Here is a 57671-nt window from a genome sequence, read left to right as displayed (position 1 = left end):
TGTGGTTGTTTTACAAAATGAAATCAATAATGTACCTTATATTATTGATCGCTGTTATGAAAAAGAAATGAAGATTTTTTTCAATGCAGCTCCTTATGATGAATCAATTCAAAATTATCCAATTGAAAAAGTAACATGGCTTGTAGTCAATGAGACAGAAAGTGCTGCTTTAAGCGGTGAAGAAAATTATGAAAAGATGCTACAAGTGTTAAAACAAAAATATCCACATACAAATATTCTTTTTACAATGGGAAAAGACGGAAGCAGAGTTTTAACAAACAATGAAGATGTCAAAGTAGAAGCAATGAAAGTTAATGCAATAGATACAACAGGTGCAGGAGATACTTATATTGGTTATTTTGTAAAAGGAATTCTTGAAGGATTCTCTTTAGTTGAATCAGCAAACTTAGCAACAAAAGCAAGTGCAATTGCGGTGACAAGATTTGGTGCAGTTGACTCAATTCCAAGTTATGATGAAGTAAAATAAAGAATGTTAATATGTGTTGCTTGAAGCAACAACTACTTTTATATAAGATGTGTTTATCTTAATAAAGGAGGATAGAGGAATGTTTGCTGAAAACCTAAAGAAAATAAGAAAAGATAAAGGTTATACGCAAGAAATACTCGCTGAAAAATTGAATGTTGTTAGACAGACTGTTAGTAAATGGGAAAAGGGACTTTCATTGCCTGATGTAGATATGCTTTCCAAAATAGCAAACGTATTAGAAACAGATGTGAATATTCTTCTTGATGGTCAAATTACAACAACAGATCAAAGTGAGATTGTTAAACAATTAGCTAAAATAAATGAACAACTAACAATAAAAAATAGACGTTATAAAAAAATAATGAAGACAATAGCTATCATTTTATTGATAATCGTTATTTTTGGTATTTTATTAGTCATCCTAAATATAGGAACTTTTATAAGTATTTCTAATAGTGAAACGACAACAACTGTAGAAACAATGATTAAAGAAGTAGTTAGATAAAAATTTAATACTTGTTTTTTTTTATAAATATGATATACTATATTTAACATTTAAGTTAAATGTTAAATGATAATGAGGTGATAAAGATGGCAATGCAAAATACGCTACATGCTTTAGCGGATCCAACAAGGCGAGAAATACTTAATTTATTGAAACAGTCAAGAATGTCTGCGGGTGATATTGTTAAGTATTTTTCAATTTCGGGAGCTGCTATTTCAAGACATCTATCGGTTTTAAAAGAAGCGGGTTTGATTCGAGATGAGCGAGAAGGAAAGTTTATTTATTATGAACTTAATGCAACAGTGCTTGAGGAAATTATGTTGTGGATCAGTGAGTTAAAAGGAGATACTAAAAATGATTAAACAAAATAAAAAAATGATAATATTAACATCTATTGTGACATTGCTTCCTATAGTTATTGGATTACTTTTATGGAATCAACTACCACAATTAATGGCTACACATTTTAATTTTAATGGTCAACCAAATGGTTATTCTTCTAAAACTTTTACCGTATTTGTCTTACCATTGATTTTACTGGTTATTCATCTTTTTTGTGTGATAGGAACAAGTATTGATCCAAAGTCTAAGAATATTAATAAGAAGATATTTTCAATCGTATTATGGATCAGTCCGTTGATTTCATTGCTTGTTTGTAGTTGTATATATGGTTATGCATTAGGTTATATCACAAATATTAGTTTTCTTACAGAATTGATGATAGGGGTATTGTTTATTGTTTTAGGTAATTATATACCAACAGTCAAACCAAATTATACAGTAGGAATTCGTACTTCGTGGGCATTAGATGATCCAGACAATTGGTATCATACACACCGTTTTGGTGGAAAATGCATGGTTATTGGTGGTATTCTTCTTATTGTTTTATCACCATTTATGAATTTATTTATTTTCTTTATTTTTGTTTTTATTCCGGTACTTTTGCCAATTATTTATTCGTATTTATATTTTCGAAAGAAAAGTGTTTAAAAGGAGTATTCTGGTTTTGTAAGAAGTTTAAATACTTCTTTTTCTTTTAGAGAAAGTTTATAATGTGGATAAATAAGAAATGAGGAAAGAAAATGAATTTATTTGATATGGATGAAGATATAAGAAAACTACCACTTGCCAGTAGAATGCGCCCTGTAAGTATAGATGAAATTGTAGGCCAACAACATATTATTGGAAAAGATAAATTACTCTATCGTGCTATTAAAGCAGATCGTTTGGGTTCTATTATTTTATATGGACCTCCAGGGGTTGGAAAAACAACGATTGCGAGAGTTATTGCTAATACAACAAATTCACATTTTTGTAAATTAAATGCGACGAGTGCAGGAATTAAAGATGTGGAAAAGATAATAGAAGAAGCTAAATTTAATCAAAATGCTTATCATAAAGGAACGATTTTATTTATCGATGAAATTCATCGTTTTAATAAAACACAACAAGATTATCTTCTTCCTTATGTAGAAGATGGTATTGTTATTCTCATTGGAGCTACTACCGAAAATCCATATTTTGAAGTCAATAATGCCTTACTTTCAAGATGCCGTATCTTTGAATTAAAACCTTTAGAAAAACAAGATCTAATCCGTTTAATTGATAGAACGCTTACTGATCAAAAACGTGGTTTAGGAAATGAAAAAATCATAATTGATGAAGATGCTAAAAACTTTTTAGCTGACATGGCTAGTGGTGATGCAAGAAGTGTTTTAAATGCCTTAGAACTTGCTTATCTTACTACAGATAAAAACAAAGAAGGAAAAATTCACATCAGTCTTGAAGTCGCAGAAGAATGTATTCAAAAAAAAGCAATTCGCTATGATAAAAGTGGCGGTAATCATTATGATGCGATTTCTGCTTTTATTGAATCTATGAAACATACAGAACCAGATGCAACTTTATATTATCTTGCTAGAATGTTGATTGCTGGAGAAGATGTCAAATATATTGCAAGAAGAATATGTGTATGTGCAAGTGAAGATATTGGTCTTGCTAATTCACAAGCTCTAGTTGTGGCTACAAATGCCTTTTTGGCAGTAGAAAGAATAGGAATGCCCGAAGCGGCTAAGATCTTAGCTCATGCAGCACTTTATGTTTGTTGTTCTCCTAAATCAGATACGGTATCTCGAGGAATCACACAGGCAATGGCAGATGCTAAGCAAACAACCAATGTACCTATCCCTCCTTTTTTACAAGATGCAAGTTATAAAAATGCCCAAAAGCTTGGTAGAGGTGTTGGTCTAGATAATATTCATGCTTTTAAAAATCATTATTCGGGTAAAAAATGTATGCCAAAAGAATTATCAAATAGACATTATTTTCAATTGACACAAATGGGAAATGAAAAGAGTATTCAAAAGTTTTTAGATTATTTACGTGAAAATAGAAATAATTAAATGAAAAAAAGTAAAGATGATTGGCAATCTTTACTTTTTAAATACTTTCTTTAAAGTTTCTACCAATTGGTAGAATTGTAGAATCTTTTAAAATCAATTCTTTTGCTTTGATTTCTTTAATAAAGTTTTTATTAATAACAAATGATTTATGAATTTGAATAAAATTATTAGAATCAATTTCTTTAATAAAAGAAGATAAGTTTTTTCTTTCAATAAAGTCACCATTATCATGATGAATAATAAGTTTATGATTCATTGATTCTACATACATGATTTGAGCAAGTCTTAATTCAAAAGACATTTGTTTGTTTTTATAATGATAAGTCTTAAATCTTGAAAATATTTGTTGATGAATGGTTTCTGATTTGGAATAAAGACTATTTTCTAAATCATCATTTTCAAAATATAAATGTACCCCTAAGGTTAAACATTCATTGAGTAAATGAAAATCTTTAGGACCAATAATGTAAATCAAAGTTTCTGGATATTTATTGATTTGATGGATTTTGTCTAAATCATTAAGTGAATTTATTTCAATAAAATAGATATCATCATAAGATGCTGGACTGAATTTTTCTAAATAGTAATCTTTTGCTGCAAAATATTTTTTGATTATCTCAAAATAATAATCTTGTACATGACAGGCGATACGAATCATTTTCTATCACCAGCTATCTTTTCTAAATAATAAGCTAAAGGCTCTTTTTTATCTAATTGATCAAGAATATGATAACGATCTTTAAAGATAATTCCTTTTTCTTTTAAAAATTCAATTGCATCTATTACTTCTTTTCTTTTCCTTGTAACAATGGGTTGAAAAGAAAAAGAAGATCCATCCTTCATTAATACTTTAAAAATAACATTATAACCATTAGTGCCATAAAAAAGCATCGGAACTGCTTCATAAGTAACTTGGATACACATGATTTTATCCAGCTTTATTTTCATTTGATAATCTATATTTCTTGTAAAAAGACTATGAAAAAAAGCACGGGATTTTTCTACTACACTATCATAAAAAGTGTATTTAAGATAATGTTCATCCACTTCCCAAATATTATTACAAAATGCCATACTAGGAAGAAAGATAAAGATAATCAAAAAAATAAGCATAAATCCACAAATATTCATTCCTGAAAATGGACTATAAATGATTAAAAAAACAGCCCAAAAAATAATGATGAATGAATAAATAAAACTTAATTTATAATGGGGTTTTCCTACTTTGTACTTCATACTATCCCTCCTTTAACTGTATTGTATCATAAGTTATTTAGTTAAAGATGTTGTTTGTGTCATTTCTAGGTTGTTGGTGCTACTTTTATTGTAAGGTGTGATGGAAAGTTTATGATGGAGTTAGGAGGTGGAAGCGATGAAAGTTTTTTCACTAGCTACGTTAACATTAAAAAGAAATAAAAAACAATATATGATTTATGGACTCACACTTATTTTTGCAATTGTCATTCATTTGATCTTTTCAGAATTTATCAACAATCCCTATTTAATAGAAGCAGATAGGGCTAGAGGAATAGATGATCCTCTTGGAGTGGATATACCATTATCAATGGGATTACCCTTTTTAATTATTTTATTTTGTTGGTTTATGATTATTTATGCCAGTCAATATAATTTCAAAAAAAAACATCAAGAATTTGGAATTTTATTTACTTGTGGTTTTAACTTGTTAGATTTTATTAAATATACACTTATTCAAATGGGAATCGTTTTTATCTTTGTTTTACCGATTTCATTTATTTTAGGTGTTCTTAGCTTATTTTTCATTCATTCAAAGATATATCCTTATCTACAAATCAATTATTCAATTTATACCATTATGCCAAGTACCTTTTTTACAACGATTTCAGCTTTATGTGTATTAGTTGTTATTGTGATCATCTTTTTAATAGGGCAACTTCATAAAAGTGATATTTATACTTTGATTAATGATGAAAATAAGGTACAAGCTATTCATTTTGTAAGTTTTAAAAAAATGATGATGTATTTACTTATTTATTTGATAGGATTTTGTTCAATTATAACGGTTGAAGGAAATTTAATAAATTATATTCCGCCAACAGCTTTAGGGGTGATAGGAATGTATGGTTTGTATAAGTATCTATTGCCACAACTCTTTTTAAAGAATAAAAAGAATTTAAAAGGAAAACAAATTTATATTTGTTTATCACATGTGGGATTGATGATTAAATCAACAGCTTCGTTAATTGGCTTACTTACATTACTGATAACAGTTTTATTACCTGTTTTAGCGTCACAAAATATTGAAAGTAATGAATTTGTGACAGGAATGATTAGTTATTTGTTTATTGTAGCGATGGTAATTATTTCTATTTTATATAAGATGAATATGGAAAAGAAAAATAAAATGAAAGAGTTTTCTATTTTAAATAAAGTAGGTTATGTTTATAGTGATTTAAAGAAGATGCTTTTGAAAGAAAATATCCTTTATTTTATTTGTGTTTTAGTAATTCCATTACCTTATTTAATTTTTATGGCGAGAGAGTTTATTTTAATGAATTCAACAATGTTATTTTTCTATAGTGGATTATTTATCTATTATGTAGTGACATTATTGATTTGTCTTTTATTAAATTATCATGCAGGGAAAATACAATTATTAAAAGGAGAGTAACAACTATGGAAACAGTTTTACAAGCAAAAAATATGACAAAGATTTATGGTATGGGAAGTAAACAACCATTTACAGCTTTAGAAAATATAGATTTAGAAATTAAAACAGGAGAGTTTATTGTTGTTATGGGACCGTCAGGTTCCGGTAAATCTACTTTAGTAAATAATATTTCAACAATAGATATTCCTACTAATGGGAGTTTGTATATTTTAAATCAAGAAGTGAAACAAATGTCTGAAAATCAATTAGGGAAATTTAGATATCAATATTTAGGTTTTATTTTTCAAAATTATAATTTATTAAATTCCTTAACAATTTATGAAAATATTATGATTCCTTTAAAACTCATTGGCGAAGATAAAAAAGTTATTGATGAAAAAGTCCATCAAATTACAAAAGAATTAGATATTGAATCACTACTCAATAAATATCCTCATGAATGTTCTGGTGGACAACAACAAAGAGTCGCTATTGCAAGAGCATTAATTGGAAATCCTAAAATCATTATTGCAGATGAACCAACAGGAAACTTAGATAGTCAAAATTCACATGAAATATTATCTATCTTTAAAAAGATGAATGAAAATCATATTACGATCATTATGGTAAGCCATGATCCATTGATTGCTTCTTATTCTTCAAGACTTCTTTATTTAAAAGATGGTAAAATTGAAAAAGAATTATTTAAAGGAGATAAGACTCAACAAGAATATTTTAAAGAAATTGTAAGCATTAATTCAAAAGAAATGCAAAAGATGTTGGACTAAGATATAATACCTGACTTTAGAAGTTCAAGACAAAAAAATGGTGCTAACTTCTAAAGATGGGGTTTTATAAGTTCATTAAGAATAATTTAAAAATAATATTGCTAATCCCAAAAGAAAGTGCTATCATAAAACTTGTAATTAGGATGGTAATTGTTTAGTCAAGCTTAACCTATTTACACACAAGAGTATTTTTGTGTGTAAATAGGTTTTTATTTTTATGGAGGGATACAGATGATTATTAAAAGAATATTAACAAATAATGCAGTTGTAATTGATGATGTAAATCAACAAGAGAAGATTGTATGCGGAAAGGGAATAGCTTTTAAGAAACGCCCTGGAATGGAAATTGATGAAGCCTCTATAAATCAAACGTTCATATTAGATGGTGGAGGAGAATACTCGCGTTTTGAACAACTTTTGAAAGATGTTCCGCTGGAATATTTAGAATTATCAAGTGAAATAATAAATATGGCAAAATTGGAATTTGCCAAAAATTTTAAAGATAATGTCATTATTACTCTAAGTGATCACCTATATGTTGCTATTAAAAGATGTAAAGAGGGAGGTATTATTTCTAATCCGTTACTATGGGATATTAAGAATTTCTATGAAATAGAATATGATATTGGCTTACGAGCTTTAGAATTAATAAAAAAGAAGTTTAATATACAATTGCCGGATGATGAAGCAGGATTTATAGCATTACATATTGTGAATGTAGAATTAGATGAAGATAACATGGATCATATTTTTCAAGTAACAAAGGTTATTCAGGAAATATCAACAATTGTTAAATATCATTTTCATACAGAGTTTGATACATCGAATGCGTATTATTACCGCTTTATCACACATCTAAAATTCTTTGCGTTGAGATTATTAAAGAATAATCAATTTAATGAAGAAGAGGAAAATGAGTTATTAGATGTGGTTAAAGATAAATATTGTGCCAGTTATGAATGTGTATTAAAAATTAGGGATTTCTTAAAAAGAAAGTATAAATATACATTACATGAAGATGAAATTGTATATTTAACAATACATGTTCATAGAGTTGTACATAAGACAAAAAAGGAGTGATAAAGAAAAAAATGAAAATAAATATTTAGGCAGGATGGTAACATTAAGTTGGCTTAACCTCAATTCATATCAACTATATGATAAGAGATGGAGGTAAAAAAATGGTTAAATATGAAGAATTAGTAAATTTTATTATCAAAAATATTGGTGGAAAGGAAAATGTTATTTCTTTGACACATTGTGTTACGAGATTGCGTTTTCAATTGAAAGATGAATCAAAAGCAAATGATGAAGTTTTAAAAGCAAATGATGGAATTATTACAGTTATGCATACCGCTGGACAATATCAAATTGTTATAGGTAATCATGTTGGAGATGTATATGAAACAATTTTACCTAAGTTAGGATTAAGCGGAGAAGTTGTAGAAACAAAAAATAAAACAAGTATAAAAGATAAATTTGTTGATTTAGTAAGTTCTATTTTTATGCCTGCTATTGGAATGCTATGTGCATGTGGAATGATTAAAGGACTTAATACAATTTTAAGCTTTGCGGGTATCTATAGTAGTACAAGTGGATTATATACATTAATTGATGCGATTGGAGACAGTATTTTTTATTTCTTTCCAGTTATTATAGGGTATACTTCTGCGAAGAAGTTCAAACTTACGCCGTTTGTGGGAATGGTTATCGGATTGGCACTATGTTATCCAACAATCAATGGAGCAGATTTATCAATCGTTGGCATTCAAATGAATGTAAGTTATACTTCAACGGTTTTACCAGTTATTCTAACTGTAGCTGTTGCTGCTCCAATGGAAAGATTGTTAAATAAATATATTCCAGATGTTGTTAAATCTTTTTTAACACCTATGATTGTTATTTTATTAAGTACAATATTAGGATATATGATTATTGGACCTGTTGCTAATACTGTAGCTGGTTGGCTAAGTGATGGAGTTTTAAGTCTTTACTCAATTAGTCCAGTTTTAGCAGGTATCGTTTTTGGTGGGTTATGGCAAGTATTTGTAGTATTTGGTGTACATATAACATTTATTGTTTTAGCTATTATGAATTTAGCAGCTGGACATCCGGATCCTATTCTTTCTTTACAAGCATTCGTTGCATTTTCACAAACAGCAGTAGTACTTGCAATATTTTTAAAAACTAAACAAAAAAAATTAAAATCTATTTGTTTCCCAGCAATTATTTCTGGAGTGTTTGGTGTTACTGAACCAGCAATTTATGGAATTACATTACAAAGATTACCAATGTTTGTTATTTCTTGTATTGGTGGTTCATTATCTGGAGCTTATGCAGCTTTTGCTGGTCTAAAATATCAACAAATGGCAGGAATGGGAATATTTGAAATGCCTGCAATGTTTCCACAAAATGGTACAGGAGCAGCAATGTTCCAATGTGTAATTGCATCTGCATTTGCGATTATTCCAACATTTATTGCAGCATATGTATTTTATAGAGATGATCATAAAGAAGATAATGTAACAGAAAGTTTAAGTGAAGAAGTAAATCAACCGATAGAAGGAAAAATTATACCATTAAATCAAGTAGAAGATGATGCGTTTTCACAAGAAGTATTAGGAAAAGGAATTGCCATTATTCCTTCTGAAGGGAAAGTATATGCACCGTTTGATGGTACTGTAATAACATTATTTCCAACAAAACATGCTATAGGAATTGTAAGTGATAATGGGTGTGAAGTGCTTATTCATATTGGAATGAATACAGTGCAATTAAACGGAAAATATTTTACATCTCATGTTCAACAAGGTGATAAGGTAAAAAAAGGACAATTACTTGTAGAATTTGATATAGATCATATTTTACAAGAAGGATATAACTTAGAAACACCTGTTATTATCACAAATACAAAAGATTATTCCAATATTAATACAAACACAAATAAAGATAATGTTGTATTAGTAGCGGAAGCTTAGAGGTGATGGTAAATGTTGAATAAAGATTTTTTATGGGGTGGTTCAACAGCGGCTAATCAAATAGAAGGTGGATATGATGAAGGAAATAAAGGAGATTGTATCTCAGATCATTTGACAGGAGGAACATTAGAAACAAGACGATGTTTTACAAAAAGGATAGATCCTCAAAAGAATTATCCTAGTCACGAAGCTGTTGATTTTTATCATCATTATAAAGAAGATATTGCTTTGTTTGCACAAATGGGCTTCAAAGTATTTAGAATGTCAATTGCATGGTCAAGAATATATCCAACAGGTGAAGAAAATGAACCTAATGAGGAAGGATTAAAATTTTATGATGATGTTTTTGATGAATGTTTGAAATATGGGATAGAACCACTGGTAACACTTCATCATTTTGATATGCCTTACTTATTAGTAGAAAAATATCAAGGTTTTTTAAATAGAAAGGTTATAGATTTATTTGTAAAGTATGCAACAACGGTATTTGAAAGATATAAAAATAAAGTAAAATACTGGTTAACTTTTAATGAAATAAATTTTGCATGCATACCAATGGGAAATCTAGAAGTTTTAGGAATTTATCATGAGAAGACCAAAGACTATACGGAACCTTATGATAATTTACAAGATCGTTATCAAGCTTTACATCATGTTTTTTTAGCTAGTGCTAAAGCTGTTCGGGTAGGGCATAAAATTAATAAGAATTTTAAAATAGGATGTATGATTGCTCATGTAACACTTTATCCGTATAGTTGTCATCCTCAAGATATGTTACTAGCTCAAAAGACGGATCATTTATTTAATGATTTTTGTGGAGATGTACAAGTTAGAGGGTATTATCCTTACTACATCAAAGAATATTTTAAAGAAAATAAAATTCATATTATTAAGGAAGAAAATGACGATGTGCTTTTAAAAAAAGGATGTGTTGATTTTTATTCATTTTCTTATTACATGTCTAATTGTATTTCTTGTCAAGAAGGACTGGAAACATCAATGGGTAATTTATTAGGTGGTGTTACGAACCCTTATTTAAAATCAAGTGAATGGGGATGGCAAATAGATCCAGAGGGGTTAAGATATACGCTTAACAAATTGTATGATCGCTATCAAATACCGTTGATGATTGTTGAAAATGGAATAGGTGCTGTTGATGTTAAAGATGCAAATAATTTAATACATGATACCTATAGAGTAGAATATATAAAAAAACATATAGAGCAAATGAAACGTGCTGTAGATGATGGTGTTGATTTAAAAGGATATATGATGTGGTCGCCTATTGATATTATTTCATCAAGTACGGGTGAAATGAAAAAACGCTATGGATTAATTTATATTGATAGAGATGATTATGGAAATGGTGATTTTTCACGGTATCCTAAAGATTCTTTTTATTGGTATAAAAAGGTTATTGACACTAATGGAGAAATCTTATAAATACAAAATGAATTTATTTTTGAAATAAAAGATAATTTTAAAATATAAATAAAAAGTATCTATACTTTTAAACTTGTTTGTATAATTTATACAAACAAGTTTTTTTATGAAAAACTTGATTTTTATTAAAGGACAGGTGTAAGCTTTTGGAGAATGAATAATAAAGGATGAAGGAAAATGAATGTTAATGAAATAAGAGAAAAAAGTAGAAGTGTTATTGGACCTTATTGTAAGTCATGTCCAGTATGTAATGGAAAAGCTTGTTCGAATAAAATACCTGGACCAGGCTCTAAAGGAACAGGAACAGTAGCTATTAAAAATTATGAGGCTTGGCAAAAGATAGAAGTTAAAATGGATACTCTTGCTGAAAATAAAGAAATTGATACAACTTTTGAAATGTTTGGAAAAACATTTAAGTATCCTATTTTTGCTGGACCAGTAGGAGCAGTAAGTCAACATTATAGTGATTTATATAATGATAATACGTTTAATGAAATTTATGTACGTGCTTGTGCAAAAAGTGGGATTGCTGCTTTTACAGGGGATGGTTTAAATGAAGAAATCATGGTGCATGCAACACATTATATTAAAGAAAATAATGGCATTGGTGTTCCAACGATTAAACCTTGGGATAAAGAAACATGTTTTAAAAAATTAGAGTTGGCAAAAGCTTCAAAGGCTTTTGCGATAGCAATGGATGTTGATGCTGCCGGACTTCCTTTTTTACAAGGAAGAATACCTCCAGCAGGTAGAAAAAGTGTTGCTGAACTTAAAAAAATCATTGATTATGCCAAAGTTCCTTTTATTGTTAAAGGAATTATGTCAGTTGAAGGAGCGCAAAAAGCGATTAATGCAGGTGCTCAAGGGATTGTTGTTTCCAATCATGGAGGAAGAGTTTTAGATGGGACTCCTGCAACAGCTTCTGTTTTAGAAGAAATTGCTGATCAATTTAAAGGACAAGTTAAAATTATTGTTGATGGTGGTATTCGTAGTGGTTTAGATGTTTTTAAAGCCCTTGCTTTAGGTGCGGATGCAGTCATTATAGCAAGACCATTTGTTAATATGATTTATGGTAATGGTGAACAAGGTGTAGAAGCATATGTCCAACAATTAGGTCAAGAATTAGAAAATACGATGATGATGACAGGTGTTTCTTCTTTAAAAGAAATTTCTAAAAAGAATATTTATAAATAGAAGTCTTTGTGAAAAACTATAGACTTCTTTTTTATTATAATAATAATTGTTGTTTATGAATTATTATCGTGATAATATATAGATATGAATTATTATCATAATAATAAGGAAATGAGGAAGAAAAAAGTATGTACAAAAGTTTAGAACCTTATGCAAAGCTAGTTTATTTTTTAAGTGCTGCATTAGGTGACAATTGTGAAATAGCTTTACATGATTTAACATCTAAAGATCAAGAAATCGTAGCTATTTCAAATAACCCAATTTCAGGAAGAGAAGTTGGTGCGAAGTTATCAAATTTATCATTACATTATTTAGAAGAAAAACAATATTTAAATCATGATTATGTTATGAACTATAAAACAGTAGGAAATGATGGTAAATTAATGAGAGCGGCAACTTATTTTATTAAAGAAGAAGGCCGTGAAATGCCAGTTGGTATGTTATGTATTAATGTTAATATTTCTGATTTAGAATATTTAACTTCTACAATTAAAAAGATTTTGGGAATTAAAGAAGAAAAAGATATCGAATTTAAAATGGATAACCCAGTTGAAATCTTATCATCACCATTAGATGAAATGATTGATATGTATATTAAAGAATGTTTAGAAAAGATGGGATTCCCAAGTTATTTCTTAGCTGAAAGATTAAATGTTGATGAAAAGATCAAGGTTGTAAAATATTTACAAGAAAAAGGGACATTTAAGGTAAAAGGTGCTATTGTATTAGTGGCTGAAAAATTAGCGGTATCTGAACCAACTGTATATCGTTATTTAAAGAAAAATGTTTAAAGGAGAAAATGAATGAGTAATTTAGTTTATGTAAGTGGACATAGAAATCCAGATACAGATAGTATTTGTTCAGCAATTGCTTATAGTTATTTATTAAATGCAACAAATAAATATAATGCAGTTCCTGTACGTTTAGGAGAAATTAATAGAGAAACTGAATATGTTTTAAAACGTTTTGGAGTAGAACATCCTGTTTTACTTAAAACTGTTAAACAAAAGGTAGAAGATTTAAATTATGATAAAGTAACTGTTTTTTCTAAAGATTTAACTTTAAAAACTGCATGGTTTTTATTAAAACAACAAAATTTAAAATCTGCTCCTATTTTAGATGAACATGGTCAATTATTAGGGCTTTTATCTACATCTAATATTATTGAAGGATACATGGATCAATGGGATAGTGAAGTTTTAAAGAAAGCTAAAACTCCTGTTGAAAATGTTATTGATACATTAGAAGCTAATGTGATTTATTTAAATGAATCTTTAAAAGTTGTTGAAGGTGATATTCACATTGCAGCAATGTCAGGTAGTGAAGCTAAAAAACGTATTCATGAAAATGATGTTGTGATTGTAGGTGGAGATAGAAGTGATGATTTAGAAGAACTTATTTCAGTTAAACCATCTTTAATTGTATTAACTGGTTCTTTAACTGCTGATGAAAATGTTGTAAAAAAATGTGAAGAACAAGGAATTTCAATTATTTCTACACCATTTAATACTTATCAAACATCTCAACAAATTGTTCAAGCAATTCCTGTTGAATATGTCATGATCAAAGGAGATATTAAAACTTTCTCTACAGATGATACTTTAGATTATATGAAAGAAGTTATGTCTGAAACAAGATATCGTGGATATCCAGTTATTGATTTAAATAATCGTTGTGTAGGAAGTATTTCTCGTTTTGCTTTATTAAAAGGATTAAGAAAAAAAGTTATTTTAGTAGACCACAATGAAAGAGGTCAATCTATTCCTGGTATTGAAGAAGCTGATATTTTAGAAATCGTCGATCACCATAGAGTAGCTGATATTCAAACAGTAGGACCATTATTATTTAGAGGAGAACCATTAGGTTCAACAGCTACAATTGTAACTAAAATTTTTGATGAATTAGATGTTGAAATGCCAAGTCATATTGCTGGTTTATTATTAGGTGCGGTTGTTTCTGATACATTATTATTCAAATCACCAACTTGTACACCAGTTGATACTAAGATTGCTAAGAAACTAGCTGAAATTGCAGGTGTTGATATTCAAGAATTTGCAATGGAAATGTTTAAAGCAGGAACATCTTTAGTTGGTAAAACTGTAGATGAAATCTTTAACCAAGACTTCAAAAAATTCAGTTTTGATAACTTACAAGTAGGGGTTGCACAAGTAAACTCAATGGATATTGAAGGATTCTTACCATACAAAAAAGATATGTTAGATTATATGAATAAATTTGCGGAAGATAATAATTTAGAATTCACATTATTATTACTTACAGATATTATCAACGCTAACAGTGAAATCTTTGTTGGTGGACCACGTCCTGAATTAGTAGAAAAAGCATTTAATGTTCAATTAACAGAATGTCAAGGAACATTAGCTGGTGTTATTTCTCGTAAAAAACAAGTAGTTCCAGCAATTACTGCTGTTATGAGTGAATAAGATGAGATTAGATAAATTTTTAAAGGTATCTAGAATTATTAAAAGACGTACTTTATCCAAAGAAATTTCTCAAAGTGAACGTGTTAAAGTCAATGGTAAAGTAGCTAAACCTTCAACAAAGTTAAATGTTGGAGATTTGATTGAAATTGAATTTGGAAGAACGATATTAACGGTTAAAGTTAAACTTCTTAAGGAACATGTTTTAAAAGATGAAAGTACAATGCTTTATGATATTGTTGATGAAAAAAGAAAAGAAGTAAATGAATAAGAGAATGTCATGAACATTCTCTTTTTTCATATGATGTAGAGGAGGGATATTATGGATAATCAAATACATTTTGAACAAACACCTTATCATCATGTGTATTTAAAAGATCGTAAGACATTGGAACTTACAGGCATTAAAAAAATTGAAAGTTTTGATTCTTTAGAATTTTTAATTGAAACATCTTTAGGGTATTTAAATATTAAAGGTAGCGATTTAGCACTTGTGCGTTTTGATCAAGAGAAAAAAGAGGTCAGTATTAAAGGAAATATTGATGCGATTTCTTACTTATCGAATAAAAGAACAACAAAGAGTAAAGATAGTGTTTTAAATAAATTATTGAAATAATGGATTTAATTACACAAATACAAGGAATAGGGTATTCTTTTGTATACGGGATTATCTTTACCTTTGTATATCATTTTATTTATAGTCATCTCATCAAAATTAAAATCAAATTTATTTATTTTATTATGCAATGTTGTTTTGGTATTATTTTTGCTGCAATCTATTTTATAGGCTTATTAAAAATCAATGAAGGTATTTTAAGAGCGTATTTTTTAGTGAGTGTTTTGGCGGGATATGTTGTTTATCAAAATTTGATGCATGAAAAAATGTATATTATGATCGTTAAAATAAACCAAAAATTAACACGACTATTTAAACCTGTGCGCTTTGTTTTTTTGAAGTTTGATGGTATAATAGGGTCTATAAAAAAGAGGGTGAAAAGATGACAAAAAAAAGACTAAAAAAAGTGTATAAACCAATGGCTTATCTTTTTATTGGATGCTTTTTAATATACATCTTATTATCTCAAGCCATGTCTGTTTTTTCAAGAACAGCAGAAATTGACAAACTCGAAAAAGAAGTCGCAATAGTAAAAAAAGAAAAGAAAGATTTACAAAATGAAGTAAGTCTTTTAAATGATGATGATTATGTGACACGTTATGCAAGAGAAAACTATGTTTTCACAAAAGATGGGGAACAAGTTGTCATCTTACCAGATATAGATCAAGAAAAATAAGCAGAGATTGCTTATTTTTGTTTTAGGAGATTTTTTATGATTATTAAAGAAGAAATGTATATTCGTTCATTGAAAAGAAAAAGACATATTGATATTTATGTACCTGATGATTATCAATCAGCTAAAAAAAGATATCCTGTGTTAATAATCAATGATGGTCAAAATGCTTTTTTTGATGAACAATCTTATATAGGAAAAAGTTGGGGATTTTTAGAAAGTGTACGGGAGCTGAAATTAGATGTGATTTTAGTAGCTATCTACTGTAATTTTGAACCTTTAAAAAGAGAAGATGAATATGGTCCTTGGGTCATGAATCAAGAATTTTCAAGAGAATATGATACTCATAGACTCGTAGGAGGAGAAGGAAATGCTTATGTTACTTTTTTGACAACGCAATTAAAACCTTATCTAGATCAAAACTTCCCTACTAAAATAGATGATTATGGTATTGTAGGAAGTTCAATGGGAGCTTTGATTTCATTTTATGCTTTTTTAAAATATCCAACGATTTTTAAAAAATGTGCTATTCTTTCAACAGCTTTTTGGATTTATGAAGAAGAGTTTGTAAAGTTATTGAAAGTTAGTTCAATAAGTCATAATATGTTGTATATGGACGTTGGTGGTCAAGAAGATGAAAGATATATTCCAAGTAATCTTCATTTAAAGGAATGTATTGAAGAAAAGATTGATCATTTTCAATATCATTTCTTTCCAGAGGGAAGACATAGTGAATATGATTGGTCACAAAGAGTGCCACTTTTTTTAAAGATGTTTTATAAAGGAGAATAAGTATGTATCGTTTAATGTTTTCAGATTTAGATGAAACTTTATTAGTAAATCATCATGTACCAAAAATGAATCAAGAAGCTATTTTAAAAGCAAGAGAACAAGGTTTAAAGTTTGTTCCTTGTACAGGAAGAGCTTTTAATATGATTCCAGATATTTTAAAAGAAATAGGTACATATGATAAAGCAGGAGAATATTCACTTTGTTTTAATGGAGGCCTTATTGTTGAAAATAAAGATAATAAAGTTCTTCATTTTAAAGGATTAGATTTTAAACAAGCAAAGGAAATATTTGAAAATGCAAGAAATTTAGATGTTTGTGTTTTAGTTTTTACTTTAGATTGTTGTTATATTTTTCATGCTGATGAAGATGAAATTCAAAGAAAAATTGCACAAAAAGCAAAATTTAAAGTAATCGAAGATTATGATATTGATTTTCTAAAGAATGAAAAAATTGCAAAGATTCTATATGAAAAAAGAGACATGGATTATTTAAAACAACTTGCTAAAAAATTACCTGAAAGTATTCAAGAAACATGTAGTATTGCATTTTCTAGTGGACGTTATTTAGAAATGAACACCAAAGGTGTTGATAAAGGTTATGGGATGCGTTGGTTAGTAAATTATCTAGGATATGATATGGATGAAACGATTGGTATTGGAGATAATTATAATGATGTAGAAATGATTAAAACAGCTAAACTTGGTTGTGCAGTGGCTTGTGCAAGTGATGATATTAAAGAACTTGCTCAATATGTGACACAAAAAGATTATGATGAAGGGGCTGTTAAAGAAGTTATTGAAAAATTTGTATTAGGAGAAAATCATGAATAGATTTAAGACCATTGTTGAAATAGAATCACAAAAAGAATATTATCAAAAACTACATCAAGTTATTGAAAAAGAATATGAAACCAAAACGATTTATCCACCTAAAGAACAAATCTTTAGAGCCCTTAATTTATGTGACTTTGATGATGTAAAGGTTGTTATTTTAGGACAAGATCCTTATCATGAACCTCATCAAGCCAATGGACTTGCCTTTTCAGTTACCAAAGATGTGCGTATACCACCAAGTCTTGTGAATATTTATAAAGAAATTCATGATGATTTAGGACTTCCTATTCCTAACCATGGTGATTTAACTTATTGGGCTAAACAAGGTGTTTTGTTACTTAATAATGTTTTGACTGTTGAAAGAGGAAAAGCAAATTCTCACAAGGGATTAGGTTGGGAAACTTTTACATTGAATATTGTACGTTATTTAAATGAAAGAGAAAAACCACTCGTTTTTATTCTTTGGGGAAAGAACGCAATCGAAAAGAAAAAATACATTGATTCTAGACATTTAGTACTTACAAGTGTGCATCCTTCACCACTTTCAGCATATAGAGGTTTCTTTGGTTCAAGACCATTTTCTAAAACAAATGCGTTTTTAATTAAAAATGGAATGACACCTATTGATTGGAGTATTCCCAATGTTTAAAACAATTGATGAAGCTTTGAATTTTATTGAATCACAAAGAATGAAACGTTCTTTTAAAGAGTTTCAAGAAATTATAAAAAGGTATCATCTACCTGTTGATTTAAAAAATGTTATTCATGTAGCAGGAACAAATGGAAAAGGCTCAACAGTGACTTTTATTAAAGATTTACTAGTAAAACAAGGCTATCATGTAGGAACGTTTACATCACCTTATATTATTAAACATAATGAAAGAATTTCGGTAGATGGAAAACATATTCCTGATGAAGAGTTGTTACGATTAGTCAATGACTTATATCCAATAATAGAAAAAGAACATCTTTCGATGTTTGAAATAGACACAATAATCATGCTTAATTATTTTCATGAATTAGATTTAGATTATCATGTGATTGAATGTGGGATTGGTGGTTTGAATGATAAGACAAATGTCATTCAAAGTCAGGTAGCTGTTATTAGTAATATTGGTTATGATCATCAATTTATGTTAGGAGATACTTTGTTAGAAATAGCCAGTCATAAAGTAGGTATTGTTAAAGAAGGGGTCCCTTTATTTACAACTGAACAAAATAAAGAAATATTAAGTTATTTTAAAGATTATTGTACAAAACATCAAAGTACTTTTTATCCTTTACAAGTAGAAAAACAATATCAGTATCCTTATCATCTACATTTTCATCAAAAAAAATATGTATTACATTTACCAACATATCAAGTAAGTAATTTAACGCTTGCTTTAAATGTTGTTGATTATCTATGTGATTTAAATGATGAAGATATTCAAGCGGTGATCGATGATTTTAAATGGCCTTGTCGTTTTGAACAATTTGGACATCTTTATTTAGATGGTGCTCATAATATCAGTGGAATAGAGGCATTGATTCAAACAATCAAAGAAAGAAAGTTAGAAGATGTTGGAATTGTTTTTAGTGCTTTGATGGATAAAGATTGTCAAAAGATGTTAGATATGTTGAAAGAATTTGATGTTGTGATTGCTGATTTTGATGATGAAAGAAGTCAAGGGGGATATATTCCCTATCAAAAAGCTATTGAAATAATGAAGGTTAAACATCAAAATATTGTTGTAACAGGATCATTACATTTTGTATCAACAGTACGAAAATATGTAATAAGTGCGTAAGCACTTATTTTACTTTATATTGATAATCTAAAGGCTCATCAAATTCTGCCCATAATAAATAAACAAGTAATAACATTACTGTTTTACCAGTATCAGTTACGATAATAAAATGATCTCTACCAGCTTGTTGCAATGTTCCTGTATAAATCTTATCATTCCATGTTTTAGAACCGGTATAACTAAAATAGAATGTTCCTTTTTTACCAACGTTAACACGTAAGATGTTTTCAACGTATGTTTGTTCTACGGGTTGAGTAGGGGGAACAGTTTGTTGCCTGGTAAGATTTTCATTATCATCTTCTTTTACTAAGTAAGGGTTTAAATCATCAAAATAATCCATAGAGACCTCCTATAAGTCACAATTATCTTTTAACCCTGGGTTATAAAAACAATGTTTTTTATATTTTCCAGATAGTCTTCCATAAAACGTTTCTGGACAATCAACATTTGTGCCAGGATTTTTAAACCATAAGGCGTTCGTGGCGGGTTCATTTCGATAGCCATTAATACATCTTAAGGCAATGTCTTTTTCATTTTGACTCACAGGTTCATTAAATAGCGGTTGTCCTACTCCAGCAAATTGATTTGTCTGATAGACAACTTCACTAATAGTTCTGACATTTCTAAAAATGTCACAATTTGCGACAACACGATTGACAATGACATTTCCTACAAGGAGCATGCCTTCTTCGCCCTCTCCTAAAGCTTCAGATTTTATCAATCTCGCCAATAATTCGACTTCTTTTTCGGTATATGAAATTCGAGCCATGTTTTCACCTCAAAATAATTTATGATTATCCTTTAAATTTATGTCAAAAAAGGAGTACAATAATATTACCCTAAGTATTTGATCTATTATTGCTTAAAAACTTAAATAATTCCGTGAATTATAAAGTGAAATATGGTAAGATAAAGATGTAGATTAAAGCGCTTACATTTTGTATAGGAGGAGTTAAAAATGGGAAAAGAAATTGTCGCTATGATTTTAGCTGGAGGGCGTGGAACACGTTTAAAAGAACTTACAGCAAAAGTCGCAAAACCGGCAGTTCACTTTGGGGGGAAATATCGTATCATCGACTTTCCACTAAGTAACTGCGCAAATTCGGGTATTGATATCGTAGGTGTACTTACACAATATGAATCAGTTTTACTTGGAACTTATGTTGGAGCTGGAACTAAATGGGGATTAGATGGAGCTAATTCTTTGGCTGCTATTTTACCAGCACGTGAAAGAGACGAAGTAGGAGCCACTTGGTATGCAGGTACTGCAGATGCCATTTATCAAAACTTAGATTTCTTAGATCGTTATGATCCAGAATATGTTTTGATTTTATCAGGAGATCATATTTATAAAATGGAATACGATCAAATGTTAGAAGCTCATAAACAACGTGGTGCAGATGCTACAATTGCAGTATTAAATGTATCACTTAAAGAAGCGAGTCGTTTTGGTATTATGAATGCTCATGAAGATGGAACTATTTATGAATTCGAAGAAAAACCAGAACACCCAAAATCAACTCTTGCATCTATGGGTATTTATATCTTTACTTATAAACAATTACGTAAATATCTAGTAGCTGATGCAAAAGATAAAGATAGTAAACATGACTTTGGTATGAATATCATTCCAGCAATGTTAAATGATAATAAAAAGCTTTATGCTTGGGAATTTGATGGATATTGGAAAGATGTTGGTACTGTAGATAGTTTATGGGAAGCTAACATGGATTTACTTAAAGATAAAGATTTAGATTTATATAATATCAAAAAAGATTGGAAAATCTATACTGAAGACACTTTAGGAAAACCTCAAATTATCGGTGAAAAAGCAGAAGTTAAAAACTCTCTTGTTACTCAAGGATGTATGGTTAACGGAACTGTTGAAGGATCTGTTTTATTCAATAATGTCAATGTTGGAGAAGGCGCAAAAGTTGTTGACTCTGTATTGATGCCTGGTGTTCTTGTAGAAGAAGGGGCAGAAATCTATAAAGCCATTATTGATGAAAATGTAGTTGTTAAAGCTGGAACTGTCATTAATTCAGAAGCTAAAGAAGTTGAATTAGTGAGCGATAATAGTAGATAAGAGGGGGAAGTAAAGATGGCAAAAGTTATTGGTTTAGTAAACTTACATTCAGATATAGAATTTACGGGATTAACAGAAAGAAGACCAGTGGCCTCTGTAAGCTTCCTTGGTCGTTATGGAATTATTGACTTTGTTTTATCAAATATGTCAAATTCTAAAATAGATGCAATTGGGGTTATGATTCAAAAGAAACCACGTTCTTTATTTAAACATTTAGGAAATGGTAATTCTTGGAACTTTAACCAAAAAGCTGGTGGTGTTTCATTACTTTATAATGAAAAATACGCTAACGATCCTAAATACAATCATGATATTAACAACTTAGTTGAAAATATTCATTTCTTAGAAACAAGTAATGCAGATTATGTTGTGATTGCACCTGCTCATATCGTTACAACAATGGATTATAATGATGTGATTACAGCTCATGAAAAATCAGGAGCATCAATCACAATGACTTATCGTAAAGCAAAAGATGCAGATGTTGCTTGGGTTGGTTGTGATGTTTTAGAAATAGATAAAGATGGTTTATTAACTGGTAAAACAATTAACAAAGGTACAAGAAAAAGACAAAATATTTCATTAGAAACTTATGTAATCAATAGAAAAGAATTATTAGAAATCATGAAAAAGGCACATAAGATTTCTGCTTTCTATGATTTAAAAGATATTCTAGGATATTTATGTGATGAAAAACAAATTCATACTTATGAATATAAAGGATATGCTAGATGCTTAGATTCTACAGAAGCATACTTCAAATATTCATTGGAAATGTTAGATATTGATATTTCATCACGTGTATTTAAATCAAATTGGCCAATTTATACAAATACAAACGACACACCTCCAACAAAATATTTAGAAAACGCTAATGTTAAAAAATCGTTCGTAGCTAATGGTGCAGTAATTGATGGAACTGTTGAAAATAGTATTCTTGGACGTGAAGTTACAATTGGAAAAGGTGCAGTTATTAAAAACTGTGTTATCTTCTCTGGATCTAAGATTGCTCCTGGAGCAGTATTAGAAAACGTAATTATTGACAAACGTGCAAAAGTTGAAAAGAAATTAGAATTAAAAGGAACAGAAACAAGTCCACTTTATATTAAAGAAGGAGACCGTGTTTAATGAGAGTTATGTATGTTGCCAGTGAAGCGACTCCTTTTATCAAATCGGGTGGTTTAGCTGACGTTATTGGTTCATTACCAAAAGAAACAGCAAAAAAAGATGTTGAAAGTATTGTTGTTATTCCTAAATATCAAGATATGAAATTTGTTGATCAAATTGAATATGTAACAAATTTTGATATCTATATGGGATGGAGAAAACGCTATTGTGGTATATTTAAAGCTGAAGTAGATGGTGTAACTTTCTATTTCATTGATAATGAACAATATTTTGGTAGACCAGGATTATATGGTTATGATGATGATTATGAAAGATTTGCATTCTTTGATTTTGCGGTTCTAGAATTAATTAGTCATTTAAATATTAAACCTGATGTTTTACAATTAAATGATTGGCAAACAGCAATGATTGCAATGCTTTATAAAGAAAGATATTGTTATTATGATTATTATCAAAATATTAAAATTGTATTCACAATTCATAATATTTTGTTCCAAGGAAAAGCTGATCCAAAATTATTGGAAGAATACTTTGCGTTAGATAGTTATTTATATTATAACGGGAACTGTCGTAATGATGGATGTTTAAATATGATGAAAGCGGCAATTTTCTACAGTGATGTTGTTACGACAGTGTCTCCGACTTACGCTAAAGAAATTTTAACTGATCAATATGGTGAAGGATTACAATCTATTCTTGAAATGAGAAAACATGATTTATATGGTATTTTAAATGGTGTTGATTATGATGTTATCAATCCAAGTAAAGATCAAACAATCGTTAAAAAATATTCAGCTCGTTCAGTTAAAAATGGTAAGTTGGAAAATAAATTAGCATTGCAAAGACAAGTTGGATTACCAGAAGACCCAAAAGTTGCTTTAATCGGTATCGTAACAAGATTGACTGAACAAAAAGGATTAGATTTGATTATTAATCAATTTGAAGCGATGTGCCAAAGAAGAGTTCAAATTATTATCTTAGGTTCAGGAGATCATATGTATGAAGATGCTTTAAAAGGTGCAGCATGGGCTCATCAAGATAAAGTATCATTCCAATGTAAATATGACTTTGTATTGTCAAATCGTATTTATGCAGGATGTGATATGTTCTTAATGCCATCATTATTTGAACCTTGTGGTTTGTCACAAATGATGTCATTAAAATATGGAACAATTCCTATTGTTAGAGAAACAGGTGGTTTAGCTGACAGTGTTCAACCATATAATGAATTTGAACAAACTGGTACAGGATTCAGTTTTTCTAACTATAATGCACATGAGATGATGGATACAATTGATTATGCATTGCATACTTTCTATGATTATCCAGATGCATGGGATGCAATAGTGCAACGTGCAATGGCTGAAAAATTAGATTGGGATGCAAGTGCAGAACAATACATTCGTTTATTTGCGTCATTACTTTAAAAATAGAGGAGTATCACTTGGTGGTACTTCTTTTATTATCTTTAAAAGTATTGATAATAAGGGTATTATATGAAATATAAGGGAGTTGTTGACATGAATAAAAAAGGAAACAAAAAGGTTTTACATTAGTAGAGATTATTGTTGTACTTGTCATACTTGCTATACTTGAAGCTATTGCAGTTCCATCAGTATTGGGATATGTTGAACAAGCAAAATAATCTGAACAATTATATAAAGTAAGAGATGCATTGATTGCATCACAAACAACTTTGATTAGAACTTATGGGACTGATGGTGAATTTGGTAATGATAATGGCTCTAAAAATGGAAATAAAAAATTAACTAAAGAACAGGCTGCTGATTTAAAATCAAAAGCAGGATTGGAAAAAAATCCATATATATTGATTTTTGGAGCGGGGCATACTTCTTATAAAGGAAGTGCAGATGAAGAAAAAATGTATCATGTTTACTGTGCTATCTATCAAGAAACAAAAGATAGTAAGCCATGGTTTTATGATGGTAAAATATGGTCTCATAAATACTTATGGTCTAAAAGCGGAGGAGCAAATACTAAAGAAGAAGCGGGGCGTGCAATGTATACAAAGGCTGAAAATGGTATTAACTATAATCGTATGAAAGGTGTAAAGGATTCTACCAAACAAGATGTTAAAGTACAATTGTATTGTGCTTATATTAAAGGTCAATCTAATGCTTATGATAATGTTCCTGGTTTTTGGAATGATATAAGAAATAAAAGCAATTAATGTCAGTTTAAACTGGCATTTTTTCTTTAAGAACAAAATGGTCTTTTCCATAGAGTTGTCAAAATCAATAAAGTCGTGTAGAATAATAAGAAGACGAGGTGATGATATGAAAAGCATAATAAAATTAATGGTGGTTTTTGTTTGTGTTGTTTCATTAGTTGCTTGTGGGAAAAAAGATACAACTGTTTCAGCAAATAGAGATGGTGTTTTATATGAGGCAGGTGTAGGTGTTTCTTTTTATTATCCTTCTGATTTTAAATTAAGTGAGGGTAATCCAAATGATGGAGTTACACGTTTTACTAAAGAAAATCAAATATTATTTTATAAAGTAGAAGAAAATGAATATGATAATGATACTGATCAATTATCTGAACTTTATAAAGGTGAATTAGAGGCTTCAGAAGTTTCATCATTAAAAGTTAAAAGGCCAGCTTTAGAAAGTGGACTTAAATGTTATGAATATAAGGGAAGTTATGTAAAAACTGGATTGAAGTTTATTCATTTAGTATATTTTGATGATAAGAATACGTATGTTTATGGTTATGAAGCAAATCGAAAAGATTTTAGAAAGAATTTAAAGAAAATGATTGTTTATTTAGAGTCTTTTACGAAGTCTTCTGGATTGTAAAATAAATATTTTGTGATAGAATAAGGTCAATAAAAAAATTATAGGTAAGAGAAGTATATTGATGATATTTTATAGAGAGGGCATGCTGGTGGAAATTGTCTAAATGATTGAATAGAAATGCACTTACTTGAGTCTTTTGAAAAGAAAGAACGTTGATTGCGTTAAGGTCATGATAAGCATCGTCTATCTGGTGGAAGAACACGGCAGTGTCTAGATAGTGTATGCTTTTTTTATTAGAGGAGGAACATTATGAAATTATTTAATACACTTACAAATAAAAAAGAAGAATTTAAACCTTTAAAAGAAGGTGAAGTAAGTATTTATGTATGTGGACCTACAGTTTATAACTATGTTCATATTGGAAATACAAGACCAATGATTGTTTTTGATGTTCTAAGAAGAACATTTGAATATTTAGGGAATAAAGTGACTTTTGTTTCAAACTTTACTGATGTAGATGATAAAATTATTAAAGCAGCTAAACAAGAAGGTATTACTGAAAAACAATTAACTGATAAATATATTAAGGCTTATGAAGATGTTAGAAGAGGATTAAACTTAGAATTTCCTACTTATGCACCTAGAGTTACAGAAACAATGGATCAAATTATTTCTTTTATTCAAAAATTAGTAGATAAAGGTTATGCATATGTTGTTGATGGAGATGTTTATTTTAGAGTTTCTAAAGTAAAGGAATATGGCGAATTATCGGGTATTAAAATTGAAGACCTTGTAGCAGGTGCAAGTGAACGTGTTGAAGATAAAGGTGTTAAAGAAGAAACAACTGATTTTGCTTTATGGAAGAAGACAGATGAAGGTATTCAATTTGATAGTCCTTGGTCAAAAGGTAGACCAGGATGGCATACAGAATGTGTTGTTATGATCAATGATATTTTTGAAAATGGGCGTATTGATATCCATGGTGGAGGTCAAGATTTAAAATTTCCACATCATGAAAATGAAATTGCTCAATCAAGAGCTTTAAATGGACATCCTATTGCAGATACATGGATGCATAATCAAATGATCAATATTAATAATGAAAAGATGTCTAAATCTTTAGGTAATGTTGTTTGGGCTAAAGATTTAATTGTAGAACTTGGATGCAATGTTTATAAATGGTTTATGTTATCAAGTCATTATAGAAATCCTTTAAATATGACAAATGAGATTATTGAAGGTGTAAAAAAAGAAGTAGCTAAAGTAGAAAACGTTTTAAAACAAACATCTCTTTATGTACAAGTAAATCATCTTGATGGTGATGACTTTAATAAAGACACTGTTGATCATATGGTAGATGCTTTAGCTGATGATTTGAATACTTCTTTAGCTTTAACTGAAATTTTAAATCAAGTTAAAGTATTAAATCAAGCAATGCGTGTTAAAGAAAAAGACAATACTTTAATTTTAAAAGAATATAACACTTTACTTAAGATGACAGATGTCATTGGATTTGTTTTTAAACCAAAACAATTAGATGAAGATGAATTAGAATTATATTCAAAATGGTTAGATGCTAAAGTTGTTAAAGATTTTGAAAAAGCTGATCAATATCGTGCAGAATTAATTCAAAAGGGGATTATTTAATGAATCCAGATTTTATCAATCCATTAGTTCTTGCTTATTTAGGAGATAGTGTTTTAGAACTTTTAGTTAGAGATTATTTAGTAAAAGAAAGTGAACTAAAAAAAGTAAATGAGTTGTGCCAAGAAGCAACTCATTTTGTTAGTAGTTTGTCCCATGAAAAATTTATTTTACATTTATTAGAAACTGATTTTTTAACTGAAGAAGAAGTTGGTATTTTTAAAAGAGGGAGAAATACAAAAACTTCTAAAAGAGATACTAAAGAACATCGTTATTCAACAGGATTTGAATGTTTAATAGGACATTTATATTTAAATGAATGTAAAGATAGAATTTATGAGATATTTGATGAATTCAAAAGATATGTAAATGAGACAAATTCGAGACAAATTTGAGACGAAAAATGGAGAAAAATATGAAACAATATATATATGGAAAGAACCCTATCATGGAGGCGTTAAAGGGTGCAAGTGTTTATAAGATTTATATGTTAAATGGGCATAAGGATCCTAAAATTTTTGATATTTGTAAAAGGAATCAAATTCCATTAGAATTTGTTGATAAAAAAGAATTTGATAAGAAGGTAGGAAAGGTTGTTCATCAAGGAGTGATGGCCTATATTGAAAATTATCGCTATTATACAATTGATGAAATTTTAAAAGATATTCCTGAAAATAAACAACCTCTATTACTTATGTTAGATGGTTTGGAAGATCCTCATAATCTAGGTGCTATTTTGAGAACATGTGATGCTGTTGGTGTTGATGGTGTTATTATTGGAAAAAATAGAAGTGTTGGATTGAATGGAACGGTTGCGAAAGTTTCAACAGGAGCTATTCATCATGTAAAAGTAGCACAGGTAACAAATTTAACAAGAACATTAGAAGATTTAAAAAAGAAGGCATTTTGGATCGTTGGTTGTGAATTAGAAAACAGTCAAGATTATAGAAGTGTTGATTACAATATGCCTACAGTATTAGTTATTGGTTCAGAGGGATTTGGAATGTCAAGATTGGTAAAGAAAAGTTGTGATATTAATGTTGTTTTACCAATGGTAGGACATGTGAATTCATTAAATGCATCAGTAGCTGCATCTGTTCTTTTATATCAAGTCTATAACTCACGTCATCCTTTATAGTAAGAAAGGAGAGACAAACTATGATAGCGTATAATGAACAAGAATTATTGTATTTATATCATTTAGGTTCTTCAATAGCGTATAAATTGTTGTTAGATGAGTATAAAAATAAAATTGAAATTTTTGTGAAACGTTATTGTAGAGAAACAGCATTAACTTCTGCAGAAGATTATAGTCAAGAGGCGTTACTTGTTTTGATTGGAATTTTTGATCGCTATCGCTATGATAAGAATGCTTCTATAAATACATATTTTTCATATGCGATTAATGATGTATTAAAATTACAAAAAAGAATACTTAATAGAGGTAATAAAATTTCTACGATTTCTTTAGATCAAGAAATCTATGGAAGTAATATGCGTATTGAAAATATTATTGCAGATCAAAAAAGTTATAATAGACCGGAATATCAATTACGGTTAAATGAAAACAAAAGTTATTATTTAAATAAAATAGAAAAAGCAAGCTCTTCACTTGAAAGAAAAATATTTGATTGTTTTATGAAAGGATATAAGAGTAAAGAAATTGCTGAATTGTTGAATATTGATATTCGTTGTGTCTATAATGCGAAATATCGCTTACAAAAAAAGATGGACAAATCTAAATAAGATTGACTATAGCTAGCTTTTATGCTAAATTATAGTGGCATAGAAATGAGTTGATAAGATGAAAGAGAAAATCATTTTAGTGTGTAGTGAATGTTTATCGAGAAACTATACAATGACTAAAAATAAACGATTAAATGTAAAAAGATTAGAATTAAATAAATATTGTAAACGTTGTGGAAAGCATACGTTACATAAAGAAACAAAATAAGGAGGCTATGTCGTGTTTGGTAAAAAGGCGGAAACAGAAGTCGTTGAAGAAGTAGAACATGAATTAAAATTTAAAGAGTGGTTCAATTTAAAAGGAATCAGAGCTGAAATTAAAAATATTCATTGGTTAACAAAAAAAGAATTATTTAATAATTCTTTAACTGTATTAGTGTTTACTTTTGTAATGGGGTTATTCTTCTTTGGTGGAGATGCCGTTATTGCATTTATATTGAAAGCATTGGGGATGGATTAATTATGGCAGGAATGAATGATGAAGGAAGACAATGGTATGTTGTTTGTACATACAATGGTCATGAAAATAAAGTAAAAGAAAACTTAGAAAAACGTATTGAATCAATGGGATTACAAGATTGCTTATATAATATTATAATTCCAGAACATGTAGAAACAGTTATTAAAGATGGTAAAAAAATCAACAAAGTAACAAATATGTTTCCTGGATATGTTCTTGTAGAAATGGTTATGACAGATGAAGCTTGGTATGTTGTACGTAATACTTCAGGGGTTTCAGGATTCATTGGTTCTTCTGGTGGAGGAGCAAAACCTTTCCCACTTCAAAAACATGAATTAGATCCAATCTTAAAGAATATGGGTATTAGTACTTCAGCAATCGAAATTGACTATGCTGTTGGAGATGAAGTAAATGTTATTTCAGGTCCATTTGCTGGTAAAAGTGGAACTGTTGAATCGATTGATTTTGAAAAAGAAACAGCTAAAGTACTTATTGATTTCTTAGGTAATCAAACACCTATGGAAATTGATTTAGTAGCATTAGAAAAAACATTCTAGACAAATGTATTCACATTTGTCTTTTATATTATGGAGGTAAAGATGTCTAAATTATTTTTCTTTGATATAGATGGTACATTGATAGATTGTAATAAAGGGCTTTATGGTATATCAACAATAAATAGAAATTCCTTTGATCAGTTAAAACAAAAAGGTCATGATGTATTTCTAGCTACAGGTAGATGCAAATGCTTTATTACAGAAGGTGTTATGGATTATCCTTTTAGTGGATATGTCACTTGTAATGGGGGCTATGTAGAATATAAAGGAGATGCTATTTATAAAGCTGTTGTTCCAGCAAAAGCAATAGAAGAAACAATTAAATTATCTAAAGAACATCATTTTAGTTTCTATTTTGAAAGTAGCGATTATATTTATGTCTTAGATAAAAATGACCCACAACATAAAGAATTTGCTAGAGTATGGGGAATGAAAGATGAAACAATTATTGATGATTTTGATCCACAAGAAATTGAAACATATATTGGAATGGTCGTTATCAATTCAAAAGAAGATATTCCTCTTTTAGTTGAAACATTATCTCCATATTTTGATATTCAAAGACATCAAACAGGATGTTCGTTTGATTTAACATTAAAAGGTGTTTCTAAAGCTGTAGGAATCCAAAAATTAGTAGAAGCACTTCATAAAGATATCAAAGATACGATTGCTTTTGGAGATGGACGCAATGATTTAGAAATGTTAGAAACTGTTGGAACAGGTGTTGCAATGGATAATGCGGTTCCTGAAGCAAAAGCGGTGGCTGATGAAATATGTCCAGATGTCAATGATGATGGAATTACAACATGGTTGAAGGAACGTGACTTTATTTAAAGTGAACTTTTTTGTTATAATGACAAAGGTGATTATATGAAAGAAAAAAATTAACAATGAAAGATATAGATCATAAGCTAAGTCGTGAAATTATAAATACGGCAAAAGCACATGATGTATCCGTAATCAAATTAGAGCGACTACAAAACATCCGCTCAACGACAAGAACAAGTCGAAAAAACAATCATAGCCTGCATACATGGTCATTCTATAGATTAGCTACATTTATAGAATACAAAGCAAAACTGGCAGGCATAAAAGTTGAGTATGTAGATCCAGCATATACAAGTCAGATCTGTCCGATATGTGGAAGTGTTCATCATGCAAATGACAGAAATTATACGTGCAGATGTGGATTTCATACACATAGGGATTTATTGGGAGCAATAAATATATGCAACTCAACTGAGTATATTGGTAACAGATATACTGCCTAGAGAACTATAGGTTCTGCTCTAGGAAGGGCAATGGCATACCTCTAACTTGCACTGCGACCTATCAGAAATGAACTGGTCAGCCAACAATGTTGGCAGGTAGTAAGAATCCCCTGTCTTAGACATGGGGAGTGTCAAAACAAGAATATTTAGTGAATGTAGTATGTTAGAATGTAATAAAGATCTTGAACTTTATTATTTAGATTCTTTTAAAATAGTACATGAAAAGTAGACTCTTTATAAAAGTCTGCTTTTTAAATTACATTTTTTTGGTGTATTCTTAACAATAAAAAGAGTAAAATAGGCTTTGGAGGTGAGACTATGTTGTTGTTTGGACATAGAGGTTATAGTGATCAATATTCTGAAAATACAATGTTAGCTTTTTCAAAAGCTATTGAAAGTGGATTTGATGGTATTGAAACAGATGTGCATAAAACAAAAGATGGTGTTCTTGTTTTATGTCATGATGAAAAAATCAATCGAACAAGTGATGGAAAAGGTTATATTAAAGATATGACTTATGAAGAGCTTTGTGTATATAATTTTGGAACAAAAGAAAATCCTCAAAGAATTTCTTTGTTGAAAGAATTATTGGAATTATGTAAAGGAAAAAATGTAAAGATCAACTTAGAAATTAAAACAAATAAAATTCAATATCCAGGAATAGAACTAGAAAGCTATCAAATGATCAAAGAAATGGGGATGTTAGATCAAGTTCTCTTTTCAAGTTTTTATGTTGATTCTCTTTATAAATTAAGAGCAATCGATTCATCTTTATATTTAGGTTATCTTTTTGAAGATGATTATGAAAAAAATAAACAATTATGTTTAACACAAAAATTTCATGTACATGCACGTGAAGATTTTCTAGATGAAGATGAAATTGCACTCTTTTTAAAAGCTGGATTAGACATCAATACATGGGGTGTAAAGAACCGTTTTAGATATGCTTATTTTAAGGAAAAAGGTGTCAATATTGTTATTGCAAATAAAAATTTTAAGAAATTAAAAATGTAATCGCCTGCGTTATTTTTTTACATCAAACGAGCGATAATGCTTGTTTTTTGTATGTTTTTCATGTAAGATGGTTGTGTACAAATGAAAAATTTCACAATAATTATGGAGGAAATAAAATGGCAGAAAAAAAACCTGTACAACAAGCTGTCCCAACTGAAGCAGAAACTGATGCTCATGTTGATGACCTTGTAAACAAAGCTTTAAAAGCTTTAGAAGAATTTGAAGATTTTACACAAGAACAAGTAGACTACATCGTTGCTAAATGTTCTGTAGCTGGACTAGACCATCATGGTATTTTAGCTGAAGCTGCAGTTAAAGAAACAGGACGTGGAGTATTTGAAGATAAAGCTGTTAAAAACTTATTTGCATGTGAATATGTTACTAACAATTTACGTCATTTAAAAACAGTAGGGATCATCAATGAAGATCCATTAACTGGTATTACTGAAATTGCTGAACCAGTGGGTGTTGTTTGTGGTATCGTTCCAACAACTAACCCAACTTCAACAGTAATTTTCAAATCATTAATCGCTTTAAAAACAAGAAACCCAATCATTTTCTCGTTCCACCCAAGCGCTCATGAAAGTTCAAAACAAGCTGCTATCGTAATTAGAGATGCTGCTATTGCTGCTGGTGCACCAGAAAACTGTATCCAATGGTTATCAATTAAATCTATGTATGCTACTAATGCATTAATGAATCACCCAGGTATTGCAACTATCTTAGCAACTGGTGGTAACGCAATGGTTAAAGCTGCATATTCATGTGGAAAACCTGCTTTAGGTGTAGGTGCTGGTAACGTACCTGCATATGTTGAAAAAACATGTGTATTACCAAGAGCTGTAAATGATATCGTATTATCAAAATCTTTCGACAATGGTATGATTTGTGCTTCTGAACAAGCAGCAATCGTTGACCAAGAAATCTACAGTGATTTCATGAAAGAAATTAAAAGATTCCATGTTTACTTTGTAAATAAAGAAGAAAAAGCTAAACTTGAAAAATTCATGTTTGGTGCAGAAGCTTATTCAGAAAATGTTGCTCAAGCTAAATTAAATCCAAATGTTGTAGGTAAACCTGCTGAATGGATTGCTGAACAAGCTGGATTCAAAGTGCCTGCTGAAACACAAATTATCTGTGCTGAATGTAAAGAAGTAGGACCAAATGAACCATTAACTAGAGAAAAATTATCTCCAGTATTAGCTATCTTAAAAGCTAAAAGCACTGATGATGGTATCGCTAAAGCAGCTGCAATGGTTGAATTTAATGGTTTAGGTCACTCTGCTGCAATTCATACAGAAGATCATGAAATTTCTAAAAAATTCGGTCATGCATGTAAAGCAATCCGTATCATTGAAAACGCTCCATCAACATTCGGTGGTATTGGATCAGTATATAATGCATTCATTCCATCATTAACATTAGGTTGTGGTTCTTACGGACATAACTCAGTATCTAACAACGTAAGTGCTGTTAACTTAATCAATATTAAGAGAATAGGGAGACGTAATAACAATATGCAATGGGTTAAACTTCCTCCAAAAGTATACTTTGAAAAGAATTCAATTAGATACTTAAGAGATATGAAACATATGGAAAAAGCCATGATCGTTACTGATAGAAGTATGGTAAATCTTGGTTATGTTGAAAAAATCGAAGACGTTATTAGAAGAAGACGTAATCATGTAGATATTGAATTATTCTTTGATGTTGAACCAGATCCAAGTATTGATACTGTAAGAGAAGGGGTAGAATTGATGAGAAAATTCGAACCTGATTGTATCATTGCTTTAGGTGGAGGATCATCAATGGATGCTGCTAAAGTTATGTGGTTAATGTATGAAAACCCAGAAGTTAACTTTGATGATATCAAACAAAAATTCATGGATATCAGAAAACGTGCTTTCAAATTCCCTGAATTAGGTAAAAAAGCAAAAATGATCTGTATCCCAACTACATCAGGAACTGGATCAGAAGTTACTCCTTTCGCAGTTATCACTGATAAGAAAGAAAACAAAAAATATCCATTAACTGACTATGCTTTAACACCAACTATCGCTATCGTTGACCCTGAATTCGTAATGTCATTACCAGGAGCAATCGCTGCTGATACAGGTATCGATGTATTAACTCATGCGGTTGAAGCTTATGTTTCAATCTTAGCATCTGACTTTACTGATGGATGGGCTAAACAAGCTGTTAAATTAGTATTTGATTACTTAGAAGAATCAGTTAAGAAAGGTACTCCAATTGCTAGAGAAAAAATGCATAATGCTGCAACTATCGCAGGTATGGCATTTGCAAATGCATTCTTAGGAATGAACCACTCATTAGCTCATAAGATTGGTGGAGAATGGCATATTCCTCATGGTAGAACAAATGGTATCTTATTACCACACGTAATTAGATATAACGGAACTATTCCAACTAAATTAAATATCTGGCCAAAAATTGAAAACTATAAAGCTGATGTTAAATTCATGGAATTAGCTCAATTAATCGGATTAAATCCTAAAACTCCAGCTGAAGGTGTTGAAATGTTCGCTGATGCTTGTGAAGAATTATGTCACAAAGTAGGTGTTGTATCTAACGTAGAATCTCAAGGTATCTCAAGAGAAGCTTGGGAAGAATCAGTTCATAGAATTGCTATGAATGCTTACGAAGATCAATGTACACCAGCTAACCCTAGAATGCCTATGGTTAAAGATATGGAAGATATCTTACGTAAAATTTACGATTACAAAAATAAATTTGATAAATAATAGTTAAGGTAGGCATGTCCTACCTTTTCTTTTACCTTAAGAGAAAGTTCATAATGAATTCATATAGAATTGTTATATTAATCATGTCAGATGAAGACAATATAATAAACAAGTATAAGTGACCCCTCTCCCAAAAAATCACTTATACGCAAGGAAAGGAACGGTGTTCCTTTTTTTGTGTAAAAATAATAAATTTATTATTGCAATAAATATTTAATATTGTTAGAATAAGAAAGGGCAATACAGTGTCTTCCATAGGAAGGCACTTTTTATTTTTATAGATACTAGAGGAGGATAAAAAATGGCTAAATACATATTTGTAACAGGTGGAGTTGTGTCTGGTCTTGGTAAAGGGTTAACAGCTGCATCTTTAGGAAGAATTTTAAAACAAAGAGGACAAAAAGTCTTCATGCAAAAATTAGATCCATATATTAACGTTGATCCAGGAACAATGTCACCTTATCAACATGGGGAAGTATTTGTTACTGCAGATGGGGCAGAAACAGACTTAGACTTAGGACACTATGAAAGATTTATTGATGAACAATTAAATAAAAACTCATCAATTACAACAGGTAGAATTTATAGTAACGTTATTTCAAAAGAAAGACGTGGAGATTATTTAGGAGCTACTGTACAAGTTGTTCCTCATATTACAAATGAAATTAAAGAAAGAATTTATGCAGCGGCACGTAGTTCTAAAGCGGATATCGTCATTACTGAAATTGGTGGAACAACAGGAGATATCGAAAGTTTACCTTTCATTGAAGCTATCCGCCAAGTAAGATTAGATTTAGGATATGAAAATACTGTTTATATTCATACAACTTTACTTCCATACATTGGAGCAAGTCATGAAGTAAAAACAAAACCAACACAACATAGTGTTAAAGAATTAAGAGGTTTAGGTATTCAACCAGACTTTATTGTTTGTCGTAGTGAACATCATATTGAAAAAGAATTAAAAGATAAGATTTCATTATTCTGTAATGTACCAACACAAAATGTTATTTCAAACTATGATGTAGAAAACTTATATGAATTACCACGTATGTTATTAGATCAAAAAATGGATGATTTAGTATTACAACATTTACAAATCAATGCACCAGCGGCTCATATGGATGAATGGGATGCATTAGTTAACCGTGTTAAAAACTTAAATCAAGAATTAAATATTGCGTTAGTTGGAAAATATGTTCAATTACCGGATGCTTATTTATCAGTTAACGAAGCTTTAAGACATGCAGGATATTATGTAAACAGTGTAGTTAATATTGATTTTATTAATTCAGAAGAATTAAATAAAGAAAATGTAGCAGAAAGATTAAAAGATGCTGATGGTATTATCGTTCCAGGTGGATTTGGTGATCGTGGTATTGCTGGTATGATTGATGCCATTGAATATGCACGTACTAATAAAGTTCCACTTTTAGGTATTTGTTTAGGTATGCAATTAATTACCATTGAATATGCTAGAAATGTTTGTGGTATTAAAGATGCTAACTCATTAGAATTTGATGAATTATGTAAGAATCCAGTGATCAATTTAATGTCTGACCAATCTTTAGAAGATATGGGAGGTACACAAAGATTAGGTGATTATGAATGTCAATTAAATCCAGGGACACATGCTTATCGTCTTTATGGAAAAGAAATGATTAAAGAAAGACATCGTCATAGATATGAATTTAATAATAACTATAAAGATGTTTTAGTTGAAAATGGATTAAAAGTTGCAGGATTTAACCCAGAAAGAAACCTTGTAGAAATTGTTGAGTTAGAAGATCATCCTTACTATGTAGGATGTCAATTCCATCCAGAATTTACTTCAAGACCAAACCGTGCACAACCTTTATTCCAAGGTTTGATTTCTGCAGCACATGATCGTAAATATAATAAATAATAGAAGTAGCAGTTAAGGAATTTCAATAGAAATTCCTTTTTTCTTTTTACTTGTTGAAAGCACTTGTATCATATATAATATATGTTATTTAAGGGGAAATAGTATGGCAAAGTATAATAAAAATAATATTTTAATTGGAAGTTTGTTAGATATTGTAAATAAAGCATCACATGAAACAACAGATGTTTTAATAGCAAAAATATTTTTAGAAAATAGATATAATCTTAATGAATTGTCTTTAGATGATCTTAGTAATCAATATTATATTTCACAGGCTTCAATTAGCAGATTTATAAAGAAACTAGGTTATAAAAATTATAATACTTTTAAATATGATGTAGCGAGTTCAAATGAAAAAATGGAAAGTGTACATGCTATTCAAGATAGGGATCGAATCAATGATGCAATAGCTATAAAAGAAGAAGTTATTTATAGAATCAATGAAGCTTATCAAAAAATGAATGATTTAAATGTGAATGATGTTTTACATATTGTAGATTTGCTTAATAAATATCAAAATATTATTTTTTTCGGTTCTGAATTATCCATGGCAATGTGTAAAATTTTACAATTAGGATTAGTTACATTAGGTAAAAATGTATATACAATATATGATAAAAATTATCAAAATGAAATGATTAATGAAATGAGTGAAAATGATTTACTTATATGTATTTCGATTGAAGATAGATGGTTTCATTTACAAGAGTCAATAAATAATTTAAAGGAATCAACAAGTTACAAAATGATGTGGACATTAAATTCTTCTAAAGATCATTTAGAAGGTTTTGATGATATTTTTGTTTTTGGAAAACAAGTTTTTGATAATTATGGATATCATGAATTAATGGTATTAATTATGATTGTTTATCGAGTATTAATGAATCATTCAAATAATGAATGATTCATTATTTTTTTGATTTTTTAATTCATTTATAAATTCATCAAAAAGATTTTTCTATGCTAGAATTGAAAGCGGATACAAAAGGAGGAAGGGAATATGAAAAGAAAATTATCCGCATTGTTGATTGTTTTAACATTGTTGTTTTCTAATGCAGGTTTAGTAAATCCGGTATTTGCTGATGATATTGTTGAAGTTACACAAGATCTTAATTCTAAAATCAGTCAGTTACCTGAAACAATGCTTGCTAGTGAAAATGTTGCTAAAACATTTCAACAACTTTTAGACATTCAAGAAAAATATAACAAATTAAGTGATGAAGAAAAAGAGAGTGTCACAAATTATAGTAAAGTAGAAAAGCTATTAAATCCTAATGATGATTCTTTAAATACAGAATTTGTAAGTCAAAAAACAAGTTCTTTAAAAGGAAAAACAATAGGTTATTTAGGTTCTTCTATTACTGTTGGTTTTAGAAGTGAAAATGTCGCTTTCCCTGATTATATTGGTAAAATAACAGGAAGTACAACAGTCAAACAAGCCATTACTGGTGGACCACTTGCTAAAAAAGAAGGGGTAAGAGATGAAGTAAGTTATATTACTCAATTGGAAGATAACTTATCTAAAAATGAAAACTTAGATGCTTTAGTTGTTCAATTATCTACAAATGATACAACTCTTGGTATTGAAATGGGTGAAGTTTCATCATCTCAAAATAAAGATGATTATGATTATTCTACTGTTATAGGAGCAATGGAATATATTATTGCTTATGCTAAAGAAAAATGGAATTGTCCAGTTATCTTTTATATTAATCCTTATTTAAGTGATGAAGTTATTGAAAAATTTGCTAAAGAAAATAATGCAAATATAGATGAAATCAAAGAAGCATATCAAAATACTTATGAAAAAATGATTGATGCATTATATAAAGTTCAAAATAAATGGAATATTGGTGTTATTGATATGTGGAATAATGATGCTTTTAAAAATATTGATATTGATTTGAGAAGCAATTATTATATGGCAGATATCATTCATCCAACAAAAGCAGGATATTTATTCTGGTATACACCATATATTCAAGCTCAATTAGAAAAAGAGTTAGAAAATAAATCTACTGATGAAAAAGAACATACTGTTACTTTAACACAAGCAAGTCATAATAGATATGACTATAATGCTTTGGAAGATGGTTATACAACAGATTATTCAAGTATTATGTCACCACAATATTATGTATATGCTGGTAATGTTAATAAAGAAGAAGCTGAAACTTTATTAGATCAAATGAAGATAGCTGATAATTTACATGAATGGGCTGCAACAATTCATGTAATAACACCTTTGAATAATGATCAATATACTCAAAAAGATGCTGATTCTTTTATTGATTTGTTAGGTACAGGATCTTCAAATGTTAAAGTAATAGGTATTGATGATGGAGCTACTTTTGTGAATAATTATATTTCACAAGAATGTTATGCTGTTGCTGATATCATGACATATGGTGGAACAATGGATGAAGGTCATGATTATAATGTGCCAGTTCCAGCATATTTAAGTCAGCCTTGTCAAGAAGCTGTTAATTATTATGTAAAAGCTAATCAAGCTGAAAAGGGAAAAGATAATGTTTATCTTAATAAAGAAAATGAATTACAAAGAGTAGTTGTTGGTTATAATGAAAGTTTAGCTGAAGCTTTTGAAAATGCATGGGAAGAAGTTTTCTCTAAAAATTATAGACAACATAATGAAAAAACTGAATTTTATATGGCAAGCGCTAAACAATACACAGATCCATATTTATTAATTAATATTCCAAATTTTAAAGAATTAAAAATTAATTATAATCCACATTATAATGAAAGTTTAAATGGTGAAGGTCAATATACTTGGTTTGAGTATATTCCACAAAGTACTTTAAAAATGGAAAATGGAAGTGTTCCATTAGTTGTATCACTTCATGGTAATGGAAATGATGCAAGATTACAAGGTGAAACAACTGGTTGGCCAGAATTAGCGGCTAAAGAAAACTTTATGGTTGTAGCGCCTGAATGGCAAGGTGTTGTTCTTGATTCTTCTACTCATGAACCAGGTCCTAACTTTTTTAATTGTGATGGTTTAGAAGGAGATAAATTAATTGAATGGATAGAAATGTTAGAACAAAAGTATCCACAAATTGATGCTTCTAGAATTTATGTAACAGGATTATCTGCAGGAGGTAGTGCTTCTACATTATATGGTGCAAAATATAGTAAAGTATTTGCTGGTGTAGGTGCTGTTTCTGCACCAGGTGTTGATAAAGATGAATTAACAGAACTTGTTAAAACTTATAATGGTGGAGAAGTTCCATATCTTTATTTATGCGGAGATCATGATTTCTTTGGAATGATTCCTGTTGATTTATCAAGCAAGAATGCTTTTGAAGTAGCACCTGGAGTTTATCTTCCTAGTGTAGATAGCAATGTTGATATGTTCCCATTTATTCAAGCATATCAAAAAATCAATCATCTCACTGTTTCAGAAAAATATGATATGTCTTTAAATGAATATTATGGTATTCGTTTAGATAATGAACAATGGATCAAATTGGGTGTAAAAGATACATTAGAAGGTACTTTATCAAATGAAAATGGTGTTATAATGAAATTTGCTGCTATTAAAGATCAAGCACATTGGAACTATAAACCTGAAGCACAATATATGTGGAATTTCTTTAAAAATTATCAAAGAGATACACAAACAGGTGAATTGATTCGTGTTGATAAAAATAATAATGATAAAAATGATGATAAAACAAATACATCAACTAAAAAACCTGAAAATGTAAAAACTGGGGATGAAAATAATATTTTATTATTTGGATGTCTTGCATTAATTACAGGTGGAGTTATTGTTTATATTAAGAAAAAAGAAATGAATTAAAAAGAAAAAAGATTGTTAAAGAAAAATAGTTCTTAACAATCTTTTTAATTATGTAAAAAAGGAGATTGTCGAGGCAATCTCCAAATTTTTATTTCTTAGGTAATTTAAATGAGCTCTTTAATGAAACGATTCTATTAAATACAAAATGATCATCTGTAGAATCTTTTGTATCAATACAGAAATATCCATTTCTTACAAATTGGAATGAATCACCAGGTTTATATTTTTCAATAGCTGGTTCAACATAACAATCTTCAATAACAGTTAATGAATTAGGATTTAAGTTTAAAGATCCATCTTCATTATAAACACCTTTTTCTTCATCAACTAAGTTTTCATATAAACGAGCTGTTACTTTTTTACAATGATGAACAGGAACCCAATGAATTGTTCCTTTTACTTTTCTACCTGTAAATCCTGTACCATTTTTAGTAATAGGATCATAAGTACAATGAACAACTGTTACTTTTCCATTTTCATCTTTTTCAAAATCAACACATTTAACGAAATAAGCATTCATTAAACGAACTTCATTTCCTGGGAACAATCTAAAATATTTTTTAGGTGGTTCTTCCATAAAGTCATCACGATCAATCCATAATTCTCTTTCAAATGGAACTTTTTCATAACCTAAATCAGGATTTTCCATGTTGACCATCGCATCTAAATATTCTACTTGTCCTTCAGGATAGTTATCGATAACTAATTTAATAGGATCTAAAACAGCCATCACACGAGGTGCTTTAGGTTTTAAATCATTACGAATACAATACTCTAACATTGCATAATCATTTGATGAGTTACTTTTTGTAACACCAACTAATTCCATAAAAGATTTAATGGATTCTGGTGTAAATCCTCTACGTCTTAATGCTGCAATTGTTACTAAGCGAGGATCATCCCAACCATCAACGATTCCTTCATCTACTAAGCGTTTAATATAACGTTTTCCTGTAATAACATTTGTTAAATAAAGTTTTGCGAATTCAATTTGTTTTGGTGGATGTTCATAACCAATTTCTTGAACGACCCAATCATATAAAGGACGATGATCTTCAAATTCAAGAGTACAAATTGAATGAGTAATTCCTTCAATGGCATCTTCAATTGGATGAGCAAAGTCATACATTGGATAAATACACCATTTATCTCCTGTATTATGGTGTGTCATTCTGGCAACACGATAAATAATAGGATCACGCATATTGATATTGGATGAAGCCATATCGATTTTAGCTCTTAATACTTTTGATCCATCTTCAAATTCACCATTTTTCATTCTTTCAAATAAATCTAAGTTTTCTTCAATAGAACGATTACGGTATGGAGAATCTTTACCGGGTTCTGTTAAAGTACCACGGTATTCTCTAATTTGTTCAGGACTTAAATCACAAACATAAGCTTTTCCTTTTTTGATTAAAAGAACAGCAGCTTCATACATTTGATCAAAATAGTTTGAAGCAAATTTGATATCACCATCATATTTAGCACCTAACCATTCTACATCTGAAACAATACTTTCGACGAATTCTGTTTTTTCTTTCATTGGATTTGTATCATCGAAACGTAAATTAAATGTTCCGTTATATTTTTTAGCTAATCCATAATTTAATAAGATTGATTTAGCATGACCAATGTGTAAATAACCATTTGGTTCAGGAGGAAAACGTGTCGCAATTTTTGTATATTTTCCTTCCGCTAAATCTTGATCTATAATTTTTTCAATAAAATTTTTACTTACTACTTCTTCTTTATCCATAGGAAGTCCTCCCATAATTTTTATATGTTTTAGTTTACCATATTTTCCTTGATTATAAAACATCCAATACTTCATAAATTAGAAAATATGTGCTAGAATGTTTGCGGAAGGTGATAACATGTTTAGAATAGGACAATCGATTGATATTCATCAATTAGTAGAAGGAAGAGATTTATATATTGGTGGTGTAAAAATTGACCATGATAAAGGTTTATTAGGACATAGCGATGCAGATGTTTTATTACATGCCATTATTGAAAGTATTATTGGGGCATTAGGTCTTGGTGATATTGGAAAACATTTTCCAGATACGGATCCTCAATATAAAGGAATTTCTTCAATGGTTTTATTGGAACATTGTTATCAACTGATGGATAAAGAAGGTTATGAAATCAATAACCTTGATAGTATTATTATGTGTGAAGCACCTAAGATGGCTCCACATATTCAAAAAATGAGAGAAAATGTCGCAAGTAAATTACATTGTGACATTAGCCAAATTAACATTAAAGCAACACGTGGAGAAAAACTTGGTTTTGTCGGCAGACAAGAAGGAATGGTAGCTCAAGCGGTTGTATTATTAAGGAAAAAAGGAGTATAGAAATGGCAAAAGTAAGAACAAGATTTGCACCTAGTCCAACTGGATATATGCATATCGGTAACTTAAGAACAGCATTATATGAATATTTAATTGCTAAACATGATCATGGAGATTTTATTTTAAGAATTGAAGATACTGATCAAGAAAGAGAAGTTGAAGGTGCTGTTGATATGATCTATAAAGTTATGGATCAAACAGGATTAGGTTATGACGAAGGACCTAATAAACCAGGAGAAGTTGGACCTTATGTTCAATCTGAAAGATTAGCTATTTATAAAGAATATGCTGATAAATTAGTTGAATTAGGGGGAGCTCATTATTGTTTCTGTGATGAAGAAACAATCAATAAGGCAAAAGAAGAATCTGATAATGAAGAATTAGGGTATATTGATCCTTGTAAACATCTTTCTTTAGAAGAAGCAAAACAAAGAATCGCTAATGGTGAAAAATATGTTGTAAGACAAACAATTCCAAGTACTGGAATTACTTCTTTTGAAGATGAAGTTTATGGGCATATTGAAGTAGAAAATGCAGGACTTGCTGAAGGGGTTTTATTAAAAAGTGATGGTTATCCTACATATAACTTTGCGAATATCGTAGATGATCATTTAATGAACATCACTCATGTTGTAAGAGGAAATGAATATTTATCTTCAACACCTAAATATAATTTAATTTATCAAGCATTTGGATGGGATGTACCATCATATATTCATTGTCCACCTGTTATGAAAGATGAAAAACATAAATTATCTAAACGTAATGGAGATGCTTCTTATCAAGATTTAATTAATAAAGGTTTCTTAAATGAAGCAATCTTAAATTATATTGCTTTACTTGGGTGGTCACCTGAAGGTGAACAAGAAATCTTCTCATTAGATGAATTAATTGAAGCATTTGATGTTAAACGTATTTCTAAATCTGGGGCTATTTTTGATATGAATAAATTAAAATGGATTAATAGCCAATATATTAAGAAATTAGATACAAAACAATTAACAGAATTATGTTTACCATTTTTACAAGAAGCTTATGATTTAAGCGATAAAAGTGAAGCATGGATTGAAAAATTAGTAGAAGTGCATAGAGATCATATTTCTTGTGGTGAAGAAATCGTTGAACAAGTTAAATTATTCTTTGAAGATGAAATTCATTTAGAAGAAGAAGCTATTGAATTTATGAAAGATGAAGCTATTCCAAATACTTTAGCTGTATTTAAATCTAAAGTCGCAGAATTAGCTGAAGAAGATTTTAAACAAGATCAAATTTTTGCTTGTATTAAAGCAACTCAAAAAGAAGCAAAAGCAAGAGGAAAAATGTTATACATGCCTTTACGTATTGCAACAACTGGTATTATGCATGGTCCTGATTTAGCGGCTTCTATGGAATTATTAGGTAAAGAAAAAGTATTAAAAAGATTAGGATAGGAAATTACTCTTATCCTTTTTTTATGTTTTTTTTACATAGAGTTTGATTTATGTTGCTTTTTTTGAAATGAAGGCATAATATATTGTCAAAAGTACGGTATTTTTCACAAAAAAGACATAATGAGATGGTATAATAGGTTAGAAAGAGGTGATAACAATGAAGAAGAAAATAATTGGTATTGTTTTAACATTCTTTGTTGTTGTAAGTACTCTTCTAACGATTTTTGCTTTTAGAATAACACCCGTTACTTTAAAAAGAGATACTTTTGTTTATGAATATGGAACACCAATTTCTAATAATCCGGTAGATTATGTCAATGCTAATGCAAATGTTATTAATGAGGTACAATTAAATTTTTCTAATTTAAAAAATGAGATAGGTGTTTATAAAGTATCGGCTTCTTATGCGGGAGTAGAATTTCCATTTTACATTAAAATTCAAGATACAACAAAACCAGTTGTAACTTTAAATCAAGTTGTTTTTAATGTGAATTTAAATGAAGAAATTAGTGCTTTGAATTTGATAGATAAAGTAGAAGATCAATCAGAAGTTATTGCTTATTTTTTAGAGGATGATGGAACAAAAAATACAACTCTTAAATTCACAAAAAAAGGTTCTTATATAGTTAATATTATTGTAGAAGATGTGGTGGGAAATCAAGCGGCTAAATTAAGAGCTAAGATTGTTGTGGGAAGCTTAGGAAATCATCCAACGCTTGAAGGTATTGATGATGTTGAAATTGTTCAAGGAACACATTTTGATATTATGGAAGGTGTTAAAGCTAGTGATGGTAATGGAAATGATATTACACATCAAATTAAGATTTTGAAAAATACAGTCAATACTGAAGAAGTAGGAAGCTATGAAGTTATTTACTCAATTACAAATAGTCAGGGTAATAATATTCAAAGAACAAGAAAAGTAGAAGTGATTAAAAATGAAAGTGAGAAGAAAAAATGAGTGTAACTTTAGCGATGATTGTGATATCCGTAGCCATTTATGTCATTATTAATTTTATAGATCATTCAGATGAAAAATCAGCGTTGGCTATTAAATATGGAGCTTTTTATCCTCCTAAAATAGAATATAAACAAGAGTATTGGCGCTTTTTAACAGCTAATTTTGTTCATGTTGATTTAGTTCATATTTTTATGAATTGTTATGCACTTTATTATTTGGGTGGAACTTTCTTTGAACCTTTTTTGGGAAGTTTAGAATATTTGTATTTAGTATTAATTTCTGGAATTTTTTCTTATCTTATTACTTATATGGCATCTAAAAAAGAGGGACGTTATCAAAATACGATTACTTTAGGTGCAAGTGGTATTTTTTATGGGTTTTTAGGAGCTATTGTGACTTTAGGTGTTGTTTTTCAAGGACCATTTTTAATGGTTTTAAAACAATTTATTCCTGTCATTGCTATTAATGTTGTTTTTACGTTGGCAGATAAAAATATTTCTAAAACAGGGCATTTAGGTGGCTTTGTTGGTGGTGTTATTGCTATGCTAGTGCTTATTGGAAGTGGCTTATGCGTTTATTAATTGATGGAGATGCTTGTCCTGATCGTCAAAAAGTTATTGAACTTGCTTTGCATTATGGAGTAGAAGTTTTATTGTTTATTGATTTTGCACATGTTATTGAAGATGAAAGAATTCAAATAATTATGTGTGAAGTAGGAAAAGATAGTGTTGATCAAATGATTCTTTCTTATTTACAAGAAGGTGATCTATTGATTAGTCAAGATTATGGACTTGCAAGTTTAGCTTTGCTTAAAAATGTAACGATACTTCATGTATCGGGGAAAAGAATTACAGAAGATAATATTAATAATTTGTTGACTTCTCGTTATTTAGGGCATCTTTCTAGAAAACAACATAAGCATGTAAAAGGACCTAAAAAAAGGAATTATAAGACATCACAATTCTTTTTAAGAGAATTAGAAAAGATATTTATTGAAAATAAAATAAACGAAGAAAAAGCAATACTAGAATAAACATCTAGCATTGCTTTGTTTTTATTTTCCAGAATCTCCATAGTTTTTAAGCACACGAGCACTTGGATCATCAACATCACAGTTTTCCCATTCTTTATTTGGCATCCAGAAATCTTTGATCCATTTTCCTTGTTGTGGGAAGAATGATTCAAAAATATCTCTATACATTAATGATTCTTTGGTGAAAGGTGTACAATATGAATATTTATCTTTAGTATTTAAAACATCTTCATCACTATATTTATCTTCAGCTAATTCTTTTAAATAATCTACCATTGAATGACCAACAGCATCAGAAAAAGCTGCTTTTTCTCTAAATAAAATATCGTGTGGTAAATAATCAGTTCCTTCAAAAGCATGTCTTAACAAATATTTTCCTTTATTATAAACATTCATTTTTTTAGCAGGATCAATAGACATAGAATAATCAACAAAATCAAGATCAGCAAAAGGAACACGTCCTTCAAGAGCATGTGCAGAAATACAACGATCGGCTCTTAAGACATCGTACATATAAAGTTCTTTGATTCTTTTACTTGCTTCTTCTTGGAAAGCTTTAGCGTTAGGTGCAAAATCAGTATATTTATAACCAAATAATTCATCTGAAACTTCACCAGTCATAATAACTTTAATATCGGTATTTTGGTGAATATATTTACATAAAATATACATGGCCATACTCGCACGAATTGTTGTAATATCGAAAGTTTCAAGATGATAGATGACTTCTTTTAGATGTTGATAGAGATCTTCTTTATTCATAATAACTTCTGTATGTTCTGTTCCTAAATAATCAGCAACTTGTTTAGCATATTTTAAATCAATAGGATCACTTTCCATACCGATAGCGAAAGTACGAATAGGTTTATCTGATAATTTTTGACCAATGGCACATACTAAAGAAGAATCTAATCCACCGCTTAATAAATATCCAATTGGAGCATCAGACATAAATCTTTTTTCTACGGCTTTTTCAAGTTTCGTTTTTAATTTTCCAGCAATTGTTTCTAAATCATCATCAACGATTGTTTTAGGATCACTTAAATCATTATAACAAACAAATTGACCATCTAAATAATAATGTCCTGGTGGAAAAGGCATAATATCATCACATAAATCAAATAAAGCTTTGGCTTCGGAAGCAAAACATATTTGATGTTCTTTTTTACTATAACCATAAAACATAGGTCTAATTCCCATTGGGTCTCTTGCTGCCATTAACTGTTTCGTTTTGTTATCGTATAAAACAAGAGCAAATTCAGCATCTAAATATTTACATAAAATTTCAAGTCCATATTGTTCATATAATGGAATCAAAACTTCACAATCACTACCAGATTTAAAAGTATAGCTACTTTCTAATTTTGTTTTTAATGCTGGATAGTTATATATTTCACCATTACATACAAGTGTATAATCTTTATAAACAAAAGGTTGATTTCCATTTGTTGATAAATCCATAATTGATAGACGGTTAAATCCCCATGTTATTCCATGATCAATTGAGACATGTTGATAATCAGGTCCACGATACGCTGCTTTATCTAAAGCTTTTTGGAAAACCTGTAATTCAAATTCTTCACTTCCAACGACTAAAAAACCACACATTTTAATATCCCCCTTATAATTAAAAAACGCACATAGTGTGCGAGTATCGTGTAACATATAAATCCAAAGATATACATGGTACGGAAAATACTTCAAAGAGTACTCGATACCCGCTAGTTGTAACATAACTAGAGACGTTCTAGCCTACTTGCATTGCTTTCGGTAGACAGCTCGAAGGTGTTCTTCATATTTTCGTTCACTGCTAGTCTTTCACCTTCTACTAGCTCGCTGTTGCTTCGTAAAAATACTACTCTCCTTGTCTTTGCTTTTAACTTGTTTACAGTATAGTATAGGATTTATAAAAAATCAATAAGAAATAATTAATATGATAAAAAATATTTAATTTTATACAATTATAAAATGTGAATAACTTTTGAGACAAATTTGAGACAAAAAACATAAAAAAATCATGTATAATGTTAATGTCTAGAAAAATATAAATATAGGAGTTTAAAAATGCCAAAAGATATACACATGTTAGTAAGTATGATTAATATGAAATTAAGAGATGATGATATGCAATTATCACATGTTCTTTCTATTTATGATTTGAATGAAACTGAGTTTATGAAAAGATTAGATGAAAACGAATATTTTTATGATGAAAGTACAAATCAAATTAAAACAAAATAATTGTTTTATCGAAGAATAGTGATATAATTATGAATACTTAAACGGAGGGAATTTAAATGTTAAAATTAGAAGATTTTAAAGCAGCTAAAAAAAGAGTTGATGAAGTTATCTTACCAACTCATTTAATACATAGTGATGCCTTTTCTGAAGAATGTGGAAATGATGTCTACATCAAACCTGAAAACTTACAAAAAACAGGAGCTTTCAAAATTAGAGGGGCCTACAATAAAATTATGAAATTAGATGATGAAGCAAAGAAAAAAGGGTTAATTGCTTCTTCAGCTGGAAATCATGCACAAGGTGTTGCTTATGCAGCAAAAAAATTAGGGGTCAAAGCAACAATTTGTATGCCAGCACATACACCATTAATTAAAGTTGATGCTACAAAAGCACATGGAGCGGATGTTGTATTATATGGTGAAGCTTATGATGAAGCTTATGAAAAAGCTGTAGAATTACAAAAAAGTGAAGGATACACTTTTGTTCATCCTTTTGATGATGAAGATGTTATGGAAGGGCAAGGAACAATTGCTTTAGAAATTATGGAAGAACTTCCAGATGTTGATTATATTTTAGTACCAATTGGTGGTGGTGGATTAATTTCAGGTATTGCTTGTGCAGCAAAGCAAATCAATCCATCTGTTAAAATCGTTGGTGTTGAACCAGAAGGTGCAGCGAGTGCCCTTGCCGCAGTTGAAGATGATCAACTTGTTAAATTAAGTGAAGTAAGTACAATCGCTGATGGTACAGCAGTTAAACAAATTGGAGAAACTCCATTTGAATATATTAAAAAATATGTTGATGAAATCGTAACTGTAAGTGATTATGAATTGATGGAAGCCTTCTTATTACTTGTTGAAAAACATAAATTAATTGCTGAAGGATCAGGTATTTTATCATTAGCGGCTTTAAAGAAATTACATTGTAAACGTAAAAAAGTTGTTTCACTTATTTCAGGTGGAAATATGGATGTTATGACAATTTCTTCGATGATCAATAAGGGACTTATTTCAAGAGGAAGAATTTTAACATTTTCAGTACAATTACCAGATATTCCAGGACAATTAGAAGTTGTTTCTCATTTACTTAATGAATGTAATGCAAATGTTATTGGAGTTGAACATAACCAATTTAAAAACTTTGCTCGTTTTTCTGAAGTAGAGTTAAGAGTGACTTGTGAAACAAATGGTGAAGCTCATATTCAAGCGATTGCTGATAAATTTAAAGAAAATGGTTATATTATTCAAAAAATTAACTAATCTTATAAACCGCTTAGGCGGTTTTTTATTTTCAATGAGGTGAAGATTATGATTTATAAATATTTTAAAGAGTGTAAAAAATTAATTGTATTGATTACTTTATTAGGCATGCTTATTGGTATGCTTTTTTTTATAACTAAAGATACACCACCAACACTGGTACTAAAAAAGAAAAAAATCAATATTGAATATGGACAAACTTATTATGCTAATTTTAAAGGTTTAGTGGATACAACAGGAATGAGTAAAAAGGAGATTTGTTATTTAAAAAAGAATGTAAGTATAACGGATAATCTTCAAAATGAAGATCAAAAAAGTTATCCAGCAGTAGGAAAATATAAGATTTTTATAAAATATAATAATAAGCTTTCAACGATTCAAATTATTTGTAAAGATACATTAGCACCTGTACTAGCATTTCCTAAAAATGTAGATGTTATAAAAGAAAGTGATTTAGAAAGTATTGATTTTAAATCATTGATCATAGCTACCGATTTATCACCATTAAAAGAAATTCAAATAGATACAAGTCAAATCGATATTCATAGAATAGGTGAATATCAAGTAAAAGTATTTGTAGAAGATATTTATAAAAATAGAAGAGAAAAAGAATTTAAGGTCAATGTTACAGAAAATAAACAAGAAACAACTAATTCTCAAAATAATCAAGAAAATAATGTGAATAAGATTGAAAGTGAAAATAATAAACCGAATGAGGACATTACAATCTCTCAATCAAATGAAAAAAATAATGTAAAGGATCATTTAGATAATGGTCATCAACAAACAAAGCCCCCACAAATGGTTTATTGGTATGAATGTTACCTTTGTGGATTATATGTTGATTCAAATGTTTCTTTAGAAGATGCTAAAAAGAAGTTTGATCAAACAAAGTGTACAGATGCTATTGAATTTTCAGGAATAGAGTGGAGACATAGTAGATTTCATTATGGAATTAATCATTCTTAGAAAATTGAAGGAGGAGTAAAAGTGAATTGTGTTTATAAGTGGATTTTAGGTCCATAGGCAATCAGAGATTGTCTTTTTTTATTAGAAATTATTTATGATGGAGGAATATGAAATGAAACAGAAAAAAATATTTGATAAAGTTATGAAAATATTTGCAGTTATGGTGTTTATTTTATCTATGTGTTTTTCACAAAAATATGCAAATAATGTCGAAGCATGGGATAATAGTACACCTCATGAATTTACACGTATTAAACAAATTGATTATCCATGGTGGTGGTCTTCTAAAATAGCTAGTGCGAAAAAATGGTCCACTTATATGTGTAAATATGATAATAAATATGCTTATTGTTTAGAAGCAAGTAAAAAATCACCATCAGCTGGAAAATACCCAGCTCAAGTGATTGAAAATAATGAGGCTGTAAGAAAAATTCTTTATTATGGATTTGGAGGACCAGGCTATGATCAAGCAATTAAAGAAATGTATACAGTTGAATTAAATTCTTGTGTTCCTGATGATTTTGGAGAAAAGCATGGTAACTTTGATGATGGTGCTTATTTGTTTACCCATATTTGGCTTTCTTATGCTTATGGCGGAGATTTAATGGGGTTAAACTTAAAAGATTTCAATGCTAAATGGCCAAATGCAGATGGTAATAGTGGCTATGGAGATAATATTTTATGGGGCTATAACTGGCTTATGAATCAACCTGATATTGGTTATGCTTATTTTAGCCCAAGTCAAGATGGTGGAGTTACAGCCTCTTTTAAGGCTGAATTTGATAAGGTAAATAAACTTCAAAAAACAAATACTGTTAAATTAGAAGGAACAAGTCATTCTACCATTCAAGTTCCTTTACAAAATAATGTTACACTATATAACGTAACAAAAGGAACGATGCAAACAGGAGGGACGGCAACTGTAAATGGTGGAGAAAGTTTCTATTTAACAGCACCATGTAAAAATAGTCCAGAAAATTATAAGTCAGGAAATATTGCGGGAAAAGGTTGTGAAATGTTTACTGCATTAGCTATTAAAGATGGTGCAGAAGGAACACAAACAGAAGGTTCATGGAATTTAGATCCTGATGGAAATAAATTAAAATATGAAGTTGAATGGTTGGATTTTGGAGCGTTACGCCTTTCTAAGGTAGATAATACTTCTGAATTTCAAAAAAATTCTAAATTTAGATTAATTTCAACTTCTTATACAGGATATGATGAAACTTTTGAAGTCACAAAAGATGAAAATGGAGATTATGAATTATTTATTGATTATTTACCTGTAGGAACTTATTCACTTACTGAGATTGAATGTGAAGATCACTTTGCACCTGTTGTTGCTAAATGGCAAGTGACAATTGTAAAAGATAAGACAACAAAGAAAATTGTTGTAAATACATTAAGACCAACAGGAACATTAAAACTTCAAAAGAAACTTGAAGACGCACGTCAGGGAGCTGTTGATCTTGCAGATAAAGATATTAAAAAAACAAAATATAAAGTTGTAGCAATGAATGATATTGTTGATACAGTATCCTTGAAAAAATTATATTCTAAAGGGGAAATAATTACTTTAGGAAGTGGAAAATGTATTGTTGATACAAATGATGGTCAAATGATTACTTATTCAAATGGTGTACAAGTTTCAAAAGGAATAATGAATGAAGAAGGAATTATTTCTGTAGATGAAAATGGTCAATTAGAAATGACAGGAATTCCTCTTGGAAAATATCAAGTTGTTGAAGTTTCATGCCCTCAAGGTTATGTTTTAGATTCTACACCTTATGATTTTGAAATTACACAAAAAGATCATACAACAACAATTTATACAAACTCTCATGAACAAACAAATCAAATTACTAAGACAACATTTACTAAAACCGATGTTACTGGTGATCAAGAAGTTAGTGGTGCTAAAATGTCTATTACGGATTTAGAGGGAAAAGTTATTGATGAATGGATTTCATCTAATAAGGCCCATGAAATAGATGGATTAGAAAGTGGAAAAACTTATTATTTAAATGAGGATACAAGTCCAGCAGGATATGTAAAAGCAACGAAAATTGAATTTAAAGTCAATGAAGATGGAAAAATTCAAAAAGTAAATATGAAAGATAAAGTTGTAACAATTTCTAAAGTAACTTTAGGTGGTGAAGAAATTCAAGGAGCTTTATTACAAGTAATAGATGAGGAAGGGAATACAGTTGATCAATGGTATAGTGATGGAAATGAACATCCTGTAAGTGGGTTAGAAGAAGGAAAAACGTATACTTTACACGAAGATTTAGCACCTTTAGGATTTAATTTAGTAAATGATATATCTTTTACAGTTTCTTATGAAAAAGAAAATCAAAAAATAGAAATGATTGATACTTTTGTTAAAGTTTATAAACAAAAAGAAGATGGTGATTTGTTAAAAGGAGCACAGCTTACAGTTGTTTCTACAAAAACAAAAAATAGAATTGATCAATGGATTACAGGACAACATATTTTTGATATTAATGATGTTATGAAGAAAAAAATATTAAAAGGGGATATGTGTCAAGGTAAAAATGAAGAAGGTATTGAATACAAAGTTGTTCCCCAATTAAAATCAAATGATTATTTTTTAATGTTGAAAGATGGAGAAGATGTGACATATTATTGTATAGATATTCAAGGAGATGAGACAGCCCACTTAATACAAGGACTTAATAGTGGGGAAAAATATATTTTAAGAGAAACATTGACACCTTGTGGATATGCAACAGCTAAAGAACAAATTTTTGAAATAAGAGAAAAGAATATTGTTTTAAAAGTTGTTGATGAAGATATTAAAGTGGATATTTCTAAAAAAGACATAACAAATAAAAAAGAATTGTCTGGAGCTCATTTACAAGTGAAAAATGAAGATGGAGAAGTTCTTGATTCTTGGATTTCAACTGATCAAGAACACCGCATTTGTCATTTGGAAGTTGGTAAAAAATATATTTTAGAAGAAACAATGGCACCTTATGGTTATGAAAAGAGTGAAAAAGTCGAATTTGTGATTAAAGATACTGGAGAAATACAAAAAGTCATCATGTATGATCAACCAATTATTCAAGCAATTAAAACAGGTGATAGTTCAAAGTTGAATTATTTTATAATGCTTGGTGCTTTAAGTGGAATTTGTATTTTTTTATGTAGAAAAAGGGATGTTAAATCCCCTAAATCTAAATGATTTCATCAATAAGACCATATTCTAAAGCTTCTAATGGATCTAAGTAGTAATCACGATCACAATCATGAATGATTTTTTCTAATGATTGTTTAGAATTTTCGCTTAAAATAAGTGAAAGTTTTTTCTTTTGTTTGCATATTCTTTTGGCGTTTATTTCAATATCACTTGCTTGTCCTTCTAAAGAGGCAAGAGGTTGATGTATCATTATTTCACTATTTTTTAATGCACATCTTTTTCCTTTGGAACCTGCACTTAAAAGAATAGAAGCCATACTTGCTGCCATGCCACAACAAATTGTGCTGACATCACATGAAACAAAGTTCATTGTATCAAAAATTGCTAGTCCTGCAGAAACACTACCTCCAGGTGAATTGATATACATGTAAATATCATTTTTATTATCTTGTGCTTCTAAATAAAGTAATTGACCAATAATTGAACTTGCCATGGCATCGTCGATAGTTCCTGTAAGTAGAATAATTCTTTCTTCTAAAAGTTTGGAATAGATATCGTAGGCATATTGATGATTTTTATCTTTTTCTATAACGGTTGGTATTAGATGCATAAAATAACCTCCATATGTAATTATAGAAATTAATAATAAAAATTATTCTTTGCGCTGATGAAATAAGTAAAAATTTTTTTAAAAAAATAGTAGAAAATAGTGTAAGCGCTAACGATATGATGAAATGGGAATTATTAGAAAAATAAAGGAAAAATTAATGCATCTTATACAAGAAATCAACGTTGTAATAGTTGCTTTTGTGAAGTTTTTGACTTATAATAATGGCATAAAAGCTATTTACAAGGAGGAATATTAATAAAATGGCAGTAAAAGTAGCAATTAACGGATTTGGACGTATCGGACGTCTAGCATTCAGACAAATGTTTAATGCAGAAGGATATGAAGTTGTAGCAATCAACGATTTAACTAATCCTAAAATGTTAGCACACTTATTAAAATATGATTCAGCACAAGGTAAATATGCATTAGCTGATACAGTAGAAGCTGGTGAAGATTCAATCACAGTTGATGGAAAAGAAATCAAAATCTACGCTAAAGCTAACGCAGCTGAATTACCATGGGGAGAAATCGGTGTAGACGTAGTATTAGAATGTACTGGGTTCTATGTATCTAAAGCTAAATCTCAAGCTCATATCGATGCTGGAGCTAAAAAAGTTGTTATCTCAGCACCTGCTGGAAATGACTTACCAACAATCGTATTCGGTGTAAACGAAGGTACTTTAAAAGCTTCTGACACTATCATCTCAGCAGCTTCATGTACAACTAACTGTTTAGCACCAATGGCTAACGCTTTAAATAATTTAGCACCAATCAAATCTGGTATCATGTTAACAGTACATGCTTACACTGGAGATCAAATGGTATTAGATGGACCTCATAGAAAAGGTGACTTAAGAAGAGCTCGTGCAGCTGCAGTTAACATCGTTCCTAACTCAACAGGTGCTGCAAAAGCAATCGGATTAGTAATCCCAGAATTAAATGGTAAATTAATTGGTTCTGCACAACGTGTACCAGTTCCAACTGGATCTACAACTATCTTAACTTCAGTTGTTGAAGGTGAAGTTACAGTTGAAGAAGTAAATGCAGCTATGAAAGCAGCAACTACTCCATCATTCGGATATACTGAAGAACCATTAGTATCTTCTGATATCGTAGGAATCACTTACGGATCATTATTCGATGCAACTCAAACTATGGTTAAACCATTAGACAACGGAACTACAGAAGTTCAAACAGTTGCTTGGTATGACAACGAAAACTCATACACTTCTAACATGGTTAGAACTATTAAATATTTTGCTGAATTAGCTTAATCTAGCGAAAATATGCTAAATAAAAAAGGGTTTCAAGATAGAAGAAGCCCTTTTTTGTTCTTTAACTCGTAAATCAATTTTGATTTACGAGTTTTTTCTTTTATAGAGAATATTTTGTAAAACAATAAAAAACAATAATTCTAATGTATAATTAGATAAATACTATTCTTATTGAAATATATGATTTGTTAATAAGATAAGTGTATTGTTTAAAATGTAAAAGAAGTAAAAGATATGTAACTAAGAAAATTTAAAGAGATTGTTATTAAATTTATGTAAATAGGGTATTTTATTGAATTATTTTACAATAAGTATTGACTGTGGAGCCACTCCATAGTGTTCAATGATGTTGAAAGGAGGAAAGGTAATATGAAAACAAATGAATTAGAAAAAGAAATAGGCCTTTCAAAGTATACAATTCGATATTATGAAAAGGAGGGGCTTATTCAACCTAAAAGGGAGGAAAATGGTTATCGTGATTATGATGATGAAACAGTCCAAAAATTGAAAATTATTAAATTTTTGAGAAATCTACAAATTTCTGTTGATGATATCAAGGCGATATTAGAAGGTGAATTGGATTTTAGGCATTGTTTAAAAATCAATCAAGTGAACATGCAAAAACAAATAGAAAGTATGAATGAAATCAAAGATACAATAGATGATTACTATGATAAAGATTTACCTTTAATAGAAGAATTAAGTGAAATTAAAAATAATAATAATAAAATGGGGTTAGGCTTTCGAAAAACTACTTCAACAGTTTCATTAGGAAGAAAAATTACACCAGAACTTGCAAGAAGACAATTAATTATTACTTTTATAGGGGCTATTGTAGTTGCTGGGTCATTTGCTAGAATGCCATATGATTTAGGCAATATGAGAATTTTAGTAGGTATATTATTTTTTATAGTGACATTTATGTTAATGATAGCATTTTCTTTCAAACAAACATCTGCAATGATGTTAGATAATACGCTTAACCAATCTATAGAGTTTTTAAGTGATGGTATTTACTATTATCAATTTGATGGGCCAATGAACAATTTTAAATATTTCTTTGCAGTTGTTTTTAATAAAAAACATCAATTTATGCATAAATGTTTATATGAAGATATTGAAAAACTTGAAGTTGTAGCTAAGAAAAATTATATGAGTACAGGAAGTCCATTAGCTTATGAAGCTTATGTTTCTGATTTTAATTTCACATTTAAAAATGGACAAACATTTTATTTTTATTGGCCAATGATTTTAAATGATGATGCAAGATATATTGCGATAATTGTAGAAAAGAAAGTAAAACATATTGAAGATCCCTATAATATTCTTTATGCAATGAAACAAGGTATAAATCTTAATGATTATTTAATAGGAAGATTATAATAAAAGTATGCTATAAAAGAGTCGAATTTTAAATTGACTCTTTTGCATTTTTATTAAAAAAACAAATAAAGGGTATAAAAAATTTGCTATTTTTGATACTCAAAATAGTTTGTAAACACCAAATTATAAAAAAGCATCAAAAAAGATCAATGGGAAAAACGTTGATATAAAGGCAGAAAAAGAGTGAAAAAGAGAAAAAAATAAAAAAAGGACAAGAAAAAGCTTTACAAAAGGGAGAGAGGATGGTAATATAAATGGGCACTCGAC

At 29.5% G+C, this 57671-nt stretch carries 57 protein-coding genes and 2 pseudogenes (1 of these 59 running past the window's edge); 52 read left to right on the top strand and 7 right to left on the bottom strand.

Features of this window, described 5'->3' with window-relative positions:
• From OCV55_RS10920 to OCV55_RS10900, 5 genes are all read left to right on the top strand, one after another.
• Positions 1 to 487, top strand: partial view of a ribokinase gene (locus tag OCV55_RS10920; RefSeq protein ID WP_119364029.1) — the 3' portion only. Its footprint begins 386 nt before the window's first position; the window shows 487 of its 873 coding nt (coding positions 387–873); its start codon lies off the left edge, out of view; the stop codon is at positions 485 to 487.
• A 79-nt stretch (positions 488 to 566) separates the two neighbouring features.
• The gene (locus OCV55_RS10915; RefSeq protein ID WP_147580627.1) at positions 567 to 992 is read left to right on the top strand and encodes a helix-turn-helix domain-containing protein; all 426 of its coding nucleotides are present in this window, start codon (positions 567 to 569) and stop codon (positions 990 to 992) included.
• An 86-nt stretch (positions 993 to 1078) separates the two neighbouring features.
• A complete protein-coding gene (locus OCV55_RS10910; protein ID WP_032090801.1) occupies positions 1079 to 1354 on the top strand; it encodes an autorepressor SdpR family transcription factor in 276 nt (91 codons plus the stop codon).
• A complete protein-coding gene (locus OCV55_RS10905) occupies positions 1347 to 1982 on the top strand; it encodes an SdpI family protein (RefSeq protein ID WP_119364021.1) in 636 nt (211 codons plus the stop codon). The genes OCV55_RS10910 and OCV55_RS10905 overlap by 8 nt, the downstream gene beginning before the upstream one ends.
• A 92-nt stretch (positions 1983 to 2074) precedes the next feature.
• Positions 2075 to 3394, top strand: a complete 1320-nt coding sequence (locus tag OCV55_RS10900; protein ID WP_147580626.1) for a replication-associated recombination protein A — start codon at positions 2075 to 2077, stop codon at positions 3392 to 3394.
• A 37-nt stretch (positions 3395 to 3431) separates the two neighbouring features.
• On the opposite strand, the gene OCV55_RS10895 is transcribed toward OCV55_RS10900, so the two are convergent.
• Positions 3432 to 4052 (bottom strand): LytTR family DNA-binding domain-containing protein, encoded by a 621-nt coding sequence (locus tag OCV55_RS10895; protein ID WP_147580625.1) that lies wholly within the window; start codon positions 4050 to 4052, stop codon positions 3432 to 3434.
• On the bottom strand, positions 4049 to 4630 hold the full coding sequence (locus OCV55_RS10890; RefSeq protein ID WP_147580624.1) for a hypothetical protein: 582 nt from the start codon (positions 4628 to 4630) through the stop codon (positions 4049 to 4051). The genes OCV55_RS10895 and OCV55_RS10890 overlap by 4 nt, the downstream gene beginning before the upstream one ends.
• Positions 4631 to 4766: 136 nt before the next feature.
• Here OCV55_RS10890 and OCV55_RS10885 point away from each other — a divergent pair, with 136 nt between their 5' ends.
• From OCV55_RS10885 to OCV55_RS10815, 16 genes are all read left to right on the top strand, one after another.
• On the top strand, positions 4767 to 6044 hold the full coding sequence (locus OCV55_RS10885) for an FtsX-like permease family protein (protein WP_147580623.1): 1278 nt from the start codon (positions 4767 to 4769) through the stop codon (positions 6042 to 6044).
• A 5-nt stretch (positions 6045 to 6049) separates the two neighbouring features.
• Positions 6050 to 6811, top strand: coding sequence for an ABC transporter ATP-binding protein (locus OCV55_RS10880; protein ID WP_147580622.1), 762 nt, complete (start codon positions 6050 to 6052; stop codon positions 6809 to 6811).
• A 231-nt stretch (positions 6812 to 7042) separates the two neighbouring features.
• Positions 7043 to 7891: a BglG family transcription antiterminator LicT gene (gene licT, locus OCV55_RS10875; RefSeq protein ID WP_032090794.1), complete on the top strand. Its 849-nt coding sequence runs from the start codon at positions 7043 to 7045 to the stop codon at positions 7889 to 7891.
• Between the two features lie 101 nt (positions 7892 to 7992).
• A complete protein-coding gene (locus OCV55_RS10870) occupies positions 7993 to 9789 on the top strand; it encodes a beta-glucoside-specific PTS transporter subunit IIABC (RefSeq protein ID WP_147580621.1) in 1797 nt (598 codons plus the stop codon).
• 12 nt (positions 9790 to 9801) lie between these two features.
• Positions 9802 to 11232 (top strand): glycoside hydrolase family 1 protein, encoded by a 1431-nt coding sequence (locus tag OCV55_RS10865; protein ID WP_147580620.1) that lies wholly within the window; start codon positions 9802 to 9804, stop codon positions 11230 to 11232.
• Positions 11233 to 11409: 177 nt separating this feature from the next.
• On the top strand, positions 11410 to 12426 hold the full coding sequence (locus tag OCV55_RS10860) for an alpha-hydroxy-acid oxidizing protein (RefSeq protein WP_032090791.1): 1017 nt from the start codon (positions 11410 to 11412) through the stop codon (positions 12424 to 12426).
• 128 nt (positions 12427 to 12554) lie between these two features.
• Positions 12555 to 13217: a helix-turn-helix transcriptional regulator gene (locus OCV55_RS10855; protein ID WP_032090790.1), complete on the top strand. Its 663-nt coding sequence runs from the start codon at positions 12555 to 12557 to the stop codon at positions 13215 to 13217.
• 12 nt (positions 13218 to 13229) lie between these two features.
• Positions 13230 to 14870: a putative manganese-dependent inorganic diphosphatase gene (locus OCV55_RS10850; protein ID WP_147580619.1), complete on the top strand. Its 1641-nt coding sequence runs from the start codon at positions 13230 to 13232 to the stop codon at positions 14868 to 14870.
• Position 14871: 1 nt separating this feature from the next.
• Positions 14872 to 15138, top strand: coding sequence for an RNA-binding S4 domain-containing protein (locus OCV55_RS10845; protein ID WP_022002647.1), 267 nt, complete (start codon positions 14872 to 14874; stop codon positions 15136 to 15138).
• Between the two features lie 51 nt (positions 15139 to 15189).
• On the top strand, positions 15190 to 15483 hold the full coding sequence (yabP, locus tag OCV55_RS10840) for a sporulation protein YabP (protein ID WP_022002646.1): 294 nt from the start codon (positions 15190 to 15192) through the stop codon (positions 15481 to 15483).
• Positions 15483 to 15869, top strand: coding sequence for a spore cortex biosynthesis protein YabQ (gene yabQ / locus OCV55_RS14150; RefSeq protein WP_032090788.1), 387 nt, complete (start codon positions 15483 to 15485; stop codon positions 15867 to 15869). The genes yabP and yabQ overlap by 1 nt, the downstream gene beginning before the upstream one ends.
• Entirely contained in the window at positions 15866 to 16159 is a 294-nt protein-coding gene (locus OCV55_RS10835; RefSeq protein WP_032090787.1) for an FtsB family cell division protein, read from the top strand. The genes yabQ and OCV55_RS10835 overlap by 4 nt, the downstream gene beginning before the upstream one ends.
• Positions 16160 to 16195: 36 nt before the next feature.
• Positions 16196 to 16948, top strand: coding sequence for an alpha/beta hydrolase (locus OCV55_RS10830; protein WP_147580618.1), 753 nt, complete (start codon positions 16196 to 16198; stop codon positions 16946 to 16948).
• A 2-nt stretch (positions 16949 to 16950) separates the two neighbouring features.
• Positions 16951 to 17778 carry an HAD family hydrolase gene (locus OCV55_RS10825; protein ID WP_147580617.1) on the top strand — a complete coding sequence of 276 codons (828 nt, stop codon included), beginning with the start codon at positions 16951 to 16953 and terminating at the stop codon, positions 17776 to 17778.
• A complete protein-coding gene (locus OCV55_RS10820) occupies positions 17771 to 18430 on the top strand; it encodes a uracil-DNA glycosylase (RefSeq protein WP_147580616.1) in 660 nt (219 codons plus the stop codon). The genes OCV55_RS10825 and OCV55_RS10820 overlap by 8 nt, the downstream gene beginning before the upstream one ends.
• On the top strand, positions 18423 to 19571 hold the full coding sequence (locus OCV55_RS10815; RefSeq protein ID WP_147580614.1) for a bifunctional folylpolyglutamate synthase/dihydrofolate synthase: 1149 nt from the start codon (positions 18423 to 18425) through the stop codon (positions 19569 to 19571). Before OCV55_RS10820 ends, OCV55_RS10815 begins: the two co-directional genes overlap by 8 nt.
• Positions 19572 to 19575: 4 nt before the next feature.
• On the opposite strand, the gene OCV55_RS10810 is transcribed toward OCV55_RS10815, so the two are convergent.
• Both OCV55_RS10810 and OCV55_RS10805 read right to left on the bottom strand, forming a co-directional pair.
• Positions 19576 to 19911 carry a spore coat protein GerQ gene (locus tag OCV55_RS10810; RefSeq protein WP_022002639.1) on the bottom strand — a complete coding sequence of 112 codons (336 nt, stop codon included), beginning with the start codon at positions 19909 to 19911 and terminating at the stop codon, positions 19576 to 19578.
• Between the two features lie 9 nt (positions 19912 to 19920).
• A complete protein-coding gene (locus OCV55_RS10805; protein ID WP_032090782.1) occupies positions 19921 to 20340 on the bottom strand; it encodes a cell wall hydrolase in 420 nt (139 codons plus the stop codon).
• A 189-nt stretch (positions 20341 to 20529) separates the two neighbouring features.
• Here OCV55_RS10805 and OCV55_RS10800 point away from each other — a divergent pair, with 189 nt between their 5' ends.
• From OCV55_RS10800 to OCV55_RS10710, 20 genes and pseudogenes are all read left to right on the top strand, one after another.
• A complete protein-coding gene (locus OCV55_RS10800) occupies positions 20530 to 21657 on the top strand; it encodes a glucose-1-phosphate adenylyltransferase (protein ID WP_117826327.1) in 1128 nt (375 codons plus the stop codon).
• A gap of 15 nt (positions 21658 to 21672) precedes the next feature.
• Entirely contained in the window at positions 21673 to 22785 is a 1113-nt protein-coding gene (gene glgD / locus OCV55_RS10795; protein WP_032090780.1) for a glucose-1-phosphate adenylyltransferase subunit GlgD, read from the top strand.
• On the top strand, positions 22785 to 24212 hold the full coding sequence (gene glgA, locus OCV55_RS10790; protein WP_147580613.1) for a glycogen synthase GlgA: 1428 nt from the start codon (positions 22785 to 22787) through the stop codon (positions 24210 to 24212). Before glgD ends, glgA begins: the two co-directional genes overlap by 1 nt.
• A 107-nt stretch (positions 24213 to 24319) precedes the next feature.
• A pseudogene (locus tag OCV55_RS13985) lies at positions 24320 to 24430 on the top strand (type IV pilin protein); the annotation flags it as partial.
• 30 nt (positions 24431 to 24460) lie between these two features.
• Positions 24461 to 24976 carry a hypothetical protein gene (locus tag OCV55_RS10785; RefSeq protein ID WP_147580612.1) on the top strand — a complete coding sequence of 172 codons (516 nt, stop codon included), beginning with the start codon at positions 24461 to 24463 and terminating at the stop codon, positions 24974 to 24976.
• 106 nt (positions 24977 to 25082) lie between these two features.
• The gene (locus tag OCV55_RS10780; RefSeq protein ID WP_119364009.1) at positions 25083 to 25604 is read left to right on the top strand and encodes a hypothetical protein; all 522 of its coding nucleotides are present in this window, start codon (positions 25083 to 25085) and stop codon (positions 25602 to 25604) included.
• A gap of 249 nt (positions 25605 to 25853) precedes the next feature.
• Entirely contained in the window at positions 25854 to 27191 is a 1338-nt protein-coding gene (gene cysS / locus OCV55_RS10775) for a cysteine--tRNA ligase (protein WP_147580611.1), read from the top strand.
• Positions 27191 to 27583 carry a Mini-ribonuclease 3 gene (locus OCV55_RS10770; protein ID WP_032090776.1) on the top strand — a complete coding sequence of 131 codons (393 nt, stop codon included), beginning with the start codon at positions 27191 to 27193 and terminating at the stop codon, positions 27581 to 27583. Before cysS ends, OCV55_RS10770 begins: the two co-directional genes overlap by 1 nt.
• Positions 27584 to 27603: 20 nt before the next feature.
• Positions 27604 to 28326: a 23S rRNA (guanosine(2251)-2'-O)-methyltransferase RlmB gene (gene rlmB / locus OCV55_RS10765; RefSeq protein ID WP_032090775.1), complete on the top strand. Its 723-nt coding sequence runs from the start codon at positions 27604 to 27606 to the stop codon at positions 28324 to 28326.
• Between the two features lie 20 nt (positions 28327 to 28346).
• A complete protein-coding gene (locus OCV55_RS10760) occupies positions 28347 to 28934 on the top strand; it encodes a LuxR C-terminal-related transcriptional regulator (RefSeq protein ID WP_022002629.1) in 588 nt (195 codons plus the stop codon).
• Positions 28935 to 28992: 58 nt separating this feature from the next.
• The gene (gene rpmG, locus OCV55_RS10755) at positions 28993 to 29142 is read left to right on the top strand and encodes a 50S ribosomal protein L33 (protein ID WP_022002628.1); all 150 of its coding nucleotides are present in this window, start codon (positions 28993 to 28995) and stop codon (positions 29140 to 29142) included.
• 12 nt (positions 29143 to 29154) lie between these two features.
• On the top strand, positions 29155 to 29394 hold the full coding sequence (secE, locus tag OCV55_RS10750) for a preprotein translocase subunit SecE (protein ID WP_052010973.1): 240 nt from the start codon (positions 29155 to 29157) through the stop codon (positions 29392 to 29394).
• Positions 29395 to 29396: 2 nt separating this feature from the next.
• On the top strand, positions 29397 to 29951 hold the full coding sequence (nusG, locus tag OCV55_RS10745) for a transcription termination/antitermination protein NusG (protein ID WP_022002626.1): 555 nt from the start codon (positions 29397 to 29399) through the stop codon (positions 29949 to 29951).
• Positions 29952 to 29993: 42 nt separating this feature from the next.
• The gene (locus tag OCV55_RS10740) at positions 29994 to 30785 is read left to right on the top strand and encodes an HAD family hydrolase (RefSeq protein WP_147580609.1); all 792 of its coding nucleotides are present in this window, start codon (positions 29994 to 29996) and stop codon (positions 30783 to 30785) included.
• A gap of 44 nt (positions 30786 to 30829) precedes the next feature.
• Positions 30830 to 31222 (top strand): annotated as a pseudogene (locus tag OCV55_RS10735) (RNA-guided endonuclease TnpB family protein); the annotation flags it as partial.
• A gap of 318 nt (positions 31223 to 31540) precedes the next feature.
• The gene (locus OCV55_RS10730) at positions 31541 to 32236 is read left to right on the top strand and encodes a glycerophosphodiester phosphodiesterase family protein (RefSeq protein WP_147580608.1); all 696 of its coding nucleotides are present in this window, start codon (positions 31541 to 31543) and stop codon (positions 32234 to 32236) included.
• 116 nt (positions 32237 to 32352) lie between these two features.
• A complete protein-coding gene (gene adhE, locus OCV55_RS10725; RefSeq protein WP_147580607.1) occupies positions 32353 to 34998 on the top strand; it encodes a bifunctional acetaldehyde-CoA/alcohol dehydrogenase in 2646 nt (881 codons plus the stop codon).
• A gap of 301 nt (positions 34999 to 35299) precedes the next feature.
• Positions 35300 to 36904: a CTP synthase gene (locus tag OCV55_RS10720; protein ID WP_032090771.1), complete on the top strand. Its 1605-nt coding sequence runs from the start codon at positions 35300 to 35302 to the stop codon at positions 36902 to 36904.
• A gap of 103 nt (positions 36905 to 37007) precedes the next feature.
• Entirely contained in the window at positions 37008 to 37808 is an 801-nt protein-coding gene (locus OCV55_RS10715) for a MurR/RpiR family transcriptional regulator (protein WP_147580606.1), read from the top strand.
• A 96-nt stretch (positions 37809 to 37904) separates the two neighbouring features.
• Entirely contained in the window at positions 37905 to 40727 is a 2823-nt protein-coding gene (locus OCV55_RS10710) for a GDSL-type esterase/lipase family protein (RefSeq protein ID WP_147580604.1), read from the top strand.
• Positions 40728 to 40815: 88 nt separating this feature from the next.
• Here OCV55_RS10710 and OCV55_RS10705 read toward each other — a convergent pair whose 3' ends face one another.
• Positions 40816 to 42486: a glutamine--tRNA ligase/YqeY domain fusion protein gene (locus OCV55_RS10705; RefSeq protein ID WP_032091229.1), complete on the bottom strand. Its 1671-nt coding sequence runs from the start codon at positions 42484 to 42486 to the stop codon at positions 40816 to 40818.
• Positions 42487 to 42604: 118 nt separating this feature from the next.
• Between OCV55_RS10705 and ispF the strand changes: the two genes are divergently transcribed.
• The 5 genes from ispF to OCV55_RS10680 all read left to right on the top strand — a co-directional run bounded on the left by ispF (position 42605) and on the right by OCV55_RS10680 (position 46508).
• Positions 42605 to 43087, top strand: coding sequence for a 2-C-methyl-D-erythritol 2,4-cyclodiphosphate synthase (ispF, locus tag OCV55_RS10700; protein WP_107030090.1), 483 nt, complete (start codon positions 42605 to 42607; stop codon positions 43085 to 43087).
• Between the two features lie 2 nt (positions 43088 to 43089).
• Positions 43090 to 44514: a glutamate--tRNA ligase gene (gene gltX / locus OCV55_RS10695; RefSeq protein WP_032090769.1), complete on the top strand. Its 1425-nt coding sequence runs from the start codon at positions 43090 to 43092 to the stop codon at positions 44512 to 44514.
• 157 nt (positions 44515 to 44671) lie between these two features.
• The gene (locus tag OCV55_RS10690) at positions 44672 to 45475 is read left to right on the top strand and encodes an immunoglobulin-like domain-containing protein (RefSeq protein WP_147580603.1); all 804 of its coding nucleotides are present in this window, start codon (positions 44672 to 44674) and stop codon (positions 45473 to 45475) included.
• Positions 45472 to 46056 carry a rhomboid family intramembrane serine protease gene (locus OCV55_RS10685; RefSeq protein WP_032090767.1) on the top strand — a complete coding sequence of 195 codons (585 nt, stop codon included), beginning with the start codon at positions 45472 to 45474 and terminating at the stop codon, positions 46054 to 46056. Before OCV55_RS10690 ends, OCV55_RS10685 begins: the two co-directional genes overlap by 4 nt.
• Positions 46044 to 46508 carry a DUF188 domain-containing protein gene (locus OCV55_RS10680; RefSeq protein WP_147580602.1) on the top strand — a complete coding sequence of 155 codons (465 nt, stop codon included), beginning with the start codon at positions 46044 to 46046 and terminating at the stop codon, positions 46506 to 46508. The genes OCV55_RS10685 and OCV55_RS10680 overlap by 13 nt, the downstream gene beginning before the upstream one ends.
• Before the next feature lie 21 nt (positions 46509 to 46529).
• On the opposite strand, the gene asnB is transcribed toward OCV55_RS10680, so the two are convergent.
• Entirely contained in the window at positions 46530 to 48116 is a 1587-nt protein-coding gene (asnB, locus tag OCV55_RS10675) for an asparagine synthase B (RefSeq protein ID WP_147580601.1), read from the bottom strand.
• A gap of 456 nt (positions 48117 to 48572) precedes the next feature.
• On the opposite strand from asnB, the gene OCV55_RS10670 reads away from it, so the two are divergent.
• The 4 genes from OCV55_RS10670 to OCV55_RS10655 all read left to right on the top strand — a co-directional run bounded on the left by OCV55_RS10670 (position 48573) and on the right by OCV55_RS10655 (position 54182).
• Entirely contained in the window at positions 48573 to 48749 is a 177-nt protein-coding gene (locus tag OCV55_RS10670) for a DUF4250 domain-containing protein (protein WP_081918972.1), read from the top strand.
• Between the two features lie 56 nt (positions 48750 to 48805).
• Positions 48806 to 50008 carry a threonine ammonia-lyase gene (gene ilvA, locus OCV55_RS10665; RefSeq protein ID WP_032090764.1) on the top strand — a complete coding sequence of 401 codons (1203 nt, stop codon included), beginning with the start codon at positions 48806 to 48808 and terminating at the stop codon, positions 50006 to 50008.
• 48 nt (positions 50009 to 50056) lie between these two features.
• Positions 50057 to 50977, top strand: a complete 921-nt coding sequence (locus OCV55_RS10660; RefSeq protein WP_147580600.1) for a hypothetical protein — start codon at positions 50057 to 50059, stop codon at positions 50975 to 50977.
• 112 nt (positions 50978 to 51089) lie between these two features.
• A complete protein-coding gene (locus OCV55_RS10655; RefSeq protein ID WP_147580599.1) occupies positions 51090 to 54182 on the top strand; it encodes a SpaA isopeptide-forming pilin-related protein in 3093 nt (1030 codons plus the stop codon).
• Here OCV55_RS10655 and OCV55_RS10650 read toward each other — a convergent pair.
• The gene (locus OCV55_RS10650) at positions 54175 to 54747 is read right to left on the bottom strand and encodes an ATP-dependent Clp protease proteolytic subunit (RefSeq protein WP_022001252.1); all 573 of its coding nucleotides are present in this window, start codon (positions 54745 to 54747) and stop codon (positions 54175 to 54177) included. The two genes, OCV55_RS10655 and OCV55_RS10650, sit on opposite strands and share 8 nt — an antisense overlap.
• Positions 54748 to 55007: 260 nt before the next feature.
• Here OCV55_RS10650 and gap point away from each other — a divergent pair, with 260 nt between their 5' ends.
• Positions 55008 to 56021 carry a type I glyceraldehyde-3-phosphate dehydrogenase gene (gap, locus tag OCV55_RS10645; protein WP_022001253.1) on the top strand — a complete coding sequence of 338 codons (1014 nt, stop codon included), beginning with the start codon at positions 55008 to 55010 and terminating at the stop codon, positions 56019 to 56021.
• A 369-nt stretch (positions 56022 to 56390) separates the two neighbouring features.
• Positions 56391 to 57404 (top strand): MerR family transcriptional regulator, encoded by a 1014-nt coding sequence (locus OCV55_RS10640; protein WP_147580598.1) that lies wholly within the window; start codon positions 56391 to 56393, stop codon positions 57402 to 57404.
• Positions 57405 to 57671 lie beyond the last annotated feature (267 nt).

The organism is [Clostridium] ammoniilyticum, from assembly GCF_025566905.1.
GTDB classification, from domain to species: domain Bacteria; phylum Bacillota_I; class Bacilli_A; order Erysipelotrichales; family Coprobacillaceae; genus Faecalibacillus; species Faecalibacillus intestinalis.
The sequence above is the reverse complement of the archived record's forward strand: the minus strand, read 5'-3'. Positions and strand labels throughout refer to the sequence as shown.

Coding starts and splice junctions, on each gene's coding strand:
- OCV55_RS10915 (WP_147580627.1), top strand. CDS start 567: ATGTTTGCTGAAAACCTAAAGAAAATAAGAAAAGATAAAGGTTATACG.
- OCV55_RS10910 (WP_032090801.1), top strand. CDS start 1,079: ATGGCAATGCAAAATACGCTACATGCTTTAGCGGATCCAACAAGGCGA.
- OCV55_RS10905 (WP_119364021.1), top strand. CDS start 1,347: ATGATTAAACAAAATAAAAAAATGATAATATTAACATCTATTGTGACA.
- OCV55_RS10900 (WP_147580626.1), top strand. CDS start 2,075: ATGAATTTATTTGATATGGATGAAGATATAAGAAAACTACCACTTGCC.
- OCV55_RS10895 (WP_147580625.1), bottom strand. CDS start 4,052: ATGATTCGTATCGCCTGTCATGTACAAGATTATTATTTTGAGATAATC.
- OCV55_RS10890 (WP_147580624.1), bottom strand. CDS start 4,630: ATGAAGTACAAAGTAGGAAAACCCCATTATAAATTAAGTTTTATTTAT.
- OCV55_RS10885 (WP_147580623.1), top strand. CDS start 4,767: ATGAAAGTTTTTTCACTAGCTACGTTAACATTAAAAAGAAATAAAAAA.
- OCV55_RS10880 (WP_147580622.1), top strand. CDS start 6,050: ATGGAAACAGTTTTACAAGCAAAAAATATGACAAAGATTTATGGTATG.
- licT (WP_032090794.1), top strand. CDS start 7,043: ATGATTATTAAAAGAATATTAACAAATAATGCAGTTGTAATTGATGAT.
- OCV55_RS10870 (WP_147580621.1), top strand. CDS start 7,993: ATGGTTAAATATGAAGAATTAGTAAATTTTATTATCAAAAATATTGGT.
- OCV55_RS10865 (WP_147580620.1), top strand. CDS start 9,802: ATGTTGAATAAAGATTTTTTATGGGGTGGTTCAACAGCGGCTAATCAA.
- OCV55_RS10860 (WP_032090791.1), top strand. CDS start 11,410: ATGAATGTTAATGAAATAAGAGAAAAAAGTAGAAGTGTTATTGGACCT.
- OCV55_RS10855 (WP_032090790.1), top strand. CDS start 12,555: ATGTACAAAAGTTTAGAACCTTATGCAAAGCTAGTTTATTTTTTAAGT.
- OCV55_RS10850 (WP_147580619.1), top strand. CDS start 13,230: ATGAGTAATTTAGTTTATGTAAGTGGACATAGAAATCCAGATACAGAT.
- OCV55_RS10845 (WP_022002647.1), top strand. CDS start 14,872: ATGAGATTAGATAAATTTTTAAAGGTATCTAGAATTATTAAAAGACGT.
- yabP (WP_022002646.1), top strand. CDS start 15,190: ATGGATAATCAAATACATTTTGAACAAACACCTTATCATCATGTGTAT.
- yabQ (WP_032090788.1), top strand. CDS start 15,483: ATGGATTTAATTACACAAATACAAGGAATAGGGTATTCTTTTGTATAC.
- OCV55_RS10835 (WP_032090787.1), top strand. CDS start 15,866: ATGACAAAAAAAAGACTAAAAAAAGTGTATAAACCAATGGCTTATCTT.
- OCV55_RS10830 (WP_147580618.1), top strand. CDS start 16,196: ATGATTATTAAAGAAGAAATGTATATTCGTTCATTGAAAAGAAAAAGA.
- OCV55_RS10825 (WP_147580617.1), top strand. CDS start 16,951: ATGTATCGTTTAATGTTTTCAGATTTAGATGAAACTTTATTAGTAAAT.
- OCV55_RS10820 (WP_147580616.1), top strand. CDS start 17,771: ATGAATAGATTTAAGACCATTGTTGAAATAGAATCACAAAAAGAATAT.
- OCV55_RS10815 (WP_147580614.1), top strand. CDS start 18,423: ATGTTTAAAACAATTGATGAAGCTTTGAATTTTATTGAATCACAAAGA.
- OCV55_RS10810 (WP_022002639.1), bottom strand. CDS start 19,911: ATGGATTATTTTGATGATTTAAACCCTTACTTAGTAAAAGAAGATGAT.
- OCV55_RS10805 (WP_032090782.1), bottom strand. CDS start 20,340: ATGGCTCGAATTTCATATACCGAAAAAGAAGTCGAATTATTGGCGAGA.
- OCV55_RS10800 (WP_117826327.1), top strand. CDS start 20,530: ATGGGAAAAGAAATTGTCGCTATGATTTTAGCTGGAGGGCGTGGAACA.
- glgD (WP_032090780.1), top strand. CDS start 21,673: ATGGCAAAAGTTATTGGTTTAGTAAACTTACATTCAGATATAGAATTT.
- glgA (WP_147580613.1), top strand. CDS start 22,785: ATGAGAGTTATGTATGTTGCCAGTGAAGCGACTCCTTTTATCAAATCG.
- OCV55_RS10780 (WP_119364009.1), top strand. CDS start 25,083: ATGAAAAGCATAATAAAATTAATGGTGGTTTTTGTTTGTGTTGTTTCA.
- cysS (WP_147580611.1), top strand. CDS start 25,854: ATGAAATTATTTAATACACTTACAAATAAAAAAGAAGAATTTAAACCT.
- OCV55_RS10770 (WP_032090776.1), top strand. CDS start 27,191: ATGAATCCAGATTTTATCAATCCATTAGTTCTTGCTTATTTAGGAGAT.
- rlmB (WP_032090775.1), top strand. CDS start 27,604: ATGAAACAATATATATATGGAAAGAACCCTATCATGGAGGCGTTAAAG.
- OCV55_RS10760 (WP_022002629.1), top strand. CDS start 28,347: ATGATAGCGTATAATGAACAAGAATTATTGTATTTATATCATTTAGGT.
- rpmG (WP_022002628.1), top strand. CDS start 28,993: ATGAAAGAGAAAATCATTTTAGTGTGTAGTGAATGTTTATCGAGAAAC.
- nusG (WP_022002626.1), top strand. CDS start 29,397: ATGGCAGGAATGAATGATGAAGGAAGACAATGGTATGTTGTTTGTACA.
- OCV55_RS10740 (WP_147580609.1), top strand. CDS start 29,994: ATGTCTAAATTATTTTTCTTTGATATAGATGGTACATTGATAGATTGT.
- OCV55_RS10730 (WP_147580608.1), top strand. CDS start 31,541: ATGTTGTTGTTTGGACATAGAGGTTATAGTGATCAATATTCTGAAAAT.
- adhE (WP_147580607.1), top strand. CDS start 32,353: ATGGCAGAAAAAAAACCTGTACAACAAGCTGTCCCAACTGAAGCAGAA.
- OCV55_RS10720 (WP_032090771.1), top strand. CDS start 35,300: ATGGCTAAATACATATTTGTAACAGGTGGAGTTGTGTCTGGTCTTGGT.
- OCV55_RS10715 (WP_147580606.1), top strand. CDS start 37,008: ATGGCAAAGTATAATAAAAATAATATTTTAATTGGAAGTTTGTTAGAT.
- OCV55_RS10710 (WP_147580604.1), top strand. CDS start 37,905: ATGAAAAGAAAATTATCCGCATTGTTGATTGTTTTAACATTGTTGTTT.
- OCV55_RS10705 (WP_032091229.1), bottom strand. CDS start 42,486: ATGGATAAAGAAGAAGTAGTAAGTAAAAATTTTATTGAAAAAATTATA.
- ispF (WP_107030090.1), top strand. CDS start 42,605: ATGTTTAGAATAGGACAATCGATTGATATTCATCAATTAGTAGAAGGA.
- gltX (WP_032090769.1), top strand. CDS start 43,090: ATGGCAAAAGTAAGAACAAGATTTGCACCTAGTCCAACTGGATATATG.
- OCV55_RS10690 (WP_147580603.1), top strand. CDS start 44,672: ATGAAGAAGAAAATAATTGGTATTGTTTTAACATTCTTTGTTGTTGTA.
- OCV55_RS10685 (WP_032090767.1), top strand. CDS start 45,472: ATGAGTGTAACTTTAGCGATGATTGTGATATCCGTAGCCATTTATGTC.
- OCV55_RS10680 (WP_147580602.1), top strand. CDS start 46,044: ATGCGTTTATTAATTGATGGAGATGCTTGTCCTGATCGTCAAAAAGTT.
- asnB (WP_147580601.1), bottom strand. CDS start 48,116: ATGTGTGGTTTTTTAGTCGTTGGAAGTGAAGAATTTGAATTACAGGTT.
- OCV55_RS10670 (WP_081918972.1), top strand. CDS start 48,573: ATGCCAAAAGATATACACATGTTAGTAAGTATGATTAATATGAAATTA.
- ilvA (WP_032090764.1), top strand. CDS start 48,806: ATGTTAAAATTAGAAGATTTTAAAGCAGCTAAAAAAAGAGTTGATGAA.
- OCV55_RS10660 (WP_147580600.1), top strand. CDS start 50,057: ATGATTTATAAATATTTTAAAGAGTGTAAAAAATTAATTGTATTGATT.
- OCV55_RS10655 (WP_147580599.1), top strand. CDS start 51,090: ATGAAACAGAAAAAAATATTTGATAAAGTTATGAAAATATTTGCAGTT.
- OCV55_RS10650 (WP_022001252.1), bottom strand. CDS start 54,747: ATGCATCTAATACCAACCGTTATAGAAAAAGATAAAAATCATCAATAT.
- gap (WP_022001253.1), top strand. CDS start 55,008: ATGGCAGTAAAAGTAGCAATTAACGGATTTGGACGTATCGGACGTCTA.
- OCV55_RS10640 (WP_147580598.1), top strand. CDS start 56,391: ATGAAAACAAATGAATTAGAAAAAGAAATAGGCCTTTCAAAGTATACA.